This is a genomic window from Aequorivita sp. KMM 9714, from assembly GCF_011065475.1.
GTDB classification, from domain to species: domain Bacteria; phylum Bacteroidota; class Bacteroidia; order Flavobacteriales; family Flavobacteriaceae; genus Aequorivita; species Aequorivita sinensis.
In genome coordinates this window covers 1-57671 of sequence record NZ_JAAGRO010000008.1, presented here as the reverse complement: position 1 = coordinate 57671, position 57671 = coordinate 1, and the positions used below count along the sequence as shown (strand labels likewise).

Below are 57671 nucleotides of genomic sequence, written 5' to 3'. Positions count from 1 at the left end.
TTGTTTCCTAATGTAAAATCTTGTTGAACTCTACCGAAAATTCCGTGCATTTTATTTTCACCGAAGTTAGTTGGTGAGTATGGCTCAGAAGGATCATTTCTCATCCAATCGATGAAATCTGTAATACTTCTATAAAAATAGCCTGCTTTTGCTTGAAAATTATTTCTAGCGTATTGAATATTTCCTTCGTAATTCCAAGCATTTTCAGGTTGAAGTAATTCATTTCCAACATTCCCTGGGCGTTGATCTAAATATAAATCGGTAAATGAAGGAATTCGCTGTCCAGAGCCAATACTTGTAGAAACCTTCCAATTATCATTTATAAGATAGGCTAAATCTATTCCTGGATATAGCTGCCATCCGAAATCGGTATTGTAATTTGCGTAAACTCCAACTGAACCTTGCAATTTCTCACCTATACCACTCTTTAGTTCTCCATAAGCACCGTGATTATTTCGCTTGTGCTCTCCAATATTTGAACTGTTTATTTGTTCTAATCTCGACTCCCAGCCAAACCCAAAAGTTCCTATCTTAGTTTCAAGACTACTATTAAATTCAAGCATCAAAGCGTTGGTGTAGTGTTGTGAACGAGCTTTGCTTAAATCGTCTTTATAAAAACGGTAATCGTCTTCTCCATATCTGTTACTAATACGTGGAGAAAAGGTAAAGTTGCCGATTTTATGTTTTGAAGAAATACTGAAAACAGACGATTCTACTAACTCCTCCGAATTGACATCGTAGGGCGCAGCATAAAATCCGTTTGCACCAAACAAACTCGTAGTGTAACCCGCCATTGCTTGAAGGCTGTTGTTTATGTTAATATCATAATTTCCATTGTAAAATAATCGAGTGTTTTTTGAACCTGAATTGTATCGCTGTCCGTTGTAATTACTTTGGGAAACAGAGATTAATTGGCTTTGTTTTTCAGTGCCATAAATTCCTGTAACCTCAATAGATCCACCTCCGTAAATTCCTGAACCATCACCTTCCTCTTTACTTTTGAAAGAACTTCCTGCTTTTACATCTGCAGTAACTGACGAATAATTTTGATTTTTAGTAACGATATTTACAGCTCCAGTAAGGGCGTTTATACCATAAACTCTAGCTGCTGCACCTCTTAATACTTCAATATGATCTATCGCACTTAATGGAATAGGAATATTCATCATATTATGCGCTGTTTGAGAATCAAGCATTTTAACTCCATTAATAAGCACTAGCGTTTGTTCTGAAGTGCCACCGTCGATAGAAATATCTGTTTGTGTTCCAAACGGGCCACGCTGACGAATATCCACTCCGCTTATATAAGATAAAACTTCATTAAGGGATTTTGCTGGAAGCGCTTCAATTTGTTTTTGGGTTATTACTTGAATATCCCTACTTACTTTATTAAAAGGTGTTTCAAGACGATTTCCTCGAATAACAATTTCTTCTAAAGTGTTTTGCTGCAGTTTTGAATCTACAATACTATCATTCTCCTGAGTAAATCCAGTGATTGAAAATACTGACGTTAATCCTAAAGCAACTAATGTGTTTTTCATAAATGTTTTTTAAACTATACTATTTCTAAAATTGGGCGCAAAGGTTCGGATTAAACCGTTAATTTTGGTAGTCCATATTGTAAATAATGAGTAGTCCAGTTAAAGTTCGATTTCAGTCAATAATAAAAATAGATCGCAGAAGTAAGGATGCAATCTATATGCAGTTTGTGTATCAGTTTATTAACGCAGTAAAACGCAATTATTTAGAGGCTGGAGATAAACTTCCTGGTAGCCGAAAAATAGCAGAAGAGCTACAGCTTCACCGAAAAACAATAGTAGCCGCTTTTACCGAACTTCAGGAGCAAGGTTGGGTGAAAACACTTCCTGGTATTGGAACCTTTGTTAAAAACCCTGAAAATTCCACAAGTAAAGCATTAAAACAGAACGCTTTTAAGCAACCACCAAAAAAGGCTGATTTTCACTTCAGAAAAGATTTTATTTTAGATACTCCTTTGGAAGGAAATGTAGAAGAATATTATTTTACCGATGGCACACCGGATTATCGAGTGATTAATTCGGAAGAACTTGTTCGTTTTTATGCTTCTGTTTTAAAACGAAAGAATAAATTGAATCCACATTTTAATTCGAATGATGAAAATATATTCTTTAGAAACCAACTAAGTAATTACTTAAATCTAACTAGAGGCTTTCATCTTTCAAGAAATTTTCTTCTTCCTGTTTCTGGCGTGGAGCAAGTACTTTCAATCTTATCGCGATTGTTGATTAATTCAACTGATATTGTTTTGGTAGAAGAACTCAGCTATTTTCTCCCTAATATGATATTTAATCAAGCGGGTGCAAAAATGAAAACCATTCCTATAGATGAAAATGGAATGGATATAGACTTTATTCAAAATAACTTTAAAGCAGGAGAGATTCGTTTTGTTTATATAAATTCTAGGTGTCAATACCCTACCACCGTAAGCATTTCTGATAAACGAAGATCTCAGTTATTAAAATTAGCAGAAGAATATAATTTCATCATAATTGAAGATGACACCGATTTTGAATTTTCAATGGAGAAAAGTAAAAGAGATACGCTTTTTGTTAAAAACGGTGGAAATCGTGTGATATATATGGGTAGTTTCGGGAAGTTTTTACACCCTGGATTTCAAATGAATTTCATAATCGGACCACAAGATTTACTTAAAGAAGGAGCGAAGTACATAAATGTCTTTGGAAAAACCGATTTAATGAAGCAAAAAGCTTTGGGGGAAATTATTCATCAGGGTGACATCCACAGATATCAAAGAAAATCTAAAAAGATACTTACGGAAAGAAAAGAATTATTTGCAAACCTTTTAGCTAACCACTTCAGGGATAAAATTGAATTTAAAATTCCAGAGTCAGGTTTAGCCTTTTGGATTGAGTTTAAAGAAAACATTTCACTTGTATTATTACAGAAAAAAGCACGAAAAAAAGGGTTGTTAATTCCAAGTGTTTGTCTCTACCAAAACCGAAATTTAACTGCTTTAAGGTTGTCTTTTGCGCATTTAAACGAATATGAAATGGAAAAGACATTATTAATTCTCAAAGATGCTTTTAACGAGGTTTCTATTTCTAAAATAGAACTTTAGTTTACTTCCTTAAGTGCTTATTTTTTATTGAAATTAGGCTTTAAACATTAAACATTACATTTACTAGAATTTAATACTCATTATTGCAGCTCTGAATGACTAAATTACCTAAAGAACATAAATTTATTGATCTATCAGATTATGGAAGACCAATTGCTAAAGTTATTGCAAACGCGTTAAAAAACACTTCTTTTACTCCAATTCACGTAACTATAAGTTTTATAATTTCTGGAGCTTTTGCTGTTTATTATATTTTAATAGAAAATTTTTGGTTGGCTGCGTTCTTTCTCATTTTGAAATCAATTTTAGATGCTGCAGATGGTGAATTAGCTCGAGTAAAAGAAAAGCCTTCATATACTGGACGATATTTAGATTCTGTAGCCGATATTATATTAAACGCTATAATATTTACAGCTATCGCTTATATTAGTAATACCGCTTGGTATATTGGTGTTCTAGCTTTTTTAGGTTTACAATTACAAGGCACTCTTTACAATTATTACTACGTTATTCTGCGGAATAAACTTGATGGAGATAGTACTAGCCGAGTTTTTGAAAATAAAACGCCTATTGCCTTAGAAGGAGAGAAGCAGAAACATGTAAACATTCTCTTCGCTTTATATAAATTCTGCTATGGCGTTTTTGATAAAATCATTTATGCTCTGGACAGAAAAGCGAGTCAGAGTAAAATATTTCCAAATTGGTTTATGACGGCGATATCAACCTTCGGTCTCGGTTTTCAATTATTATTAATAGCAGTAATGTTGATTTTAGATCTTAAAGAGTTTATTCTCCCGTTCTTTTTAGCTTATACCGTTATGGTTTTTGTTTTTATCGCAATTAGAAAACAGTTTTATTAAGCCGAGTGTTTTTGAGGGTTAAGATTTAGGGTAATTAAAAACTAGTGGTATTTGAAAGATTTTGAAGCTTAAAAACAAAGTATTCATCATTATTGCATAAACTTTGGAAGTAGAATCTAATTCTTTTCGTGTTTTTTTTAAGACCTTTACTACTAAGCATTTCAATAAGAAAAAAGATTATAACCAATACAAATTTTCATCGACCCAATCAGTAACCTAAAAAAACAGCAAAATGATGTTTTCATTTTTTATTAGTGTTATACAAACCACTGAAAAAGTACTTACAGGCATAGGAGAGGAACCAGACTTTTCGTTTAGTCCGGATTTTCTATTTAAAATTCTGTTAGCCATTGTTGCAGGGCTTTTAATAGGTTTAGAGCGAGAATATAAGGGGAAAGATGCTGGCTTAAAAACCAATATGCTTGTTGCGGTAGGTGCTTGTGCTTTTGTTATCCTATCCTTGGAATATCAAGGAGGGAAGTTTATAGATCTCACTCGAGTGCTAAGTCAGGTGGTAACTGGGATTGGCTTTTTAGGTGCAGGAGTAATTCTTAAAAAAGGAGGAACAGTACAAGGTTTAACTACAGCTGCCACAATCTGGTGCAGCGCAGCCGCAGGGTGTTTAGCTGCTTTATACTTGGTAACCGATCTGATTTTGTTTACCGTTGCAGTACTTCTTGTAAACCTAATCTTTGGAGTTATTGGAAAAAAAGTAGGTTGAATTTGCCTTCAAAACTCATTGTCGATGTGAAGACAATCAACCTATAATGATATAAGTATTCTTCTTATTGCTGCATAAACTCTCTTTATATTTTAAAAACCTTAATCCTTTTTATAAGGTGACTTTTTTATGTTTTCCGATTCACTATAACCAGCAGGGTCGTTAGATTCAGGAACCTCTTTAGCATCACCTTTTTCTGGTTTTTTTACGGTATCAGGTTTTGAATTTGGTTCAGCAGGAGAGTCTTGTTTTTCTATATCTTGTTCGTTTTTAATTTTTGGGTCGAGCATTGGCGTTTTCTTCTTCTTCTTCTTCATAATTCAGAATATTTAAAAGATTAATAATTGTATCAATAACTGTCAATCAAATTTCTATAGATGAAAATTGAAAGATTTATTGTTTCAACAAACTATTAAAACTTTTGCGTTATTCGATATTAGCTAACATAATTTAACACCGATAAAGTGGAGATAGTTAATTTGTTAACTTTTAAAAATGAATAATTTTTCTTGAAATGGAGTATTAATCTTGAGTAGTTAGAAAGCTTCTATCTCGAACAACTCTTTTCTTCCAATAGCCTGTTTTGAAATAACTGAAAGCAACAATACCTGCTATTAGGTTTGAAATAGGGAAGGACCACCAAATACCTTCGGGGCCCATTTCGAATGTATATGAAAGCAAATAAGCTAATGGGAAGCGCACCAACCACAAACTCATTATAGAAATAAACATAGATGCTTTTGTAAATCCCGCACCATTAAAAGTACCGTTCATTACCTGCTGTAGTCCGAGAAAGCCAAAACTCAGCGACATTATTTTTATAAATAAAGTTCCATCCTGAATTACCTGTGGGTCTTCTGGTATAAAGAAGGCTGTTAAAGGTTCGGCAACCAAAAACATTATTAATCCTAAACCAGTAAAGCCAAAGAAAGATACTTTAGCACTTAAGATAGCCGCTTTTTCAGCACGTTTTATCTTTAAAGCTCCAATGTTTTGTCCCACCAAAGAGGTAGTTGCGATTCCAAGTCCGAGGGCAGGAATTACAATAAAACTCAACATACGAGCACCAATTCCGTAGGCGGCTACTATATCACTTCCAAAACTTGTAACAATCACCATCATAAACGTCATCCCCAAGGCACGAGTAGATTGCTCTATACTTGCTGGAAAACCTATATTAAAAGTTCTTTTTAAGTTCTCCATATTGAAGTACATAGACGAGAGCGAAATTTTAATTCCGTGCTTCCCTCTAAAAAGAATAACTAAACCGATAATAGAAGCAATAGCCTGAGTGGCTACACTAGCCACAGCTGCTCCGGCTACACCATATCCAGGCACGAACCCATATCCATATATGAATAGCGGATCTAAAACCGCGTTAAGTATTACAGTAAATAAAACAATATATACAGGTAGCATAACATTTCCAATTCCTCGCATTAGCGATTGGAAAATGAAGAACAGGAATAGAAAAACAAAACCTAAGGAGGAAACTTTAAAATACTGTATAGAGTCGTCTATAATATCAGGACCAGCACCAATTAATTTCATTAAGGGGGCTGAAGCAAAATAACTGATAATTGCTAATACAATAGAAGTTAGAAAAATAAGAAAAACACTCTGAGATGAACTAAAATCTACCTGCTGTTGATTTTCGGCGCCTTTGTACCGCGCTACCAAAACAGTTCCAGCCAAGGTAAGACCTGCACCTAACGATAGTACTAAGAAAAGCAATGGAAAACTTAAACTCACAGCCGCAACAGCATCGGCCCCTAATCGTCCTAACCAAAAGGTGTCAATGAGCTGATAAGCAGATTGAAGAATATTGGCGAAAATTATGGGCAGAGCTAAGCTTATAAGAGAGCTAAGAATTCTCCCTTCTGTAAACTTATTTTTTTTATTAGGAGTCATTACGGCAAAATTATAACAACCTTTTCGAAGTTATACCTAAATTACTCTTAATACTCATAAGATTATAGATTACAAAATGAAATTAGCTTGTTTACATTTTCAGGATTTTCATTTATTGAAGAAGTAGTAAGAAATTGAAAGCTGAAATTTTTTTGATATTTGATTTTTTGTAAAGATGATTTATACAGTTACTTCTGGATAAATACTTATTCTAGATTATGTTTAAACTCTCGTTAGGAATAATTTTATTCGCTAAACGAGTTCGCTATCAGCGTACATAATTCCGCATATTCTTTTCCATCATAAACATCTGGGCTATTTCTGCTTACAAAATGATATCGGTCGTCGATTAAGATTTCTAAAATCCACTCTTCTCCGTCTAAAATCATGTTTGGGTCGTGAGTTTCAATATTCCAAAAATCAATTTTATCGACTTTTTCTATGATATTTTCCCATTTTTCCAAATCTACCTTCTTTGTTTTGTGTTTAATTCTCCTACCTGCTTTATAACCACCAAGTCCTCTTGTTTTATTGTAGGTTATTTTTACCACCTCATCGTCCTTCTCTAATCTATATGAATAAGGATTGGACCAAGTGCCTAAATGTGTGAGTCTTATAACCTTTTTCTGTTTATTCGTCTTTGTATATAAGATTGGTTCCCCAAGACTATTAAGGTGTTTTGAGTACCACTGATTAGTAAATTCACTAAGAGAATCATTAGGCCCTGTGTAATTCCACAGATTGATTTCTCCAGATTCTTTTTGTTTCTCCTTAAACTTCACTTCATCATATGTGGGAAAGTAGTAAGAACCAAACTTGATGGGCTCATACTTAATGTCAGGGTATATTATTCTACAGCTAGAAAGTAAAATGAGAAATATTGAATATTTTAAAATGGAATTTTTCATTCAAATTATGGCCAACAAGTAAATTTAGTAATTTAATTAGTTTCTAAAACAGAAGAAGGCTGATCATTCCTATTTACTCAAACCGTATGCATAGCCTAATTTTATTAAATCTCGTTAGCTATAGAAATAATGGAGTTTTGGCTATGAACTTCATTTCTCTAATGGCCTTGGTTTGTTCATTTAAATTCTCGTACCATTATATTCATTAAGAAACTATCAGTTCCTATTTCAAAATTAAAATCACTAACTCTATAAAAATTATTTTCTTTATAAAATTGAATTGCCTTATCATTTGTATGAAGAACTGATAGCCACATTTTATCACATTTTTGTTCTTTAACCTTCTCAAGAATCTTATTCCAAAGCTGTAAGCCAATCTTCATGGAATGAAAATCGTTTAACACATAAAAATTATGAAGCTTACAAGCATTTTTTCCTTTTACCAAATTTGAATCAACATGCATTTCTATTTTAGCATATCCCACTGGAAATTCGTTTAAATAAGCTATCCAAAAACAAGCATTAGGGTTTTTTAAAAATGATTTAATAATGCTAATAGAAAAGTTGTTGTCTATATAATTAGCTACGTCTTCTTTCCTTCTGAATAAGGATGCAAAAGTTTCTTTCCACGTAATTCTGCCTAACAATGCAAGAACTTCTAAATCATTCTTATCAGCTTGTTTGATTTTTATTAAATCCATTTATTTTGAATTGCTGCTAAGACGACTAAGATTTTTCTATATGCTAGCTGCGTGTTTATGTAAGTAAGTTAGCAAATAAATCACAGATAGACACTAGCGAAGGAAACTGATTGAAGTAAAAACTCCCGATCTTAAAGCTATGGTGATTGGTGAATGGGCCAACAATTAATTATATACGCGGGTAAATGCAGGTGTTATAGGGCATTCTCTTTTAAATCCTTTGCTAAACTCGCGACTTTCAACCTTTTATTTCGCTTTAAATATTCTAAATCCGATAAATTATCAATCATTAACTGTCGATTATAATAATTTACGTGTTCTAAAACAGCAAAAAGATTAGCTAAAATCCCCCATGAAATTAAATTTTCAGGCAATATCCGCCAATCATTTTGATACAATTGAAAAACAAAAACCAAGGGAATAAGACCAATTAATATCAAATTTAATTTTTTAGATTTTTTGAAAAAAGTAATATTTTTTTCTTGATTGAAAGGCTTGTCTATCAGGCTGTATAACTTCAGCTTCCAATAATGTTGCCCTTGAATTAGCACTAAGATACAGACCAAAACTCCATATAGAAGAAAAAATATATCTCTAAGAGAATTGGTGAGGATTAGATAAATAAATAAACTCGGAAAGGATATAAAAGCATGGAATTTTTCCATTGGATAATAGCTTTTTAATCTTTTAATCAGTTTCTGCTTACTCAAGATTATTTAGAAATTAAAAACTCATAAATTAATAGAAGTCGTTAGTGGAATATTAAACTACATGTTATCTATATCGCTTCTTTAGAAGAGGTGGCATATTCTTTTGTAAACACACAATTTGTGGTGGTAAAAACACTAAACATACATTTGTTGCAGTGAATACATCTTCCTTCAAGTTGAGATTTAGTTTGTAGTTTATTTATTAAATCAGGTTCACGTAATAGTGCTCTTCCCATAGCTACAAAGGAAAAACCATAAGCCATAGCTTTTTGCATGTGTTCATAATCATTAATTCCACCAAGTAGTATTAACTGTGCATTCTTTACAATAGGTTGAAATTGTCTAGCCGACTCTAACATGTATAAATCCTCGTATGGATATTCCCCTAGCATCATTTTACCAAATAGTTTAACGCCTAACTTGAATATACCTTTTTGAGTTGCTGCCATACCATCTATATCTGTTTTTCCACGGAAAAGGTACATCTGATTATACACCGAAGAGCCCATCGTCAATTCGAAAGCATCAACTGCTCCTGTATCATCAAGGATTTTTACAGTCTGGGTGGATTCATCAAGCCAAATAGAACCTTTAATTCCATCATCCATAGAAATTTTGACAATAATGGCTAGTCGATCTTGGACACGTTCTTTAACCTCAAGTAAAATTTCTTTTGCAAATCGTGTGCGGTTTTCAAGGGATCCTCCATACTCGTCCTTGCGTTTGTTAATCCATGGACTAAAAAATGCAGAGACAAGATATAAGTGACCAAAGTGAAGTTCTACGGCATCAAATCCAGCATCAGCAGCCACCTCGGCAGCATCTGCAAACTGATTAATAACTTTCCGCATTTCTTCTTTGGAAATTTCTCTACAAAGTTGAAAACTTGTCGGATTCCTGAATCGAGAAGGAGCTACAGGTTGAACGCCAGTAATTTTCTTGTGAGCGACTGGCCCTGCATGACCTAGTTGTGCAGAAACCTTTCCTCCAGCATCATGCATAGCCTGAGTGAATTTCTTGAGGCCTGAAATATTTTCACGAATCATCAAAATTTCTCCAGGGGCTGCAAATCCTTCAGGCGAAATAGCACAATAGGCTAATGTAGTCATACCTGTTCCCCCTTCAATGAATCCACGATGAAAGTCAATGAGAGCTTGAGTCACTTTTCCTTCTGGGCTTCTACCTTCACTCGTAGCCGCTTTTATGATACGATTTGGTAATGTTATAGGGCCAAGTTTTGTAGGTGAGAATATGTCTGGAAGCTCTTTTGACGATGATAAATTATTCATATTGATATCCTTAACTTGATTTGTGAAAATAAATAGGGTTTTAAAAAATGAGAAATATCCTTCTCAAAAAGCACTTTTTGCTTACATGTAGGTAATAAAATAGGATTGCTACCTACAGAATTCAAATTTAATGGAAATTTTATAAAGCTGAAATTGGCTAATTCATTTTAATAACGTCCGATAATAAATAAAACCTTTTGATTTTGTACATATTTAAATCTAAGTGTTTTAGTTTTCAAATTTCATTTTTAACAGCTCATCATGAAGGACTGTGGTTAGGGCTATGAGTAATTACGTAGTTTAGCAATTGACTCTGCTAGTATACAAAAAGTGAAAGCCGAGGTCCCGACAGCTCTCAGATTCAGAAGTTTGCGAGAACAAGCAATTATTTTTATAAGGTGTTGGAAGTAGTTTTCTATCTTATTATTTCTTTAATTTCTTCTATCGTAAAAGCTGGTCGTTTTGAATGAATCATTGCGTGGCAGTTCGGACAAACAGGAATTAAGTCTTTTATTGGGTCAACTTCATATTCTTTTCCTATTTCCGAAATCTGATTTATGTGATGGACGTGAATAAACCCTTTACCAATTTCTCCAAAATGCTTTTCAAAATCATATGAACAAATTTTACAAGAATAACCAAAATGCTTTAAACATCTTTTTCGTGCTTCAGGATTTCTTTCGTATCGAGTTTGTACAATGTCTTTGGATTTACCTTCTATATATGTTTTTTTAAATTGTGTTGTAACATCATTAGAAACAAAACTATTTTTTATGTATTTATTCTCTTTAATAAAGTTAAACCAATTAGATTCCAAACTTTCCAAAACTTCTTTTTTTATTGAAATTCCGCTTTGTTGAGGAAACCATTGTTGCAAATTGTTTTTGTCTATACTTTCTAAAGATTCTTTGTCAAATAACTTGTTTTTATTGGGATTAATCAGAATATCGAATTCAATATCTATGTAATTAGTCGTTTTGTTTTCTGTTCCGTCCCAATGAGGTGCGACATAGTAAGAAGATTTAGCGTATCCACTTCCCATTATTCCTCTTGGCTCGCTACCTAACCTAATTAGGAAAATCCTGTCTCCTTTTCTAATACTTTTTGAATTTCCACAACTCCATCTTCTTTCAACATATCCAACTTTTTCAAGGTGTTCAATGCTTTCTTGTAAATCTTCCCAATCCCATCTATTAGGATTCCAAGCAAAGAGAAATGTGTTCATATTATTCTGTTTTTAAATTACTTATCACACATAAATATATTAAATAAAAACAACCAATCTTTAAATCACAATATTTTAAAGCAATCTGTTAATGTATATGGGATTGTGGTGTTTTAATGTCAGGATTGCCAGATGAAGTTCTGGATAGTTTCATTAGTTAGGTAACGTAGTGATTGATGAAAGATTTCACGGTGTTTTACTAATATGGATTTACAGGGAATTGGGAGGGAACGTGATGCAATCGCGCACTAGCGGGGATTTGTTTGGTATAGAAGTTGCAACTTGCAATGGCGTGAAAAATAGTCAAATTGTTTATACACTAGAACGGTAAAATAATTATCCTTTCACATTTAAAATAAAATTTGAAAATAAAATTTAATTAATATCATCTATGAAGCATATTGCTATTTTAATATTTGCGACTTTTTTAGCAAGTTGTGGATCAACCAGTGAAGTTAAAAGTAACAAAACACAAACCATCAATAAAAAATGGGAGTTAAGCGTTTTAAATGATAATAAGATTAGTAATAATAAACCTATTTATATAGATCTATCCGAAAACGGTATAATTAGTGGTTTCATTGGGTGTAATCGCTTAAATGGTACCTACACAATTGAAAATGAAAATCAGATTAAGTTTAGTCAATTCGCCGTAACTCGAATGGCTTGTGAGCAAAGAGAATTGGATTTAGAAAACCAAATACTCGAACTTTTAAAAACCTCCAGTAACTTTACTATCGAAAATGGCGAGCTAAACCTTAATTCTGAGAACAATAAGTCAATAGCCAAGTTTATTGAAATGAGCAAAAGTGAAATCGTAAATAAGTATTGGAAACTGGTTACCCTAGATGATAAGAAGGTAGAAATGGCCCCTAACCAAGAAAGAGAACAATATTTCATTTTAAGAAGTGATAACATATTTTCAGGGTTTGCAGGATGTAATCAATTTAGTGGGGCATTTGAACTGAAAGAAAACCACAAAATTAGATTTGACGAAAATATTAGGGTAACCATGAAGGCATGCCTAGATGATAATATAAATGAACAGGATTTTTTAAAAATCTTTACATTGGCTGATAATTACACTATAAATGGGGATACGTTGATTCTTAAAACTGATAAGAATGCAACATTAGCAGTTTTCCAAGCGGTGTATTTTTAATAAAACCAGTACTTAAAAATCAAAGGCAATAAACAGGTTGGAGGAATGAATTAATTAATACCTCCTATATGTTATTCTAATCAATCATAGATTAGATGTTAATAAACGTTTTTGAATCACTATAAATAAATTAAAACCTAAAATAAAAAGACAATGAAAATTAATTTCGAAGTAATGAAAAATTTAGCTACTAAAACAAAGGTAATCCCAATCACATTTTTAATGCTTGGACTACTCTTGTTGGGGGCTTGTAAAAATGACACAAAAACCACAATGGATAACGAGGTGAACTCCAAGCATCAGAAATCAGAAGTTGAAAATGAATTGCTCGTTGGGTCCTGGTTAGATTCCTCTGATGCTGCATTGCATTTTAGCCTCTTTAATGATGGTACGGCGCGCTCAGACAATATGGCTACGCTTCTCTATAAAAACTGGAAGGTAGAAGGGAATCAAATTACATTTATTATCGAGAGTATTGGAAACGGAACGTCGTCTGTGGACACGCTTACTTACAATATCGAAAAATTAACTAAAAACAAGCTGATTCTCAAAAAGGACAATTATCTGTCGGAATACACAAAAAAATAATATACCGAAATGCTAAATTAAGCTGTGTATGAAAAATGCTTATTTTAGTGCTTAATCAATAGAAAGTGCGTGTTTGTGTCAGCGGATTTTGCTTCGCCAGTTCGCTACGCTCGTGTCGGAACGATAATCAGATGAAAGCAAACACGCACTTTTCATTCACAAACACATTCCAACCAACCCAAGATGCAATCGCGCACTAGCGGGGGTTATAATTCTCGTCTGTCATATATTTTATGAAAGAGAAATCTGACCATAAAACCTATTATGAGTAATCCAATACCTGAAATTATTACATTAAAAGGTAAAGAAACAGACATAGTCAAACATCCTATCAAACCACAAATAGGGATTATTCTGCCATAAATCTGTTCTTTTCGAGGCTGTTTAAGTGCTGCAATATTTGTAATACTGTAATAGAGCAAAATAGTAAATGTAGCTGCTCTTACAACAAATTCAAAAGTTCCAAAGATGGTGAGGAGCAAGATTATTAGTCCCGTAACAACTATTCCCAAATGTGGCACCCTATAACGATTGTGTATTGTTTGAAAAACTGGCGGCAAGTCGTGTCTTCTGCCCATCGCCAACATCATTCTGCTTATGCCCAGGATTTGGCTCAACAATACGCCCAACATCGCAGTTGAAGCACCTATTGTAATTACGGTATTGATTGCAGGGGTAGTCAATGATTTTGCAACCATCTGTAAAGGAGATTTGCTATCTGCCATATTTTCGGCTCCAATAACACCTATTGCAACTACAGAAACCGCAGCATAAAGAAGTATGGACGTGATAATTGTGATGATAATTGCTTTTGGGATTGTTTTCTTAGGTTCAGCTACTTCTTCCGCAAGCGTTGCAATTCTCGCATAACCCGTAAATGCAAAAAACAATAAAGCAGCAGCTTCTGCAATTCCCGAAATACCAAAAGGTGCAAATGGCTTAAAATTATCAGGATTAACTTTAGGGACGCCACTAAAAACAAAGTATAATAGTGAAAAAAGAGTTACAGTCACAATCACAAGATTTAGCAACCCCGCTTTTTTGATACCGAAAAAATTGATGATAGTAAGAAAAACCACTGCAATTACAGAAAGGGTGAGTGGCGAACCTATAGGAACCAATTGATAAAAATAACTACCAAAGCCTATAGCTACAACTCCACCTGCAGTCAATTTGCTTATTAAAAACATCCAACCTGCAGAAAAACCAAAAACAGGATTAATTAATTTGTAACCGTATTCATAGGTTCCGCCTGAATCAGGGTATATTGCCGCCAACTGCGCAGAGCTTAAACCGTTAAAAGCAGCAATAATACCTGCCGCAATAAGCCCAATAAGAAATGCAGGACCTGAAACACCTGCTGCAATACCTGTAACAACAAAGATGCCTGCACCGATTATTGCGCCTAGACCAACGCCTACCGCGTCTTTTAATGTAAGTGTTCTTAAAAGTCCTTTATTATTATTGTCGTTCATTCTTTCTTTTTAAAATTAACCAATCTAATGAAAATCTTCCGCTCCCTTTTATGATAAGGAAAAAACTGCCGAGCAACATTGCCCAATCTGTTCGGCTGCCGTGCATCGAGTTGGGAAGGGAAAAAGAAACGCGATACAATCGCGCACTAGCGGGGGTAAAGAATTTAGAACTTTTATTTTAATCTGATATATGGCTGAATCTTTCCTTCATCGTTTAATTTATTATCGGTATAAAAGGCTTTAATAGTAAATAAATCTTCGCTTCTTACCTCTATAATAGATTCCACTTCTAAAACTTCAGTAACGCCATTGTTTAAACGTTTTGCAATCCTAATGCAGGAGTAAGTGCTATCATTTAATTTTTTTATATCTTTCCAACAAATGTCATTTTTAGCCCATCCATATTCTTTATTTATTTCTGAAAGCTTTGTTCTTTTAGCATATATTTCCTTTCCTGATGCATATATTTCAATTTGAGATTTGATTATTTCAGAATCGCTATTTAATTCCCAGCTTCCTAATATAGAGTTCTCAGTTTGACAACTAAAAAATGTAATAATTATAATTAATAGAAATGCTTTATTCATTTATTTTTTTTAATTATTGCCAATGATGTAATATATACTTTGTAGCGTGTAAATTATAAAAATATTTTTGGTTAGGTACAAGCCGATCTTTAAAATTATTCTAATTTATTTTTCTTTTCTCAATTAACCTAATTTACGATTTTGGCAACTTTGCAAAAATACTCGAACCTTAACACTAGCAATGACTTGAGCTGTTTTTTATACATTGTTACCTACAAATGTTATTTGCCGACTATAAATTTAGCTCTTTCGTAGAGTTCATCATATGTAATTACTTCTATATTTCGAGAATCTCTGCGATATAGCTCAAATGTTTTTCTCTTAATCTTTTTGATTTGAGCATTATCATTTGAATTATTAAGTTCATTCCAATGTCCGATGATTAAAATTGTTTTTGAATCATAGGATTTTTGCTCTATTACATTTCCATTCTCATCAAAAAGTTCTTTTGTAGTTTCAATTTTTATAGTTCCACTTGCTTTTTGCTCTAAAATTTGAGAAACAGAATCTATAAATGGGTTTGATAATCGCCAGGCTCCAGAACGGTTTTTTTCTTTACCAAAAAGATTTGTTGTTGGAAGCTTTAATTCTACAAATGTTGTAAATCTATTATCTCCAATTAAGAAATCGCCAATTACCGTATCACTTCCACTTGCATCACTATCGGATGCTCTGAACTCTTTTTGTAAGATACCCTGAAAACGGTAATCCAATCCATATCCAAATATCCACTCGTTCTCGTTGAAATAATGTTGCCAAGCGGTTTCATCTTTGGTATTGCTTGTGCCTATCTCGTCTTTATATTCTTGGAGGAATTCTTTTTCAGTGAGTAATCTTCTGAAAATTTCGAGTTGTTTTTTTCGATACCCAGTATTTACTAAATCTTGATTTGTAATCAATCCATCGTCTAAAAGGTCTTTTACCAAATTTCCGCCATCACTACCTGAAAGTAGAGTGCCGATTTTCTTTTTTGTTTCTTCATCAAGAATATCAAATGAATTATCCGCTAACACAATTCGACGGTCGTTGATTGTTGCTAAATCGATAGATTTTATAAAACTTAAAAAACTCTTGAGTTGTTGAAAATCAAATTTGCTGAACTTAATTCTTTGTTTTTCTGTTCCAGAAATTTCCTTAATAATTTCAATTCCTTCGATGTCATCTTTTTCTCTGATGTAAACTACTTTCATCAAAGTTCGAGGAGCTAATTTTACGTGCGTCTCATTCTCATCTGCAAAGACTACTTGAAAGAATCGACCACTCCCAAAATCGTGATTGTATAAATGCTCCAATTTAGAATTTTGGATTACATCATCTTCTGTTGCTTTTTCAGTCATTCTAGTTATTTGTGACATTTTCTATTTAATTGTGGCCAACACGTAAATATATCAAATAAAAATAACCAACATCTAAAACACAATATATTAAAGCTAACGCTTTGTACTGCCTCGCTTTCTATTAAATAACACCAAATCTTTTTACTGTTGATATCTTTTAATATGGATTATTTCCAAATAAATGGAAATAATCCATAATTTTGTATTGTTCAATTTATAATTTTAGCTAGTAGGAAATCAATGGAAAAGTCGATTTTACATTTAGATTTAGATACATTCTTTGTTTCGGTAGAGCGGCTTTTAGATAGTCGTTTATTGAAGCGTCCTGTTCTAGTTGGTGGTATTGGTGATAGAGGAGTGGTTGCTGCTTGTAGTTATGAAACTAGAAAATATGGAATACACTCGGGTATGTCTATGAAAATGGCAAGACAGCTATGTCCAGAAGCTATTGTGATAAAAGGAAATTCCAGCACCTATATGAAGTATTCAGATATGGTGACCGAGATTATAAAATCTCAAGTTCCCGTTTTTGAAAAAACTAGTGTGGATGAGTTTTACGCAGACTTAACGGGAATGGATCGTTTTTTTGGAAACTATAAATTTTCCAAAGAACTCCGACAGACCATTATTAAAGAAACAGGCTTGCCAATTTCATTTGGTCTTTCCAAGAATAAAGTAGTTTCTAAAGTAGCTACTGGAGAGGCAAAGCCTAATAACCAAATTAAAATTGATTCTGGTTTTGAGAAAGACTTTTTAGCTCCTCTTTCTGTTCGTAAAATTCCGATGGTGGGAAAAGTTACAAGTCAACAATTACGAAATCTGGGAATTCACGAAGTCCGCACCCTTCAGAATATGCCTGTAGAAATGTTGGTTTCGGTGTTGGGTAAAAACGGAAGACTTATTTGGAATAGAGCCAATGGTATTGATAAAACACCCGTAGTTCAATATAGCGAACGAAAATCTATATCTACCGAACGAACGTTTGATAAGGATACTATAGATATTAAAAAAATTGAAGCTAGTCTAACTGCTATGGGAGAGACGCTCGCTTATCAATTGCGGTTGGGCAATAAGCTTACAAGTTGTGTTTCGGTTAAAGTTCGGTATTCAGATTTTAGCACCTATAGCAAACAATTAAAAATTCCTTTTACAAGTGCCGATCATATTTTAATACCGCTTATTCACAGTCTCTTTAATAAAATATATCAAAGGCGAATTTTGGTGAGATTAATTGGCGTTAATTTCTCACATCTTACTGGGGGGCATTATCAAATAAACTTGTTTGACGACGATTTGAAGAATTTGAATTTATACGCATCACTCGATAAAATTAGAAATCGATTTGGCAGCGGGGCCGTTATGAGAGCTTCTACGCTAGATGTAAAATCTATTCGTAGCAATCACAATCCTTTTAATGGCGAACCTCCTTTGTTGTTGGCACATAGAAAGCAATAAATGTATACAAATTGTCACAGTTACTATTCATTACGTTACGGTACCATTTCAGAAATTGAGCTTCTGGAGTTGGCGCAGCAAAATGATATTGACTCGTTTGCGCTTACCGATATCAACTCCACTTCTGCTTGTTTGAGCGTGCTTAAAAATGCTTCAGCATATAATATTAAGGTTTCGGTAGGTGTCGATTTTCGAAATGGAATAAATCAGCAATACGTTGTTATTGCTAAAAGCAATTTAGGGTTTCAATATTTAAATGAATATTTAACCGAATACCTACATCAAAAAAAAGAGTTTCCTGATTTATGTCCTAGCCTAAAGGATTGCGCAATTATATATCCATTTGAAAAGGTAATGGAGTTGGAAAAGACTTCATTTAAGGAGAATGAATATATAGGGGTGTCTGTTGTGGGGTTAAGAAAGCTGAAGTTTTCGAAATATCGGAATTATGAAAATTTAATTATTCAACAGACGGTTACATTTCGCGGGCAAAGGGATTATAACGCTCACAGATTATTGCGAGCAATTGGGTTAAACACTTTGTTAAGCAAACTACCTGAAGAAGAACAAGGTTTGAAAACTGATAAGATGTTTTCAAAAGCAGAAATATTAAATCACTTTGAAGAATTCCCTCTTGCAATTGAAAACACTAAGAGACTACTTTCTGAAACAAATGTAGCTTTCAAATTCAATTCAGAAAGAGAGAATCAGAATCAACAGTGCTATTTGGAAGATAAAAATGCTGATTTTAATTTTCTGAGAAAATTAGTTTTTGAGAATCTCGAAAAACGATATCCGAATCCTGATCAAGTTGTTTATGATAGAATTGAAAAGGAGCTTAAAGCTATTAAGGAGATGGATTTTGTATCCTATTTTTTAATTAATTGGGATTTATTACAATACGCAAAGTCGAAGAATTACCCTTATATAGGTCGTGGAAGTGGTGCTAATAGTGTGGTTGCTTATATTATAGAAATCACAAACGTTGACCCGATTGAACTCGATCTTTATTTTGAACGTTTCATCAACATATATAGGTCCTCGCCTCCCGATTTCGATTTAGATTTTTCCTGGCGTGATAGGGATGATATTACACGATATATCTTTGAGAGGTTCCCGAATACTGCATTAATGGGGACTTATGTTACATTTAAATACCGTGCAGTTGTACGAGAGCTTGGAAAAGTTTTTGGAATTCCAAAACACGAAATAGATGCATTTCTACAAAGTGGGAAAACGGCTTCGAAAACGGATGAATATTTTCAACTGATTGTGAAATACGGGAAATTAATAAGTGGCTTTCCAAATTATTTAAGTGTTCACTCCGGTGGGATTTTAATTACGAATAAACCTATCAACTATTTTGCAGCCACATTTATGCCACCAAAGGGGTTTCAAACAGTTCAGATTGATATGAATATATCTGAAGATGTTGGGATTTTCAAATTTGATATTCTAGCGCAACGAGGGCTTTCTAAGATAAAAGAATGTCTGGAAATTATAAAGTACAATCAACCTGAAGCAGAAGTAGCAGATATAAATCAGGTTTATAGGTTTAAAAATGACCTTAATATCAATGAATTGTTGAAAACTGGAGATTGTATGGGCGTTTTTTATGTTGAGTCTCCTGCCATGCGTGTTTTAATGACCAAGTTGCGAACGCAAGATTATCTAGGTCTTGTAGCTGCAAGCTCGATTATTAGGCCTGGAGTAACCAATGGCGGAATGAAAAATGAATATATAATAAGGCATAAATTCCCCGAAAAGCGAAAGAACGGTCATCCTGTTTTATTAGAAATTCTTCACGAAACCTATGGTGTAATGGTTTATCAGGAAGATGTTTTAAAAGTAGCGCATTATTTCGCAGGACTGGATTTGGGGGAAGCAGATGTATTGAGAAGAGGGATGAGTGGGAAGTCTAGATCTAAAGAGGAATTTATAGCTGTTGAGAAAAAGTTTAAGAGTAACTGTCTGCAAAAAGGGTATTCTGAAGAACTAACAATGGAGGTTTGGGATCAAGTAAGTGCTTTTGCGGGTTACGCTTTTGCCAAGGGCCATTCGGCATCCTATGCCGTAGAAAGTTATCAGAGCTTGTATTTAAAACGATATTTCCCTTTAGAGTTTATGGTTGCCGTACTCAATAATGGAGGTGGGTTTTATTCTATTGAAACCTATGTACAAGAAATTGTTTTACAGGGAGGAATTGTAGAAAAACCTTGTATAAATAATAGTTCTTATGAAACGATAATTCGAGGTAAAACCATCTACTTGGGGTTTGTATTAATACGCGATTTGGAGGAAAGGGTAGTGGAGAGGATATTAAAATCGAGGCGATTGTATGGCGATTTTGAGGACTTTGATGATTTTATAGATCGTGTGCCTATTGGTATCGAACAATTAATAACATTAATTCGAATAGACTGTTTTAGGTTTACAGGAAAAGACAAGCATCAAATAATGTGGGAAGCACATCTTAAATCTTCAAAAAACAAGGTTGATGATACTGCACTATTGTTGTTTAAGCCTAAGCAAGTAAATTTTACATTGCCAGAGATACTTACCAATCATTTGATTGACGCTTATGATGAATTGGAGTTAATAGGCTTTCCTTTAAAGGGGTATTTCAATCTAATTCAAAAAGACAACGTGCCTAATTGTTTGGCTAAAGACATTCCTTATAATATAGGGAAGCGGATTTCTATTTTTGGTAAGTTGATTACCGCCAAGCATACGGGTACCAGTAATGGTGATATTATGATTTTCGGGACGTTTATCGACTACGAAGGAGTGATTTTTGATACAGTTCACTTTCCTGAAATTGCACGTAAATATTCTATAAGAACAAATGGGGTGTATTTGATTACTGGAAAGGTAGTAGACGATTTAGACTACTTATCTATAGTTGTTGAAAAAATAAAGTTTCAAAATCTTTTACCAGACCCACGTCAGTCTGGAATTGAAAATTCTGATAAGAATATTACTCTTTAGAGGTTTATTTATTCTTCTGAATCTTTTATCGCTCCATCCAATTTCCCCTCTCTTTTATCTTTTCGATATTCTCTTTCTTGAGCAGCATTGTTTTTCTCAGGATCAACAGGTCGTTGTTTGGGGCGGGTGTTATTTTCTTTACCATCCATGATTTTAGATTTAAGTTCTTAAGTATTAGATAATCAAATGATTAATTTCTATCTATGAAATATAAAAGTAAGTAATTAAGTTCGTATGACCAATAGAGAATTTAGGCTTCAAATTTTTATTAAAACCCTGATATTATTCTTAATTAAAACCTTTGAGATAGTTATAAAAATGAGGCTGTCTAATAAGTAAAAATTAATTGGTTTGTAAGGTCGAGCGCAGTCGATACCTATTTGGTGGTCAGTAACTTAAAGTTGTCGAATGCGCTCGAACCGACAGCCATAGTTGCTTTTTGGGTAGCTTGGAAACCAACTCCAAGTGAAAGCGTCTAAAATATTGCAATCGGCTATTTAAATTAAATGAATTTATTTGTCTACCTTATAATCGTAGATTCGGTAAATCCATAAATCGAAAATGTTAGGCCTGTTAAGCCTATAAGGATTATGTATTAAAAGATTGTTAGTATCTTTATATGAACTCTAACTTTATAACAGGAAGGTTGTTAACCCTGAAAATCAATTGTTTTGGACACTAATAATTAGAATCAGCAAGTTCGTCACGATTAAGGCTGGGATTATCAAGAGTTCAGACAATCGACAGTACAATCGAGAATAGGATTAATAGGAATATTTTAAAAAGTTCTATTTGATGGGAGTTTGAATCAGGCTTTTATATAAAAAGTGAAGGCTTATTAAAGTGGAGAGAAGGAATAAAACCATTTTAATAATATTATTTAGATAATTTAAAAAGCAATAATTATGAATTCAGACGAATTAAAAACAACAGACAACCATACAACCATTAAAAATTGGGTTGAAGCGCGAGACGGTGTACCTGCTATGACAGAAGGAATAGCAAATACTTCCATGGCGGGAAAAATGTTAAGAATTAATTTTCACAACAATAAAGAAAATTTGAGTAATATTTCTTGGGATGTTTTTTTTGAAATTTTTGATGAAAATAATTTTCAACTGCTGTATGATGATAGAACCATTGATGGGAAAAAAAGTAATTACTATCAATTTGTCAAAAAGGGGGATCTGTAATAAAGGTATTTGAAAAGTAGCTCGTGCGGCAAATTCGAAAGTAAGAAATTAAGCAATTTGATGGGGTAATAATTCTATCATACATTTTCTATTGTGTACCTCCAAAAGCGAAACTCCCGTTTCTACTCCGTGGTCTTGAGATGAGGTTAAACCTGAGCTTAAAATTTTAGATTTCATCATAAAAACTGTTCCATCACAACTGAAACAATAGGCGAATTATTCAATCCTATTTTTGAAGATGGAATCAATAAGGAAATTGTTTGGACAATTTGCAGGGTGAAAAAATGTACTTGGAAATGATGAGGTGGATTCGGGCGTAGTGGAATTGGCCAACACGAGCGCAGTGAACTAGCTAAGCAAATTGCGGTTATGCATTGATGTAAATTGTGATTTTTTCAGTTCCGTTATTCAATTTCGCTTATTTTCTAGTTTTAATAATTCTCTTGTCGGTTTTATATATTTTCTGATTAAATCTTTATGAAGTAAGGATTTGTGTTTTATTTCAGGATTTTGATTCCTGCCGATTTGTTTGCATCGCTATTCAAAAATCCTTGTTTTAAATTCAGTTCGCAACTGTTCAAAATTCAGTGTAGGTTCTTTACAAATGTAAATTGTTTGCCACAAATCTTTTTCATCATCAGCATAGGGGTTATAAATTTGTTTTACCGCCACAACCGATCTAAAGAAGGACTGAAAAAAATCTATTCCAGCCTCTCCGTTTGAAAACGCTATAATCGTTTTAGGTAATTCGCCTTTTTCTGGAGTCCAAAGGTAGAAACTCCCATGGTATGAAAACGCTTTGGGCAATTCATAATTTTCCCTAAAAAGATTTACTCCGCCTGCCTGGCTATAATGTTTGCCCCAAATTAAACAATCCCTTCTTTCGTTCATAGGTAGGCTATCGTAAACGGTTTTAATTCCGCCCATAGTTTCTTCCCATTTCGATTTCGAGTAATACTCGGTGTATTCTATTTCGTAACGATTGTCCTTCTTTTCTACTGCTGCGAATTTGATAAATGTATCCAAGGGCAGAACAGCTAAGCCAAATGGTATCAATACGAGACCCGAAACAACAAGAAGAGCGATTGCAGGATATAAGATCCATTGGCGTTTTGATAAGATTTTTTGTTCAAACCAAATACTTCCGAATATTAGCAAAGTAATAATGGCGGGATAAAAATAGTATGCTTTGCTTTTGTTTAACGCCATGAGAAATATGGAAATGACGATAGTAAATGCGATTGGGCGATAATAGTTAGGATTGTTTTTTGTTCTAAACATATAGATAAAACCGCCAATCCAAAAAAACAATGTTAGTGGATTTAAGGATATAACAATACTTTCAAGAACTCCAAGTATTGTCAGTTTATCCAATTGTGTTTCATAAAGTCGTGAGAACATATCAAGTACCGGAAATCCTTGCTTGTATTGCCATATGACATTTGGGGCAATCAGAATAATGAACAAGAGAATATATTTCCAAATATCCTTTTGTAAAATTGATGTTCTTGTGCTCTTGAATAGAAGTAAACCAGAAAGGCCCGCTATAAAGAAAAGTATATCATATTTTGTGAGAAACCCAAAACTAAGGCAGATTGTTAAGTAAAGTAAATATTTTTTGTCTAGAGTTTTGACGAACCTAACCAATTGATAAAACGATAACAACCAGAAAAAATGGGTAAAAACTACAGGTTGAAATAGTTGGTGTCCACGGCCGAAAGCAGGAGCCGTTAAAATACAAAGTAGTACAATAAAAACCGCTTTCGATTTTCCACCTAGTTGAAGGGTTGTGAGTGCAATTAAAATTAAAATTAAAAATGAGGCAATATGGGAAAAGATGTGATGTACAAAAACAGACTGGGAATGAAATTGATTTTGGATAAATGCCAGCCAACCAATAACGGGAGGGAACTCCATATATCCAAAACTTGGGTGATTTCCTGTTTCTATGTGCAATAATTCGTCTCCTTGAAATCCTGAATTTGAGTCAGCAATCAGATGAAGCGATATTTTTACAATGCAAAAAAATGCTATGATTATTGTTGTTTTTCTTATCGGCATCTTGATTTATCAAATGACAGGTAACGGTTATTCTATACGCAGCAGGGGATACAGAGCTTCTGCACTTTTAGCCAACCTTAATATTTTTTTGGAATATTGAGTTTTAACTTTTCAATAAACCCGTTTTGCGTATAGCTATTATTTTTTTAATTAGTTTTTCAGTTTAGAAATAAGATTGTCCAATTCCCAATATTTTGCTTTTATAAAACTCAAAGCAAAAGCCCCGGCAGATGCACTAAAAACAGAAAAGTCAAGAGCTCCTTTTATTCCAGTTGAAAAAGTCATTGATAAAGCAAATATTAAAAGAAGAAATCCGCTCAATTTTGCGAACAATTCCGTTTTATAACCGATAATCAAGAATAACGCAAAAACAATTTCTGCTGCGGTTGCTAAAATTCCGACTGCTGGGATTAGTGAGTTAGGTATCCAAGGATTTATCATTTCGGTGTAACTCAAGAAACTATCCCAATTACCCCAAACAGAAACTTCTTTGCTCCAAATTCCGAATCTGTCAGCTACTGCGGATAAAAATCCGAATGAAATTGCTAGTCGCAAAAAGAGTTTAATAGTCGTGATATTCATATTTTCCTAATATTAATTTCATATTAGCGACGAGTTTGTGAAAATGCAGCATAACACGTAAATATATCAAATAAAAATCACGAATCTCTATAACACAACATTTTAAGGATAATAGTTGGTATGTGGAGCTAAAGGTTGCTTATGCTTTGGCAATTGCTAAATTAGGATTGCCATACCATGCTCCCGAAAGTTTTGGTAGTTGGGTAGTGGGGTGATAGATTGATGGGTGATTTTTGCGATTTTTCAATAATATTGATGAATTGGGAAGGGGGCGTGATGTAAACGGGTATTAGGGGGGTATGAGTAAGGATTTGTATTCTACTTCAGGACTATAATATTTGTTATCATTCTGGTCTTTTATCCAATGAGGTTAGAAATGTTTATTTTATGATCATATTGAATTTCTAAGTCTGTTCCATTCCAAATAGCTTCGCAACTTTCAAGTCGAAAGGTGTCGCCTTGGTTCCATTTTGCACCGATATAATCTTCAATCAAATCCTCTATGAGAACTCTTTCCCCAATTTTAATATCTTTTGGTATTAAGTATGCGGCAAATGGAGATTTAAAGCTATAAGGATAATAAAATGTCCAGTCAATTACAGTTTCGAAATCTTTGTTTTCACGAGAATTGTAACCGTACCGATAATCATTTTGAACATTAATTTCTCCCGTTTTCTTATTTTGAACTACAGAATACTTAGAACGAATTCTAGCAGAAGGTTCAACCTTTTTTATTAATGGTTTAAGTCCACTTTTAGCAGCCTTATTAATACTTTCCGTATCACGTGCTGTTTTTATGATACGAAGTTTTTGCAAATTATTATTGTTGTTTAATTCTTCCATTTGATATTATTTGAATGTTTTGTTGATTTAGGTCGATTTTCAAACAAGTTTGTGGGTTTTGTTTAATTATATCCAGAAGGTTGTGGTCTGTTAGATTTTCAGTGTCGATTATTAAATGGTCACAATTCACGCATTTTCGTGAAGATGAATTTATAACTTCTAATTTATCCCAGCTCATTTTATATGGGCAATTCAATGTCTTCACAAATTCACCTTTGTCTGTATAAACCTCTTTCGTTATTGGGTCAAATTTCATTGCTCGGATTTTTATAAGTGAAGCTATAACGTAAATATATTAAATAAACATCACCAGTTATTATAATGCAGCATTTTATTCAAAGTTAGGGGTGGGATGGAATGCCTAAAGGAGTAAAATAAGAACTAAAAGTATATTTACAACTGTTTTTAAAGTTCAAAAAGTCTTCTTAAAAAAATCTTAAAATAAATGTTATATTTGAAACTCTCCCCGGAATTTTAAACTCGTTTCATATGTAAATATCGAAATGGGATGAAATAGTATTGTTTCGTTATTCGACGAAATAGATATTTACTTAATTTATTATACAATAGATATAGATGTCTAATAGTAAACACGCCCACTACAGATACAATGTTCTTGATAGATGTTTCCGAAGAAGAGAAAGGCCTATGGCTTTTAAAGAAATACTAAATGAAGTTAACGAAAACATTTCCGAATTATATCCAGGACAAGGAATATCTACGCGCACCTTAAGAGATGATATCCGTTTATTTCGTGATAAGAAAATAGGTTTTAGTGCGCCAATTATAGTTGAACGTTTTGAAGGAAAAGAAGTTTATATATACTCTGATCCTGAGTTTTCTATTGCTAAAAAAGGATTGTTGCCCGATGAACAATATTTGATTGATGCCGCTCAGCAATTATTAGAGCGATATAATGGGCATCCGAAATACGATAAGCTATCTGAAGCATTAGTTTTGTTTCAAGAAGAGGAGGGAGCTACTACAATTCCTGAATACCACAAGATTTTATTTTACGACAAGAATGAAGCTTATGAAGGTTTAAGTTATCTAAAACCTATGTTCTTAGCAATTAAGAATAAAGACGTTTTAAAAATAACATTCCAAAACTTTAATGATACCGATTCGCGAGAATATATTTTTCACCCTTACATTTTAAAGCAATACAACCAACGATGGTTTGTATTTGGGTATAATGAAACGGCTGATATGAAACAGTGGAGTATTCCTTTGGATGAAAGATTACAAGACTTTGAAATCCTCAAGGACGTGGCACTAAAAAAAGATGATACCGATTGGATTACTTTTTTCAATGAGATGGTAGGGGTACGAAAGCAAAGTGTTACCCTAGAGGCGCCAATTTCCGAAAAAGTAGTACTCAGATTTTCTCCACAGCGATTACAGTATTTTAAAACAAAACCGATCCACCCCTATTGGGATGAGTTTGTTGAAAAAGGAAAGGAAAATCAAGTTTTTTTTGAAGCTGTTATTAACTTAGAATTGATTCAACAAATTTTATCTTATGGAAAAGATGTTGAAGTATTAGCTCCAGAAAGTTTAAGAATGCAAATGTCTAAGCATGTACAAATAATGCATAATTACTATGTTTAGCGCCTATGCATTTAAACTGCATACATCCATACTAAATTTGGCATATAATTCTAAAAATAAAATCATTTTGTAAGAATTATGTCGTAAGATGATTTTATAAAATTTATGGGCTGAGACAAGAACTTAAACGCGATACAAATACTTTATTTTTTTCAATTTACATATTGGATTTATATTAAAACCCCCAACTTATGAGCTTCTTTAATACCTTACTTTCTAAAAACGATTTATCTTCTCATGATGGTCGTCCACTATGGCGATATTTCTTAACTGAGCAAGATTTTGAGGAATTGCGAAAAACTTTAAGTTATGCAAAACCACATTTTATTGATGCCAGAGACGCAGCATTGTATTATGCAGAATGGTGGAAACGAAATTATGATGGAGGAAGTCCAAATAAAGAAAGTGTATTTAGCTCCATAGGTGGGAATATTAAATATTATTATAACTGTAATGAATTTTATAAAATAGCTAAAAAAGGTGGGCAATTACTAGGTTTTAAATGGATTGTAAAGCAAAATACTCTTCGTTTTAAAACGCTTTTATTACAAGGAGGTTTACCCTTAACCCATATTAGTGCCAATCAAGGTGGATATTTAAATTTTCTATTGGCAGTTTTAGAAGAACAACCAGAAACTATAGAAGATTTTATTTTCCAACCAGATATTATCAATCTCCTACCAAAATCAAGTCAAAATGATACGATATATGAAAACTGCTTTGAGATTGTTCGTTCTATTTTAAACAAAGAAAGTGTTTATGATGAATTATTGGAGTCTGACACTACTTTAAAAAGTATTTCTGGCAAACTTAAAATAAGGGCAAATCAAATAGAAAGTTTTAGAAGAGAGTCTAAACCTAAAAACTATTGGTTGATGAGTATGGATGAGGGGCAAATTAACATACGCTTAAAGCTTGGCTTGGCTCCAATATATACCAAGAATGCTTTATCTAACATTTTGGGTATTGAAATACATAATTCAGTATATCAGTTTTACCTGAATGATAAATTGATTTGTGTATTTAAGAAGTTATATTCAGGGAATTATAAAACGGAATGGTTTAATCAAGAGACTCATAATTGGGATGGTGATGACAGCTTAACTAATGCCTATGTAATTGTAGAAGGAAACAAAGTAGATATCCCTGACTTTATTCAAATTGCGCCATCCTTAAATGAGCCTACGCTTTGGTCTTATTACTCCGAAAATGAGTGGCGTTTAATTAAAGGAAATGGAAGTGCCGATAAAAGTGCAGCCGTTTTAACGCCACTTAGCTGGATTTCAGATGCCGAATCCCAAATTATAACTATTTGTGATAGGGATATGCGTTTGATGAAGTTTGAGGGTGAGTTAGAAATTACAGAAAACGTTGAGAGTAGAAAGTATTTAAGTGGCGTTGAATCATTTGATTGGATTATTGAGAGTAAAAAACCGCGTTGGATGATAAAGTCGAATATGCCTGTAATAAGAGGGGGAATTAAAATGTTTCTTTATGATACTAGTAATAATTTAGTGCCATCAAGTAAATACGAAGTTTGGGTAAAACCTCATAGAACTGGTGCGTATTGGGAGGAATATTCTACATTGTCAAACTTACCTTTAGGGTGTATTAATATTAAAATAGTAAGAAACGGAGTAACAGCTTACGACAGGGTTTATAATATTAAAAGCTTAAACATAGATTTTGTTGAGACAGCAATAGATAAAGCTAAAATTGAAGTAAAGGAATCAGCCGGGATATCTGTTAAATTATATGAGACACCAGATTTTACTATCGACATTAATAATAACTTTTACAAATTAGCGATTAAACCAGGAACCTCTAAAATTCCAACTACCATTAAGGGAGCGTTGGGACTTGGTACTCAAAGGAAGTTGCATTTTCATATGGAATCCCCATTTCAGGGTATGGCTATAGTGGATAAAGAAGGTAATATTATTGATGAATCCACTGTATTATCCTTAAAAAACTTATACGGATTACGACTATTAACAACACCTGGTAAAGAATCAATTTTAACGTTAAGTAATAAAATTAACACAGATGTAAAAATTTCAAAATATATAATTCCAGCTTTTCAACCCTTAATTTCGTTTAAAGATGAGATTGTACGCTTGTTCTATTTATCAGATGCAATGGATTATAATAATCGGGTATGTTTACAAATAAAAGAAGGAGGGATTCTAAAAAAATATGAGATTTCTGGGTTTTCTCATAGTTTAGAAATAAACAAAATAGATGGAACCGTGGCCTTGAAGGATGCTGCTAATGATTTAGAACTATTTGCGGTTCCTATGAATGATAAAATTGTAGATGTGACCCCGATTCCTTTAGAAAAGGAAGTCAATCATTATAAACTACCTATAAATGAGGTAATTAAACAATGGATAATTATTTCTTCAAAAGAAGATGGTAATCAATTAATGCCAAGGTTTGTAAGTATAAATCCAGATGTGGAGTATATTATTCCTGAGGAGAGAATTAAAGCATATGGAAAAAAACTTCTTGAGAGTTCTTTTGATGCTCCAATATGGAATCAACTTTTGGCTTTGTATACTATTTGCTCTAAAGATGGATACGATATACCCTTTTCTACATTCGACCAATTTAGAGCTTTGGTCTTTAACTCGAAAGTAGCTGCTAAGGCATTTTTATTTATTAGTGTTAATCAAAGAGATCAGGATACTTTAATACAAACAGATATACCAGAGATGGAGAAAGACTTAGGTTTTTGCTTTCATTGGATATCTAATGCCGATTGGGAGAATGCTCTAAATGAAATATTTGACTTTTATAAATTGAAGGCAGAGAACATGCATAATATTATATCTGTTATTTCTAATTATATGCAGGAATTTGGTTTAGAAAGTGTTTTTAAAGCTATGATGGGCGAAAATTCTCAGGTGACACAAGTTAACCATATGCGTATTACGGATCTTCGAGCAAAATTAGGACCAAGGGTTCTTGAAGAACTTCCAAATTATAAACCTAGGGTTACTAAGGAATATAATATTCCTGTTCAAGCACATAGGCAAGTGAGCCTTTTAGTTAAATCTCCTATTGCGGTTGCGGAATCTATCAAAAATGTGCCGACACAATATCCAATTTGGGGAATAGATCCATTTTTAAATACTATTAGAAGAAATATCCAATATAGTCAATATTTAAGTCCTGAATTTTATAAAGACACAATTTTACACGTACTAAACACCAACTAATCTGATGAATTTTAAAGAATTTTATACGAAGACAGAAAATAGATTAATAGATTCTATCTTGTCTCTTTGGGCAACAGGAGATAAAGAAATGCAAAATTATTTTAAGTTTTTACTTGATAAGGAACCTATTATTGCGGAAGTTGTATTCCAAAACACATTTCCCTGGGAGCAGGGGAAAGTTGCTTTTGGAGAAACAACTACTGTTTTTTCTCAGGAGTTTATCGATAAATTAGATAGTATTAAAGAAGAAGAGTTCCAATTTCCTAAGTCTAGAAAACCGTATAAGCACCAACTTAAAAGTTGGGATACTCTCCTTAATAAAAATAAATCAATTGCAGTAACTACAGGGACAGGGTCTGGTAAAACTGAATGTTTTATGCTTCCTGTCTTACAGGATATACATCAGAATTGTAAAAATGAAGAAGGTGTAAATGCTATTTTTCTATACCCATTAAATGCGCTAATTGCTAGCCAGAAAAAAAGAATGCATGCCTGGTGTTCTGCTCTTGGAGGGGTGAAATATGCATTATTAACTGGAGATACTCCAAACACTGCGAACCACCAAGATCGAGAAAGAGCTTTTCCTCAATTAATTTCTAGAGATCAAATCAGAAGCACACCTCCACAAATTTTGTTTTCTAATCCTACCATGTTGGAGTATATGTTAGTAAGAAATGCTGATGTGCCAATTTTAGAACAGTCACAAGGAAAACTACGTTGGATTCTTTTAGATGAAGCCCATACGTTAACAGGTTCTAAAGCAGCTGAAATGGCACTTCTTATTCGAAGAATAGCTGATGCTTTTGGGGTGGATATAAATAATTTAAGGTTCGCAATAACTTCAGCTACAGTAGGGTCTGGTAATGAAGATCAGTTAAAAAAGTTCATGGCTAATTTATGTGGAATTTCAATTGCTCAGATAGAGGTAATTTCTGGTAGGCGAGTTAACGACCAAATTGTTGATTCCGAAATCCCTGACTTATCCAATGTATTAAACAGAAATAATATAAAATCACTTCGGGAAAAGTTTTTAAATAGTAATGCTCTTAGTCAAAGCGAGATCGGGAAGACATTAAAGGTGTCTGATAAATATGAGCAGTTAGAAATAATAGACACCTTGGCCGATCAAAAGGTTAACGGTAAAAACTTGCTTCCTGTTAGAGGTCATTTTTTTACGAGAGGTGTTGGAGGTGTTTATGTTTGTACGAATACAAAATGCAATGAACATAAAGAGCATAAGCCCAAATTAGCCCTTGGCACTATGCATACTATAGCTGGTAAAGAATGTTCTTGTGGGCATCCGCTTTTAGAACTTGTTGCATGTAACTCTTGTGGTAATATGATGTTAGAAGGTGAGAAGAATAAAAGAGTTATAGGCAACAAACCAAATATTATTATTAGGCAAAAAGTTAGCGTTGGATATGAAGCATTTCAGATGGATACTGAAGATGATGACTTGGATAGCGAAGATGAAAATATTATCGATAGCTCGGTGTTTTTAGTGCGTAACATTAAAAATAAAAAATACCATAATCAAGAACTTGAACCCACTACTATTGATTCTAACGCAGTATTACGAGATGGAGAGGATTGGTTATTAACTGACAATAATAGGTGTCCACATTGTAATTCTCAGAATGTAAATGCAATGCATTTTAGGATATCATCAGCCTTCACTAATAGAATATTGTCGGATATTATTTTGGATCAAACTCAAGTCGCAAAAGAGAGAACGCCGTATACACTGCACGATGGTAGAAAATACATTTCGTTTACTGATAGCCGCCAAGGAACGGCAAAAATTTCCGCGTTAATTAATATTGATAGTGAGAGTGATTGGACCCGTTATCAAATATATCATTTCTTACTTAACACATTAAGAAAAAATGAACGTAATAGTAGACCGCATGATGAATTAATTGAAGAAAGAGCTTATTTAGTTGGACAATTGGAAACAGCTCCACCATTTTTACAGGAAGAATTTCAAGAAAAGATAAAGGCAATAGAAGAAAAATTAGAAGGAGGAGCTCAAGTTAAATTAATTCAAAGTAGATCTTCATGGAGCAATCTAATAGAGCGTTTTGTTAGTCAAAATGATTTTAAAACCTTGTTTACTAAGGCCGCTAAAGGAGCGAATTTTGTTAATGATAATCGTAACTATGCAAGAGCTTTGTTGTTTGATCAGTTTGCTCGTAGAATGCCTAGAAGACGTTCTTTAGAAAACCTAGGATTAGTGAATCTTGTGTATCCCGATTTAGATAAGGTCGTATTACCAGGGATAGCAGAACGATTGGGGATAAGTTTAGACGAGTGGAAAGACCTATTAAAAATAGCATTGGATTACATTATACGTTATCCATTTCATTATATTTTTGATCCTTCACTACATACTTATACCACTTCTTTTCATCGTTCTTTTTTAATTTATCCTCCAAATTCCGATGAGCCAAACGCAAAAACGTGGCCTCAGTTTAATGCAAATAGTGATATACAATCTCGCTTAGTTTTGCTAATATGTGCAGGTTTGGGGTGGCATGATAAAGACACAATTACTCCAGATAAAGAAGACGAACTAAATCAATTACTTTCAGCGATATGGGGAGTACTAAGGACAAAAATTTTAACCGAAGAAAACGGAGGTTATAGAATTAACCTTGAAGAAAAAACGCAATTTGAAATCGCAGGTACAGAATATTTATGCCCTGTTAAGAGAAGACTATTGGATAAAGTGTTTCGAGGGTATTCACCATGGATTAAGGGGGTGTTGACACCAGAAAATTTATCACATTATCATATAGATACAAATTATAACAATACGTTACCGGTATTCCCTCATCCTTATCATTTAAATGAAAATAACCAGAAAATGGATAAGGTTTTAGTGGATGAGTGGTTAAATGAGAACAGTAAAGATGCTAGAAATAAAGGTTTGTGGAATGATTTACATGAACGCGTTTTTAATTTTAGATCGTTATATTTAGCAGGTGAACATTCTGCGCAACAAGATACTAAGCGCCTTAAGGAATTAGAAGCACAATTTGAAAATGGCGAAATTAACGTGTTGAGCTGTTCTACCACCATGGAAATGGGAGTTGACATTGGTGGTATTTCTGCAGTTGTAATGAGCAATGTTCCTCCTATGCCAGCAAATTACTTACAAAGAGCTGGGCGTGCTGGACGTAGATCAGAAAATAAATCATTGTCACTTACATTTTGTGCTCCTAATCCAGTTGGACTTCGTACAATGAACCAACCTAAATGGGCATTAGAACATGAAATAGCTTCACCAAACTTGAAATTTGACAGTAAAACTATTGTTGAAAGGCATATCAATTCGTTACTCTTTGGGATTTTTATTCGTCATCAAGACAATACTAATAAAGGACTTAATGTTTCTGATGATATAGATAATTTTTTTATTTCTAGAACACCAACTATAGCCGAATCCTTTCTTGCATGGTTAGATGGTACGCCACCTAGTGAGTTTGATGTATCCATAAATAGAATAGTAAAGGACACACCTTTGGATGGTATGAGTGCCGAGCATTTAAAACATGTAGTATCTGATAATTTTAGAAAGTTGGTTTTAGATGTGCATAGACAAATAGAGGGCTATGATGCTAAGATGGCTGAATTAGAAGAAAGTCATGGTCCAAATTCTACGGCTTATAAAGCGGTATCATATCGTAAAAGGCAGTTTCAAAGTAAATTTATTTTAACCTATCTGTCAGAAACAGGCTTTTTGCCAAATGCAGGATTGCCAACCGGAATTTTAGAGTTTGAAAAAACAACTATTCAGGATCTTAAGCGAAACTATACAATTGATAATCCAAGTTATTCTAGTGAGCGGGCTTTAACCGAATTTGCACCTGGAAATAATATTCTTATAGATGGATTAAATTACACTTCCTCTGGAATTATACTAAAAAACACTCGTGGCGTAGGAGCAGAAAGAATATTAATACAAGGGTGTAGCAAATGTGGTTATCAAAGAAGTACAGAATCATATAATATTGGAGATCCTTGTCCAGAGTGTAATGAAACCAACAGCTTTAAAGGGGTTGATTTAGGGGACACACGGGGGGCTTTTACAGAACTTGTTGAACCTGTAGGTTTTGCGGTTGATTTATTTCAAACACCTACAAGGAAAATATCAGAAAGATCTAGATCACAATATTTAGAACCATTGTTACTAAATATTAAGCCATGGAAAAATGAACAAGCAGGTTATTTAGATTTTAGAATGAGTAACGACCAAAAAAGTTCTGAAATCCTATTTTATAATACAGGAGCAGGGAATGGGTTTAGTTTATGTTTAGACTGTGGTCGAGTAGAAACAGCACATGAATTATTATTAGGACACAAACGCTTAAGAGGTGGTAAAGACGATAAAAATGATTCGAGTTGTACTGCAAATCATGTTCATGATCACATTATATTGGGTAGTCGCTTAAAAACAGATTTCACAGAGATTCGATTAAAAAATGAAGATGGTTCATTTGTTAACGATGAAAAGTTGATGTATTCATTAGGAGTTATATTCAGTAAAACTCTAGCTAATTATTTGGCTATTAATGAAAATGAACTAGGCTTTGGAGTTAAGCGCTACAGTAATTATCGAACCATTTTCATATACGATTCTGCAAAAGGAGGTGCTGGTTATGCGTCTCAATTTGCTATGTACACCGAAGAGATTTTAAAAGAAGCGTTTTCGGTATTGTATAATTGTGACTGTCAGGCGGCGTGCACTAAGTGTCTTGTAGATAGATCTACACAATGGCATTTAGACAAGTTGGATAGAGAACTTGCATATACTTGGATAGCTTCTGCATTAAAAAGCAGTATCCCTACAGATTTAAAAGAGTTGTACCCAAATGCGAATTCATTTTTTGGCAATCTAGCTAGTGAGATATCTCGTTTAGATTACCATTTTGGAATTAGATCGATAAATATTCACATTAATGATGATTTACAGGGCTGGGATATCGATGAACTTTCTTGGCTGGAAACAATTAAGCGAAATTGCTCTGAGGTAAACTTAGTGTCTAATGGAGAATTGCGATACGCTAATACTCAAGACAAGCTTACCACATATAAAATATTTCATAAATACGGATTAAAACAAAATACAATAAAGGATAAAGCTCTTTATCAAGCACATATTTCTCTGAAGTTAAATAACAATGAAATAGTGAGTTATGTGTCTAAAGCTGCTTATGCCGATTTGGATAAAGACTGGGCATTTAATTTAGAAGAACCTTTTTATAAAGTATTACTAAGTGATTGGGTGACATATCCAGATATAACCCTACCTGATTTATCTAACACTAAACTTTTTGAATCTAGATACGTTAAAATACCATTTCATACTCAAAGTAATGAATTGGCTAAATTAATGCTTGAAAATCTTTCTAATGCGGATGAATTTCTTACAAAGGTTAAAGGAAAGGAGTTCTCTGTGTCTTATTATGACAAGTATAATCAATCAGAGTTCTCTGAGCGTTTAATGCTCCAGTTTATTGATGAGTTTCAAAATTTAGCTGCCATTTCAGTAAGCTCTTTAAACGTGCATTTAGAAACCAGTGCATTTAAAAGCTATAAATTCCCATATTACATAATCGATAATTATAAAGAAATTCAAGATTATCAGCATGATTTGAATAACTTATCTCAAGCGTATAATTTCAAGGTATTTGTTACGGAGGAACGTAGGCTTCCACATTATCGTTATTTTGAATTCAAAACAGATGATTTATCTTTTAATATTAGAATAGATGGTGGTATTGCTCATGGTTTTAAACCAATAGATCGACTTCTATCACAAGATATGAAATTTGAAAATATCATTTTTCCGATTAAAAAAGATGTCTCCTATGATATTATCTATAATTTGAGTTTTGTCGAGGATTAACTTTTAATTAGATTTATGACTTATTTGAAAATCAAATCATGTTAGAGTCAATAAAGTACACAACCATAAGTTCAATATGCGTGCGTGACATAGTATTTTATGAGAAAAACAATGTTGAGAATTTAATTCAGTTTTGTAAGCTAAATCATATTTCGTATTTACCAGGAAAGGATAGACGAAGCTGCTATAAATTGAACGAGAATACTTTTGAACTTATAGAAAAAATTCCCGAAGAATTAATTTGTTATCCACAGGATCTCATTTTTAGTCATTCCACGATTAAAAAATTTACTAATGGCAATCATGATGAAGTTATGTTCGTCATGGAGGACGGCTTTATAAAGGGCGTTGTTCATATTGTGGATTATAACAATAATGATCTGTATGTTGAATTATTTAGACTATTGTTGAAATTTGAAAAGAACATTAGACAACTTTTAGAAAAATATGGTAAGAAAAATGAAGATGTTCTTAATTATTTTGAAAGTGAATCTTTAAATAGCTCTTTTTTCTTAGAGAAAGTTGAATATTATAAAAGTGAAAATGGAAAAGCTAGAATTCTTAACTCCAATATTTTTGAGGCTTTTTACTTAAGAGATTTATTACTATTTTGCTTTTATTCCAATATCTTAAATAAAAGAGATGTTAATCTGAATAAGATAACAGCCATAAGAAATTGGGTTGCCCATTCTCGTGAGGTTATTTATATTAACCCTGATACCAAGCATCCTATTTACAATATTAAAGGATTAAAAGAGTTCGTAGAAAATGTGCAATCTTTATTTAAAGCATTTGATCATGTGGAAATGAAGATTTTAAATGACTGAAAGTATTAAAATTTTTAAATAATCAGATAACGGAATACCTAAATTAAATAAAACTTCCCCCTTTTACGCTAAGCGTTCCGAACTCTTATCCTAACTCTGCAATCACCCTGCACACTTCAAACTTACATTTGTTTTATAATCATAAATAACTAAAGCCATGAATACAAATGTAAAATGTCCTAACTGTAAAGAAGTCTTTAAAGTAGATGATAGTGTATATACAGACATCGTTAAACAAGTACGTGACCAACAGTTTCAAGACGAATTAAATAATCGTTTGGAGTCTGCCAATAAAGAAAAACAAGCAGCTCTTCAGTTAAAAGAGTCTGAATTAAAAATAGCTTTCCAGCAACAGTTGGCAGAAAAACAGAGTGAAATTGAAGCTTTAAAACATAAAAGCAAATCAGAATTAGCAGATGAGGTATCTAAGCAACAAGATATAATAAGGCAATTACAATCGAAGATTGAAAGTTCGGAACTGCAAAAGCAATTGGAACTGCAAAATGCGGTTAATGAACTTCAAAATGAAAAGAATCAACTTGTTAACGATTTAAAATTAAAGGAATCGGAGAAGATAAACCTTGAAAAATCTTTAAAGGAGGATTTTAGAAGAGATTTAGAGCATAAAGCAAAAGAGTTAGAATTAAAAGACGAAGAAATAGAACGTCTAAAGGACTATAAGCAAAAGCTTTCAACTAAAATGCTAGGAGAGACTTTGGAGCAACATTGTGAAACAGAGTTTAACAAGCTAAGAGCAACAGCATTTCAAAAGGCTTATTTCGAAAAAGATAACGATGCGTCTAAAGGGACTAAAGGGGATTATATCTTCAAAGAGCTGGATGAAAACGATAATGAAATCGTTTCAATTATGTTTGAAATGAAGAATGAAAACGACCTAACAGCTTCCAAAAAGAAAAACGAAGACTTCTTCGCCAAGTTGGATAAAGATCGTAGAGATAAGGGCTGTGAATATGCTGTGTTAGTTTCTTTATTAGAAACAGATAATGAGCTCTATAACACCGGAATTGTAGATGTATCGTACAAGTATGAGAAAATGTATGTAGTGCGTCCTCAATTTTTTATACCTATCATTACATTATTAAGGAATGCTGGAATGAAGTCTTTACAGTACAAGGCCGAATTACAACTTGTGAGAAACCAAAATGTAGACATTACTAATTTTGAAGAAAAAATTAACGACTTTAAAACTGGCTTCGCAAGAAACTACGAGTTAGCGAGTCGTAAATTTAAAACCGCAATTGATGAGATTGATAAAACAATGAATCATCTACAGAAAACTAAAGATGCTTTGCTATCATCTGAAAACAATTTGCGTTTGGCAAATAATAAAGCGGATGATTTAACCATCAAGAAGTTAACACATGGAAACCCAACTATGAAGCAGAAGTTTGATAGTTTGAAAAACTAAGAATCATCTATTATCAGTTTGAATGATTTTGAATAAAAGTATATTCAAACTGGGTTAGAATCTTTTAACAATGAATACTATATTTATCATATTATAAAAAACACACATACTACAAATGATCACCGGAGAAACTAAAAGTAAAATAGATAGAATTTGGAACGACTTCTGGACAGGAGGAATATCCAACCCATTAACTGTAGTGGAACAGTTTACCTATCTAATTTTTATAAAGCAATTAGATGATAAACAGATTCTAATGGAAAAGCAGGCCAACCTTTTAGGGGTGCCTATTGAAAAACCTATATATACCAAGGAACAAAGCGCATTGCGTTGGTCAAATTTTAAAAATAAGGACCCAGAAGTGATGTTCGATTTGTTCACAAAGCAACAGCGGGAGCTTAATGATATTACAGCTTTCGACTTTATGAAAACTATTGGCGCTGAAGGTGGTGAGTTTGCGCGGTTTATGAAAGGGGCAATTTTCATGATTCAATCGCCTAAGTTATTGGATAAGGTGGTGCAACAAATAGACCAACTGCCTTTAGATAACAGAGATACTAAAGGGGATCTTTATGAGTATATGCTTTCCAAAATTGCCGAAGCAGGTACCAACGGACAGTTCCGTACGCCACGTCATATTATTAGTATGATGGTGGAAATGACCCAACCTAAAAAGGATGACATTATTTGCGACCCGGCTTGTGGTACAGCGGGATTCTTAGTGAGTGCAGGAGAGTATATTTATCATAACCACAACGACTGGTTTCAAGACAAAACCTTTAGAGAACATTTTAACACTAAGATGTTTAACGGTATTGAGTTCGACCCGTCTATGTTGCGTATTGCCGCCATGAATATGCAATTGCACGGTATGGAAACCCCAGTGCTTATTGGTAAAGATGCACTGAGCGAAGCGAATGCTGATATAGAAAACGAATACACCTTAATTTTAGCAAACCCGCCTTTTAAAGGAAGTTTAGACTATGATGAGGTAGAGAGTAGTTTATTACAAACCACCAAAACAAAGAAAACAGAATTACTGTTTTTAAGCTTGATGCTACGAACCCTAAAAGTTGGAGGACGAGCAGCGGTAATTGTTCCAGATGGCGTGTTGTTTGGTAGCTCTAGAGCGCATAAAAGCATTAGAGAGGAATTGGTAAATAACCAAAAACTTGAAGCTGTGATATCTATGCCTTCAGGAGTGTTTAAACCGTATGCAGGGGTAAGTACAGCGGTATTGTTTTTTACCAAAACCAATTCTGGAGGTACAGATAAAGTGTGGTTTTATGATATGAAAGCGGATGGGTATAGTTTAGATGATAAGCGCTCTGAGATTAAAGACAATGATATTCCTGATATTATACAACGATTTAAAAATTTAGAAGCCGAAGCCGATAGAGCGCGTACCGACCAAAGTTTTATGGTGTCTTTTAAAGAGATTAAAGAGAACGATTGGGACTTGTCAATTAACCGATATAAGGAGATTATTTATGAGGAAATTGAGTATGATTCGCCTGAGACCATTATTGAATCAATAAATCAGCTTGATAATGAAAGGAGAAAATTATTAATAACTATTCAGGGTAGCTTAAAATGAATCAATTGAAATCATATAAATTAGGGGACGTATTAATATACGAACAACCGACAAAATATATTGTTGAATCTACAAATTATAGCAATTCGTTTAAAACGCCAGTTTTAACAGCTGGTCAATCTTTTATATTAGGGTATACAGATGAAGTTGAAGGTGTATTTGATAATTATCCTGTAATTATATTTGATGATTTTACAACTGCAATAAAATATGTAGATTTTCCTTTTAAAGTTAAGTCATCGGCAATGAAAATTTTAAAAGCTGATGAGCATAAAGCAGATATTAAATATTTGTATTACTTAATGCAAACCATCAAGGTTGATAGTGAGCAGCATAAGAGGTATTGGATTTCAAAATATTCCAAACTAAATATAAAACTTCCACCATTAGAAACCCAAAAGAAAATAGCGGTCATTCTAGACGAAGCTGATAAACTTCGCCAACTAGACCAACAACTCATTGAAAAATATGACGCCCTTACACAAAGTCTGTTTTTGGATATGTTTGGGGATCCTGTAACGAATCCAAAGTGGTGGGATGAGATTAGTATTGAGAAAATATCAATAATAGTAACTAAAGGTTCATCACCTAAATGGCAAGGATTTGATTATATAGATTCTGGTGTTCGATTTATAACTAGTGAAAATGTAAGATTAGGTTTTCTTGATTGTGATAAAGATAAATTTGTCAGTGAAGAATTTCATGATAAGTTAGAGCGTTCGAAGCTTAAAGAAAATGATTTATTGGTGAACTTAGTAGGGGCAAGTATTGGAAGAGGTGCTTTGATGGAGAGAAAGTATTTACCAGCAAACATAAACCAAGCAGTAGCTAAAATCGAACTTAATATTGAAAAAATAAATCCGGCTTTTGTTTTAAATCAAATAATTACTCCTCAAATTCAAGAAAGATTAATTGGAAATAAAGTAGAGGGAGCTCGAGCTAATATAAGTTTGAAAAACGTTAGAGAATTAAAAATACTTTATCCTCCAATTGAAATTCAAAACCAATTCGCAGAACGTGTTCAAGCGATAGAAGCTCAGAAAGCTTTAGTTCAGCAAAGCTTAGAAAAAAGTGAGGAATTGTTTAATAGCTTGTTGCAAAAGGCTTTTAAAGGAGAGTTGGTGTGATGTTAGTAAAGTTTGTTTTTATATTAGTTCTTATTGCTTTTACACAATCCTGTAAAGAGAAAACTTCAAGGTCAAATAGTTATTATAATGATTCAGAAAGTAATTATTACTATGAAGATGAAGAAGCATATCCGGACGACACCTATTGCGCCGATGTAGATTATTATAATCCGGATACTGGAGCGAGAAGCAACTATACCTTAAATGTAGAAGTTGAGGATAATGAAGTGACAGTTATACATTTTTCCAGAGGTTGGCTAGATAGTAGCGAATTTTCTTCTGAAGCGTTAGATGAAGACGGGTATTGCTCTATTAGGCTTTATGATGGTAGGCAGTTTGATATTCAAATTACCGGATCAGGATGTTCATTCAGTGATGGATATAGAATTGAAAGTGATATTGAAGATGAAATAGCTGCCGTTACCTGCCCGAGATGTGGTTTTTCAAAATATGAATATGATACGTATTGCAACGATTGTGAGAACCTACTGGAAAATACATGTTCGAGATGCGGAGGGTTTGAGTACTATGTTTATGGCGGATTATGTAGTAGCTGCAAAGACGATGATAATGAGGGTTGGTAATAGCATTGGATAATTAAATCAAACAAAATCTAATTTTAAAGAATAAATAAACTATGGTTGAGATATTTGATGAAATAGAAAATTTTTTCCAACAAAAACAATTTACTCAAGAACAGTTAGATGCTCTTAAACAAGAGATTGCATCTAAATACAAGGATGACCATACCCGTAAATTAGCTACTTCTGCTGTTAATATGAAATTATTGCAGTACACCATGTCCGGTCCGGTTGAATCACGATTAAGGAAATCTAACAATGTTAAGTCTAAACTAAAAATTAAAAAATCGCCCTCCAAAAACAAGAACACGAAGAAAAATCTTAAAAAACAAGGATCAAATAAAGAAGGTGATCTAGGAAATAAAAAGAAAGATATTGTAGAAGTGTTTTTAGAGCGAAACATAAATGAAACTTTAGAAACGGTTGCAGTATATTTAAAGTTATCGCAAGAAGATTTTTTTTCTCGTTTAAAAATTCCGGAAGAAATTATAATTAGCGAAAGCTCTAAACTTAATGATTATCTATGGGAAGCAAATAAACAATGGATTGCGCCAAGATTAAAAACATTGTCGAGGAAACCTATAAGCTCCAAATTAAAGAGAGTCAAAAAATCAAATATCAATAGAAACCACCCAAGCGGTGTATATGGTAAATTGGCTAAATCAAAAAATATAGGTTCATTAATTTACACTAGAATGTAAAATAAAGCATCCTTTAAATTTGTGTTAAATTCTTACTATTTTAGACCTATACCAAACCAACAATTATGCAGAGCAATTTCCAATTTATAAAATATGATTTCCCTGAACTGTTTCGTGAAGCTGTTGAGGCGGAAAAATATGTCTATAAAGCACCCAAATATGCAGCACTACAGTCTAGAGTGGTTTTAGAGCTAACATTAAATTGGCTATACGATAACGATCCAGATTACGAAAGACCTTATGATACTACTTTAGCAGCTTTAATGTATCATGAAGATTTTAAAAATGATATAAAAGAATCCTTTCTTAATGAGTTAACCTTAGTTAGAAAAATAGGGAATAATGCGGCGCACGGTAAAAGAGTCAATAACAGGGAAGCACTAATTTGTCTTAGAAGTATCTTTAGACTTCTCTCTTTTGTTGGTATTAACTATAACGAGGAAAGCCCAGATATTCCACCTTTCAATGAGGCATTAATTCCTACAGGGGAACTCAATGATAAAACTGTAAAAGAGCTTCAGGAGAAATCGGAAGCTGTTGAAAGGTTATTAGCAGAGAAGAAAAAACAACTTGAAAGAACACTCGAACTTCAAAAGGAAAATGACCTACTAAGGTTACAAGTTCAAAAGCATGAAAACTTACTAAAAGAGCGAAAAGAAGAACGTCAAGTTGAGGTAGATTTTGAAGAGAAGATCCCAGAACTTACTTCTGAGCTTGAAACCCGCAAATTATTCATTGATGTGTTACTTAAAGAAGCGGGTTGGGACAATCTGAAACTACATAGGGATTTAGAATATAAAGTGACTGGAATGCCGCAGTCCGTTAATCCTTCTGGCATTGGTTATGTAGATTATGTACTTTGGGATGATAATGGAATGCCATTGGCCGTTGTAGAGGCTAAAAAAACACTACACAGTCCTAAAAATGGGAAGCATCAAGCATACCTGTACGCTAACTGTTTAGAAGAAATGACAGGGCAAAGACCTATCATTTTTTATACTAACGGATTTGAAACGCATGTATGGGATGATACGTTTTATCCTGAACGGGAGGTTAGTGGTTTTTATACCAAAGATGAACTTCAGTATTTAATAGAGCGAAGAAGCACTCGAAAAGATTTAAGAGATTTTCAAGTCAATAGAGATATTGCTGGCCGCCCCTATCAGCTAGAAGCCATAAAAAGAGTTGCAGAAGCGCTGGTAACAACAAGCCAGAATGAGTTAAAAGGGAAAGGCAGAAAAGCTTTATTAGTGATGGCTACAGGTAGCGGTAAAACAAGAGTATCAGCTGCCATTGTAGATATGTTAACCAAAAGCAATTGGGCTAAACGCGTGTTGTTTTTAGCCGATAGAAATGCTTTGGTAACACAAGCCAAGAATGCCTTTAAAGAACATGTTCCACATTTAAGTGCTATAGACCTTACAAAAGAAAAAGAGGATAATGGAACTAGATTAGTCTTTTCCACATATCCAACCATAATGAACCGAATAGATAGTCTTAAAAATGAAGATGGTCGGTTTTATGGTCCAGGACATTTTGATGTGATTATCATTGATGAAGCGCACAGATCTGTTTATCAAAAATACCGAGCAATTTTTGAGTATTTCGATGCTATTTTAATTGGATTAACGGCTACTCCTAAAAAGGATATAGATCATAACACCTATTCCTTATTTAATATTGAAGATGATAACCCCACTTATGCTTATGAGCTTAATCAAGCTGTGCAAGATAAGTTTTTAGTGCCACCAAAGGCTATTAATGTGCCCGTGAAGTTTGTCCATGAGGGTATAAAGTACAGTGAGCTTTCAGAAGAAGATAAACTAAAGTTTGAAGAAACTTTTGCAGATGAAGTTTCAGAAGATGATGAAGATATAGAAATAAGTAAATCTGCTATAAATTCATTTTTATTTAATAATAAAACCATTGATGATGTTCTGGATTACTTGATGAACAATGGTATTAAGGTTGAAGGTGGAGATAAATTGGGAAAAACCATCATTTTCGCTAAAAATCATAAACATGCTGTATTTATAGAAGAGCGTTTTAATAAAAACTATCCGGAGTATTCAGGAAAGTTTTTACGGGTTATCGATAATTATGAATCTAAAGCGCAGGATTTACTTGAAAAGTTCTGTGAAGATAAAGTAGAGTTAGAACCACAAATAGCTGTGTCTGTTGACATGATGGACACCGGTGTAGATGCACCAAGAGTGGTAAATTTAGTGTTTTTTAAACAGGTAAAGTCCTATGCTAAGTTTTGGCAAATGATTGGTAGAGGGACGCGCTTAAGGCCTGATTTGTTTGGTCCTGGTATGGACAAAGAACACTTTATGATATTTGACATTTGTGATAACTTCAGCTTTTTTAATGAGTTTCCAGACGGAATTAAAGGAACAACCACTAAAACCTTATCTCAAAAAGTATTTGAAGCCAAATTAAATATAATTATGGCTGTTAGAGATAATACCGAGTCATCAGCTGAAGAGGATGAGTTGGCCGAAAATTACACCAACCAACTTCATGAAATAATTAGTAGTCTAGACCAAGAACGATTTGAAGTTAGAAAGCACTGGGCTCTTGTAACTGAATTTAGCAGTAGAGATCGCTGGAATAATTTAAGTGTTGGCGATGTGCTTGATTTAAGTACTAACCTATCTGGATTGGCACCATATAATGAAGGTGATGATGAGCTCGCCAAACGATTCGACCTCATAGCACTTAACTTACAACTCATGATTCTCTCAGGGAATAAGAAGGGAGAAGAGGTTTACGTGAAACAAATTTATGGGATAGCACATAGTCTAGAGAAGAAAAGGAATATTCCAAAGGTTAAAGAAAAACTACCTTTAATTAGACAGATCCAAGAAGTAGAATTTTGGAAGAACACCAATGTAAAAGTGGTTGAACATATTAGAATTGAGTTAAGAGACTTGCTAAAGTTTATAGAGAAACAAGAAGTTAAAACTGTCTACACCGATTTAGCAGATGAAATTCAACTACATAAAGTGGCTGAGGTGGATATAATGCCAACGTATTCAAGGTTAAAAAGTTATAAGGACAGGGTAGAGGCATTTATACGTAAAAATAAATCTCATTTAGTAATAGATAAACTTCATAAAAATATTCCTATCACTCCTAAAGAATTAGAGTTGTTAGAATCGTTTTTGTTCAATGACGAATTAGGCACAAAAGAGGAGTACGAAAATGAATACGGCGCTCAGCCTTTAGGTAAGTTTATTAGAAGTATTGTAGGCTTAGACATTGAAACTGTGAATAAGCTTTTTTCAAATTTCATTGAAGATAAAAACCTGAAGCCAGTACAAATTACATTTATTCAAACGCTAATTAATTACCTCAATAAAAACGGTACTCTAGAGAAGCAGCTATTAACTCAACCTCCATTTAACGAGGCTAGTGATAATGGTATTATTGGGTTGTTTGATGATAATAAAGTCCGTGAAATAGTTTCAATAATTGATAGCGTGAATAAGAATATTGGTTAAGTTATTAATTAATTTTTATTAACTACGCGATTAATCTACATAGCGCCATATTAAAACCGTCAACCATGGCGTCAAAGAATTATTGTGATACAAACTCTAAAGAGCTGTAAAAATCATTTTGAATTGAGAGAGTATTGTTTTATAATCTATTAATACTTCCAAGTCTTCATTATTATTCACAAACGTTATAAACGATTTAGAATTATCAAGAAAGTCATTAAGTAAGGGCTTTACTTTATTGAAACGCCTTCTAAAAAATAAGAAAGAATTCAACGTTATTATAATTTTTATTGGTGAAATTCAAAAAGGGAATTACGCAGAACTTTATCTAAAACTCAAGGAAAGATTAAAATATGTAGATGATGTAAAAGTTGCAATTACTACGCTATTAAAAATTAATTCTTCATTAGGAAAAATAGACTTGAAAGCTACTGAAATGACAGTATTAACGAAAAAATTAAAAAGCTAAAACGATTTATTCACTCTGATATTGATTACAAAAGATGGGATTTATTTAATTATAAAGGGAATAAAAAACGCTTACGTTATGATTAAAATTCCACTGTGATTCATGAAGGCTGGGATAATTATACAAGAAGTATTAATAGCTGTTTAGCGCCTTATTTCAGGATAAAGTAAATTTTCTGAGTTTTTATTTTTTGTTAACAGAAGCTAGTTGCTTTCTCTGATGGATGTAGCTTCTATTCCGCTCAGGGAGCTCAGCTGGGGGAAATTTCTTTATTTGAGGTTGATTTAAAAATAATTTAAATTATATGGTACGCGAGGGGTCTCGCGCACCTACTGGGGTCAAATTTCATTACTCGGATTTTTTATAAGTGAAGCTATAACGTAAATATATCAAATAAAAATCACGAATCTCTATAACACAACATTTTAAGGATAATAGTTGGGTAGTGGGGTGATTGCTGGTTTGATGATTTTGCGGTGTTTCAATATTATGGATGAACAGGGAATAGGGAAGGGGGCGTGATGTAATTGCGCGCCAGCGGAGAAGGGAATACTATATAACCGGGCATTTGGGGAGGATCCTTATAGCAGTATTTTGGTTATTTATGAAGTAAAGATTTTAATTTTACTCTAAAACCTAATTTTATAATGACTAGTCACCAAGCACTTCTCCACCACCCCCAATTGATTGATCACAGATATATTTTTTTAATTGATTAATTTCATTAATGTATTTATTTGTGTTAGCTTGATCATATAGCGGCATTGTGCTCCCTATGGATGTGTCGAATATACTACAATATTCAACGGGGGCACGATAAGGAAACCTACCCCCAGTACCATCTTTTGAGTGGCATGAAGTGCATTTTTTTTCTGACTCTACAAAGGCTATTGGACTGAGGAGTGGAGGAGGAGGATTCCCTAAAACATGCTCATAGGTTTCTGTAACAGCAGCATGATTAAACATTGGGTTATACCAATCTGTACCCATCAAATTTGGTAATGTATTTGGAGTATCGAGAAAATCACGTTTTAATTTAGCGGCTTCAATAAATACAGGATCTTCAGGGTGCACAATAAATGGGTTTTCTCCTGCGTGGCATCTTGTACAATATGTAATAATTCTATTGTCTACATCGTTTACGTCAAGTTCCTCATTAAATTCACCAACTAAATTAGATTCATTATATACAAGTCCGTCTCTTTCAAAAAAACAGGCGTTATTGCTTTGAGTTCCAAAACATATCAGATCATAATGACCAGATTCATATTCGTTTATGGCATTGCTAATCATTGCGATGCAGAAACCTGGTGGATCTAAACTTCTATAGATGAACAGCTCTCTTTTTCTTTCGGTTTCTGCATATTTTTCTAGACGACCAAGTTTAACCCATGTGGAATCAAATAGTTTATTGGGAACAGGCACTCCAGCATCTATACAGTCTTGAATATACTTTGGACCACTTTCCACAGGTTCAATAAATACATCCAAGTTTTCAAATTTGTCCAAACCTTCTAACTCCAACTCAAATGCTATGTCTGTTTCAATCCCCTTAGCCCAAGGTACGTCTTCTGTTGGAAGTATGGGATTCTTTTGGATGTTTGTAATGTAATACAAGCGTAAAGCATTGTTTATTGGTTCTATATTTGAAACTTCGACTCTTTGTTCTTTCTCTAGTAACCAATCAAGAAAAAGTGCATTGGCAAGAACTTTATTTGTAACTAAATTGTTGATTTTTCCTCTTAACCTTCTCTCTGTTTTGGGATCACTTTTCTTTAAGTTCTTTAATAGTGATTTAATATAATACTCCTGAACACCTAAAATAAAGTCCTCACTAGGTGTAATCGAATTACCATCAGTTCCATAAATTGACCCATGAGCTACAGCCAAAATAGGGTCAGTAGTAAAGTTTATATATTTTGGTCGGGGACGGCACGCCGATATTGTTATGGCTAAAAATAATGAGAAAATTATAATATTTGATTTTTGGAAGATTGTTTTCAGATTTTCCATAATTAAGATTTTTTGTATGCTATAACCAAACTAGTAATTTACATTTATGACCTTGTTACAGGTTATCTTGTAATTTTTTGAAGAATTGCACATTGCACATAATTAAATTACCGCCAACAATTTCTACAATAGGATATTTTAAATTAATCAGTTTTTGTGTGTGAGGTAGTGTTTGTGTTTTCGTTATTCTATATACCTGTCAAGCTATGTTTCATGAGGTATATAGAATATTTAATCGTTTCTTTTAAGAAACAGGTTGATTAAAAAGAGAAGTAAAATCTAGCGTTAATTGCTATCTGTAATTTTTTATTAAAACAAGCTAAAGTTTATTGATCTCTAAAACTAGATAAAATATTAATCCGATGTTTCTTCATCCTTAATTGGTACAACAGATATTGAAATCACTTCTGAATTCGGATTCCAATAAATAGGTTTTTCGTTTCTCAATAAAGCTATTACAAAACTATAGTCACTATGCTATTCTAATAATTTCTATCTAGACTATGTCTAATTCTCTGAGTTCATTATATATCCTATTAATAAAGCTTAGTTTCTCTCTATTATGTTTAATGGACCAATCTTTTTAATAACCTCTATCAAATAAATATTTCATTTTAAGTGTTTAAAGCAATAGGAATCACTAATAAAAACAACTCTAATTCTTTTTTCGGGTTCTCCGAAACTTAAAATGTTCACTCCAAGGATGAAAAGCTTTCTGTGGAGATAATTTTAAATAGTTCTATTTTAAATTTTACGATTAACACTTAAAGATACTAAAATAATTTTATTTAATACTGAAAATCAGTATTTTATGTTGTTTGAATAAGTGTTGTGAGATGATATTGTTCGTTAAACTATATACTATTTGGAAGTATATCGTAAGTTATGTTTTATGTGATATACGTAGGAATAAGGGTTTCCTTAAATAAAAAAAAAGATTCTACTCTTGTAGAATCTTTTCCATTTAGTCGAGATGACAGGAAGATAACCCTGTGTGTTACCCATTGATTATCAGTAAGTTAGCTCTTTGTGTTTCAGAGGGGTGTCTGATTAGGGTATATATGATTTAATGTGCGTTGAATTGATTTACCTTCATATTCAATTGTAAAGATAAGAACTTTTGTCTAATGTCAGTCATAAGAAATAATGCAGATTAGTTGTTTTTAAGAAAGTCCTTTACTGTCTCAATATTAATACCCGTGAATTCTGCGAACTCATCCACGGTAATGAACTGATGAGGTTGTTTGTCTAAATGCTTTCTGATCTGGTGTAGGAGTAGCCTTCCGTATCGCTCACTTCTTCCAGTGATGCGCTGGACGTCTTTAGGGAATATGCAAACTCGATTTGACTTCATAATATTTTATTTATACTCCATCCATACTTCATCTATGCTTTTAGTATACCTCATCTATATTCAAAATATGTGTTTGATGTTGCGGAAGATTTGGTAAAAAGTGTTGTATCCGGAATGGGTGGAGGGTCAAAATCGTGTTGAGCTATAAAAATACGGTGATTTGTTGAGAATTTAAAATTTTATAGCAATGGCAAGACAAAGTGGTATTATCAAATTGAAAGGAACTATCGGTGATATTTCTTTTTACAAGACTACGGATGGACACTTGGCTCGTGAAAAGGGCGGAGTGGATAAGAACCGTATTATGAACGATCCTGCTTTCCAGAGAACTCGTGAAAATGGTGCTGAATTTGGACGCGCTGGTAAGGGTGGAAAGCTTGTTAGAAATGCGCTGCGTATTTTGATGCAAAACGCAAAGGATAAACGTGTTACAAGTAGGCTAACCAAAGAAATACTTGTAGTTGTGAAATCGGATGGGGTGAATGACAGAGGGTTGAGAACTGTCCAGGATGGTGATTTTACTCATTTGAATGGATTTGACTTCAACATTCGAGGGAAATTAGGGAGTACTCTCTTTTCTCCTTACACTGCATCTTTTGACCGAATTACTGGAGAGTTTTCAGCGAGCCTAGATCCGTTTAGTCCTATTGTTAGAATTGCTGCTCCGAGTGGAACTACTCATTTTAGAATGATTTCTGGTGCTGCGGAATTGGATTTTGTGACTGAGGAATTTGTTTTCGATATGGATAATTCAGCAATTCTACCATATTCGGCGCCTGATACAGCGGCGATGAACTTGGTTTCTACGCTTAGTGCAAACTCAACACTTCCTGTTGTAGGGGTATTAGGAGTTGAGTTTTATCAGGAGGTAAATGGTGAGATGTATTCGCTGAAAAACGGAATGTATAACGCCTTGGCAATTGTGCTTACGGATAAGTAGTAAACAATGGAGCTAGTTTTGAAACGAAGTTATTATAAAGAGGGAACCAATGGTTCTCTCTTTTTGAATAATCGATTTTTGTGTTTCACAATTGAGCTTCCTTGGGTAGATAATCGGAGGATGGAATCTTGTATTCCTGAGGACTCTTATAAACTTGAGGCTAGATATTCAAAACGGTTTGGGAATCATTTATTGGTCAAGAATGTTCCTAACCGAAAGTTGATTTTGCTACATCCAGCTAATTACGCAAAGGAAGAGCTACGTGGATGTATTGCTCCTGTGTCGGAGTTGATAGGCATTGGAAGGGGAAGTAATTCCCGGTTGGCGATGCAAAAGGTGCTTTCGTTGTGCCACCAGACCTTTGACCGAAAAGAGGAAGTTGTATTAACCATTAAAAACAGTTTGTATGAACATATTAGATCGATATAAGAAGCCTACGCCAAAATTTTTTAAAATTTTGCGCAATGTTGGTATTGCGTTGGGTGCATCTGGAGCTGCAATTTTGACGGCTCCTATCACGCTGCCTGCAACATTAATATCTATTGCTTCTTATCTAACAGTGGCTGGAACTGTCGTTACAGCGGTGAGTCAGGCGGTGGTGAGTGATGGTGAAGAATTAAAAAATACAGAAAATAATAATTGAGAAGATGTCATTTAAATCGCTTTCAACAATTGTTGGTACTTGTGGTGGTACTTTTTTGGCTACGTGGCCGGTTATTGGGTCGGATGATTTAATTCGAACAGGGATCCTAGCATTTGTTGGTGCAGTAGTTAGTTTTTCGGTATCGATATCTTTAAAAATTGTTGTTAAAAATTTATTTTCTGCAAAATTTAAATCGGATGTAAGTTTTCGGAAGAAGAAAGATGAAACAGCGGAATAACTAATAAGAAAACAATTCTGCTTTAAATAAATTTTGAGAAAATACTTAAGATTTTAAAATTAATTGAGGTTTTTTCTTTTTTGCATTGCCCAAAAAAGAAACAAAAAAGTCTAGGCTGACGAAAACTTATCTAAATTTTTCATTCGACGCCTAAATTTTAGGAACTCGCTTTAAAGATTTTTGATATCCTAATAAATTGGATTGCTCAAACAGCCTAAAATTTTGACGGCGTTCTCATTTCAAATTATTACGATAAGTTTTCGATAGGCCGGGGTAACAAGATTAAAAATCTAGCATTATTTAACTTTAAATCGGATATAAGTTTTCGGAAGAAGAATTCAGATGAGGTTTAGATTTTCATTTTATATATATTCAGAAGCCCAGGGAATTACTCCTGGGCTTTTTCATTCTCGGATAAAACGTTCAATCTCTATCCAGTTGGTAGGACTGCATCAGTAATAGTTTGTATTGGTTAATGCAGTTTTGTTGGTGCTGAAGAACTTTGATTAATTGCTCCAGTTTTTCAAGGGCTTGGAAGCGGCCGTTCCAATGGTGTCCTTCATAGTTTAAGATCATTCGTTTCAATAGTGATTGAACTTCGCCAATTCGGATAAATGGAATTACGGACCCGCATAATCTTGTACGAAAGTAGTGCCTAGTGTATAAGATGTTGCAAATCCAATAGAGCTGATGTGCTTGTTTTTCAGACTTTACCGTTATTACAAATGAGTTTGTGAATTCAGAAACACTTGGTTTTCCGGCATTGCTTCCTTTGCTAAGGATGAAGAAATGTGGGGCTTGGTACGTTTGCCCTAGTCGATGTGTTTTGATTTTGAAAGCTTTCATAATGCATCAATTTTTAATTAAACTTTATTGAGAATCACTTTTCTGCTTTCATTTTTTTTCGGAAAAACGAAATGAAGAAAAGAGAAAGCTTTGGACCAGGAGGGTTGCTAGGGTTGTCAAGGTTTTTGAATGAAAATACTACCTCAAGGGTGGAGATTTTCATAAAAACACAAAGTGCTTGACCTTGATAACCCGTTGTGTGGCTGGTGCAGAAGAAGCAACCCTCCTAACTTTGCGTAGCTCCTTTGCTTTAAGGAATGAATATCTTTAGGTGCTTGTTGTGTAGTGAATAATGTTTTATTCCGTCTCTTTTTGAATTCAAAACACTTTTTATATTAAGTATAATTTAACTATGTTTGAGGTTGAAGCTTAGTGCTTCATTCTCTCCCCAATTAATTTAACCCTGAAAGCCTGTATTGGCTTTTAGGGTTTGATGTAGCATTTAATAAGAAATATAAGGGCGTATATATAATATATGCGTGTGTTATATCTAACATGTTGTTAGAGATTTAAATAAATTATCCCTTAACTCTTTTAAGAAAATAATTTGAACAAAAATTGAATGTCTGGAGATACCAACCATATTGCTGTAATAGAAAGCCTCAGTGACGAACTTAAAACTGGGAAAGAATTATATGAAGATTGTATTAGAAGAAATATTGATTTTAAAGGAAAGTCTATTTCCCACAGGTATCATTCAGTCCATTCTAAAGATAACTTTATTGAAATCTTAAAATATTACGAAATAAATTCAAAATATATGGAAGGTGGATTATTGTTTCACCTAGAAATGCACGGAGCTGAAAACAAATCAGGATTAGTTTTGTCCAATGGAGAGCTTATAGAATGGGAAGAGCTTACAAATCATTTTCGTCCTATTAATATTTCAACCTGTAATAAATTGTTTATCACAATGGCTACTTGTTATGGACGATATTTATGCAAAGGTGTTAATCAATTTGAAAAATCACCCTTTTCAGGTTTTATTTCTGCCAGTTTATCGGTTCAAGCAGGAGAAATCCAAGAAGTTTTTACTTATCTATTTGAGAGACTTATCGACAAAGGCAATATTGTAGAAGCCTACTTGGTAATGGAGAAATTAAAGTCTAAGTTTTATTACAAAGATTCAAAAAGAGTATTGGAAGAAGCCATTGCTTCAACTATAAATAAATTAAAAGACAATGAAAAGATGAAGATGGATTTCATTAATGAATCTAGAAAACAAATGATTAATGATGGATTTGTCCCCGGAAGTTTAGAAGATTCACAAAAGTTATTTTCCATTGTCATTAATGATTACATTGAAAAACAAAAAAAGTCATTTCAAATAGATTGTGAATAAACCACTGTTAACAAACGTTTTTGTGCAAGTGCTGCTATGGTTTTAAAATCTAAGACAGGTTATTGCTTGTTTCGTTCTAAACCCAAAGTTTTGGTTTGTTTTAACGCACTTGCACAAAGCCGCTAGACGTTGTAGTGCATTTAAAAATCGAGATTCAAACAAACCTAAAGGTATATTTTAATACTTTTGCAAACAATATGAAATACCCATTAGAATACTTAACAGATAGTGATTTTGAAATCTTAGTTGCATTAATTTGTAGTGAGATTTTGGGAACTGGAACTATCGTTTTTTCTGAAGGTAAGGATGGTGGAAGGGATGCCGAGTTTAACGGAACAGCTAATAATTATCCAAGTAAAATAGGACCTTGGAGGGGTAAAATTATTATTCAAGCAAAACACACCCAGAGAAATAATGCAAGTTGTTCAGAAAGCGACTTTCAATCAATTCTAAAAAAAAGTGTCATTCCTGCAATTCAAAAATTAAAAAAGAAGGGTGAAATAGATTATTATTTACTTTTCACAAACAGAAAATTAAGTGGTGGCCAACATCCTAAAATTGAAGATATTTTTGATACAAATACCGGAATTGAAAATAGAGTCATTGGTTTAGAGCAAATTGAATTATGGATAAATTCATATCCTTTAATTGCAAAAAGATTAAATCTTAACAAACTACTTCTACCTCTAAATTTTGATGAAAATGATTTAAGGCTTATAGTCAACTCTTTCAGTAAATTAGATAAGAAAAAAGGAGAGTTATCAAAAATTCCAGAAAATCGTGATATTGAAAATAAAAACAAATTAAACGCACTAAGTAAAGAATATTTTGATAACGTAATCAAAAAAAATCTAATCTATTTTGGACAAATAAGAGCATTTCTAACAGATTCAATCAATAAGGAATATTTAGATAAGTATGAAAACACTATAGATGATATAAATGCAAAAATAACTGTTCACAGAACTGATTTTGAAAAATTTGAAATGATATTAGAATTCTTATATGATTTCATAGTTGAAAATAATACAGAGTTAAAAAATAAACGTAGATTAGTTCGTCTATTCTTGCATTATATGTATTATAACTGTGATATTGGAATTAATGAATAAATTATGCTAACACCAACAAAACATACGAACATTAAATATTCTGTAATTTATATTGCAGGAAAGATTTTGGGCTTCCTAAAAGAGGAAACTTCAATAAAATATGAAGATTTAAAAGAAATGTTAGTAAGTGAAATTGGAGTAAATGCAAAAAACAATATCAATTATTCATTAACCTTTTTATTTTCTGTTGGCAAAATAGAATACTTGAATAACATGGACGCAATTACGTTAATCAACGACAATAATGAAGATTAGTAAAATATATTCTAATAAAAATTTCAAGAATATTGAATTTAATGAAAAATTCAATGCTATTGTTGCGTCAAAACAATCAAATGAAAAGAAAGATACACACGGCTTAGGTAAATCAACATTAATTAGAGTTATTGATTTTTTACTCTTATCAAGTTTTAATAAGAACACAGATAAGCTTTTAGGTAATGAGCTTTTTATTGGTCAAGAGTTTTATGGAGAATTCAAACTAAATAATGGAAAATATTTACTTATTAAACGTACTATTAATTCTGCTACTAAAGTATTTTTCAAATTAAATAACTCTAAGCTCGATGGTTTTAAATTGGATATTGATTGGGATGAAGAATTAACATTCAAAAAAGCAAGAGCAAAACTAAATGAATACCTAGATTTTAATGTATTACCAAATTGGGATTATAGAAAATCTATAACCTATTTTTTAAGAAGTCAACAAGATTTTTTAGATGTTTTTAAATTGAATAAATTTAAAGGTAAACATAAAGAATGGAAACCTTTTGTTTTTGATTTGCTTGGATTTAACGGAACATTAATTTTAGAGAAATTAGAAATTGAAGAGGAAATAGATGACTTAAAGAAGAAAACACAAACTTTAAGGCTAGAAGCTCAAATAGATACTTCTGAAAAAGACAGATTAGAAGGACTTTTAGAGATAAAGAAAATTGAACTTTTAGAGATTAAAAACCAAATAGATAAATTCAATTTTTTTAAAGAAGATATTCTTACAAACAAGCATCTTGTTGAAGAAATTGATATAAAACTTCAAGCATTCAATACTGATCGGTATAGAATTTCATATGAAATTAATAAAATAGAATCTTCACTATCTGAAATAAATGATGATATTGACAAAAAGGAGATTAATAGTCTTTTTGAAGAAGTAAAATTGTATTATCCTGAGCAATTAAAAAAGGAATACGAAGATTTAATTAATTTTCAAAAATCATTAACTACAGAACGCAAAGAATATCTTACTGAAACTTTAAGTTTGTTAAAACTTGATTATGCTGAATTAAACAAAAGCATTGAAGAAATTGAATCTCGAAAAAGCGATTTATTGTCCTTATTAACAGAAAAAGATAGTTATTTTAAATTTAAAGAATACCAGAAAAAAACAATTGGTATTGAGGTTGAAATTGAACGGATTAAGGATAAATTAGAAGCAATTGATAATTCTTTAATAATAGAAAGAGAAATAAAAATCAATCAAGAACTTGTCAGCTCAAAAATAGACGAATTAAAGAAAGCACTAATAGAAAGAAAGCATTCAAATATTAATAGAATTTTTAACTCTATTATAAAAGAAATATTAGATACAAATGCTCTAATTTCATTGAAGTTAAATAATCAAGGAAATGTTGAGTTTAATGCTGATTACCAAAATAAAACAGATTTATTAAAAACTTCTGAATCGCAAGGAACAACATATAAAAAATTACTTTGTGTTGCATTTGACTTATCTCTATTAGTTAATTATTCTGATAAATCCTTCTACAAATTTGTTTATCACGATGGAGTTTTAGAAGGTTTGGACGACAGAATTAAAATTAGATATATAAATCTTATCAAAGAGTTTTGTGAAGAATATGACTTACAATATATAGTCACTTTAATAGACTCTGACTTACCGAAAGATATGCCTGATTTAATTGAAGATAAAGATATTTGTCTAAGACTGAACGATAAAAATAACTCTGGAAAGTTATTTTTGAATAGTTTCTAAAAAAATGACTGACTGTAAGCAATGCAGGGTTTTGTACTAATTTCATAAGCCGTTGTATATTTATGAAATAAGTTCCCGTTCGAAAATGACTGCATTTTTTGGCGCACTGCTCATTGCCCAAATGTTGTCAATCGGGTGAAATTTTTGGACTTCATTTTACATTATTAATAATAATCGATTCAATTCTGCAATTTTCAATTTTGTTTTATCATATTTTTTCCGTAACGATTAAAAAAAAGAGCCCCCTAAAACGGGAGCTCTGTGAGGCAGCACTCTATCCAAAATATGCGCAACGTGTACTCCTTGAAGCCTACGTAATGCGCACCAATAAAGAACGGCTTGCCCGAGGTGCGTATGCCCGCCAGTAACCATCGGCTGCCTAAACGGACTCTAAACAAAAACTTGAACATAATGCCATTTAACACAGGATCGGTGCGACTGATGCAAGGGATGGATGGAAAAATACTACCTGATAAGGTGGAGATTTTTTCAT

At 33.1% G+C, this 57671-nt stretch carries 46 protein-coding genes (1 of these 46 running past the window's edge); 27 read left to right on the top strand and 19 right to left on the bottom strand.

The features are described from left to right. Positions 1 to 1541 carry the 5' portion of a TonB-dependent receptor gene (locus G3A46_RS13430; protein ID WP_165150571.1) on the bottom strand. Its footprint begins 349 nt before the window's first position, so the window shows 1541 of its 1890 coding nt (coding positions 1–1541); its start codon is at positions 1539 to 1541; its stop codon lies beyond the left edge, outside the window. 86 nt (positions 1542 to 1627) lie between these two features. On the opposite strand from G3A46_RS13430, the gene G3A46_RS13425 reads away from it, so the two are divergent. The 3 genes from G3A46_RS13425 (at position 1628) to G3A46_RS13415 (ending at position 4699) form a co-directional block, all read left to right on the top strand. After that, positions 1628 to 3118, top strand: a complete 1491-nt coding sequence (locus G3A46_RS13425) for a PLP-dependent aminotransferase family protein (protein ID WP_165150569.1) — start codon at positions 1628 to 1630, stop codon at positions 3116 to 3118. A gap of 95 nt (positions 3119 to 3213) precedes the next feature. Further along, positions 3214 to 3978, top strand: a complete 765-nt coding sequence (locus G3A46_RS13420) for a CDP-alcohol phosphatidyltransferase family protein (protein ID WP_165150567.1) — start codon at positions 3214 to 3216, stop codon at positions 3976 to 3978. A 232-nt stretch (positions 3979 to 4210) separates the two neighbouring features. After that, positions 4211 to 4699: an MgtC/SapB family protein gene (locus G3A46_RS13415; RefSeq protein ID WP_241836903.1), complete on the top strand. Its 489-nt coding sequence runs from the start codon at positions 4211 to 4213 to the stop codon at positions 4697 to 4699. Positions 4700 to 4800: 101 nt separating this feature from the next. Here G3A46_RS13415 and G3A46_RS13410 read toward each other — a convergent pair whose 3' ends face one another. The 7 genes from G3A46_RS13410 to G3A46_RS13380 all read right to left on the bottom strand — a co-directional run bounded on the left by G3A46_RS13410 (position 4801) and on the right by G3A46_RS13380 (position 11443). Further along, positions 4801 to 5016, bottom strand: a complete 216-nt coding sequence (locus G3A46_RS13410) for a hypothetical protein (RefSeq protein ID WP_165150565.1) — start codon at positions 5014 to 5016, stop codon at positions 4801 to 4803. Between the two features lie 205 nt (positions 5017 to 5221). Continuing rightward, positions 5222 to 6610 (bottom strand): MATE family efflux transporter, encoded by a 1389-nt coding sequence (locus G3A46_RS13405; RefSeq protein ID WP_165150563.1) that lies wholly within the window; start codon positions 6608 to 6610, stop codon positions 5222 to 5224. A 245-nt stretch (positions 6611 to 6855) separates the two neighbouring features. After that, positions 6856 to 7518, bottom strand: a complete 663-nt coding sequence (locus tag G3A46_RS13400; protein ID WP_165150561.1) for a hypothetical protein — start codon at positions 7516 to 7518, stop codon at positions 6856 to 6858. Between the two features lie 176 nt (positions 7519 to 7694). Then, entirely contained in the window at positions 7695 to 8219 is a 525-nt protein-coding gene (locus G3A46_RS13395; protein WP_165150559.1) for a GNAT family N-acetyltransferase, read from the bottom strand. Between the two features lie 194 nt (positions 8220 to 8413). Further along, complete coding sequence (locus G3A46_RS13390; protein WP_165150557.1) at positions 8414 to 8884, bottom strand: hypothetical protein; 471 nt, start codon at positions 8882 to 8884, stop codon at positions 8414 to 8416. A 113-nt stretch (positions 8885 to 8997) separates the two neighbouring features. Further along, positions 8998 to 10218 (bottom strand): NADH:flavin oxidoreductase, encoded by a 1221-nt coding sequence (locus G3A46_RS13385; RefSeq protein ID WP_165150555.1) that lies wholly within the window; start codon positions 10216 to 10218, stop codon positions 8998 to 9000. 415 nt (positions 10219 to 10633) lie between these two features. Beyond that, positions 10634 to 11443, bottom strand: coding sequence for an HNH endonuclease (locus tag G3A46_RS13380; protein WP_206736025.1), 810 nt, complete (start codon positions 11441 to 11443; stop codon positions 10634 to 10636). 391 nt (positions 11444 to 11834) lie between these two features. Between G3A46_RS13380 and G3A46_RS13375 the strand changes: the two genes are divergently transcribed. Together G3A46_RS13375 and G3A46_RS13370 are read left to right on the top strand one after the other, a co-directional pair. Then, a complete protein-coding gene (locus G3A46_RS13375) occupies positions 11835 to 12605 on the top strand; it encodes an META domain-containing protein (protein WP_165150553.1) in 771 nt (256 codons plus the stop codon). Between the two features lie 153 nt (positions 12606 to 12758). Beyond that, positions 12759 to 13193 (top strand): lipocalin family protein, encoded by a 435-nt coding sequence (locus tag G3A46_RS13370; RefSeq protein ID WP_241836902.1) that lies wholly within the window; start codon positions 12759 to 12761, stop codon positions 13191 to 13193. Between the two features lie 206 nt (positions 13194 to 13399). Here G3A46_RS13370 and G3A46_RS13365 read toward each other — a convergent pair whose 3' ends face one another. The 3 genes from G3A46_RS13365 to G3A46_RS13355 all read right to left on the bottom strand — a co-directional run bounded on the left by G3A46_RS13365 (position 13400) and on the right by G3A46_RS13355 (position 16610). Next, entirely contained in the window at positions 13400 to 14668 is a 1269-nt protein-coding gene (locus G3A46_RS13365) for an APC family permease (RefSeq protein WP_165150551.1), read from the bottom strand. Between the two features lie 173 nt (positions 14669 to 14841). Then, positions 14842 to 15255, bottom strand: a complete 414-nt coding sequence (locus tag G3A46_RS13360; RefSeq protein ID WP_165150549.1) for a hypothetical protein — start codon at positions 15253 to 15255, stop codon at positions 14842 to 14844. A gap of 221 nt (positions 15256 to 15476) precedes the next feature. Next, positions 15477 to 16610 carry a Shedu immune nuclease family protein gene (locus tag G3A46_RS13355; protein ID WP_206736024.1) on the bottom strand — a complete coding sequence of 378 codons (1134 nt, stop codon included), beginning with the start codon at positions 16608 to 16610 and terminating at the stop codon, positions 15477 to 15479. Between the two features lie 222 nt (positions 16611 to 16832). Between G3A46_RS13355 and dinB the strand changes: the two genes are divergently transcribed. Further along, the gene (gene dinB, locus G3A46_RS13350; protein WP_165150547.1) at positions 16833 to 18047 is read left to right on the top strand and encodes a DNA polymerase IV; all 1215 of its coding nucleotides are present in this window, start codon (positions 16833 to 16835) and stop codon (positions 18045 to 18047) included. Further along, complete coding sequence (gene dnaE, locus G3A46_RS13345) at positions 18048 to 21035, top strand: DNA polymerase III subunit alpha (RefSeq protein ID WP_165150545.1); 2988 nt, start codon at positions 18048 to 18050, stop codon at positions 21033 to 21035. An 8-nt stretch (positions 21036 to 21043) separates the two neighbouring features. Here dnaE and G3A46_RS13340 read toward each other — a convergent pair whose 3' ends face one another. After that, the gene (locus G3A46_RS13340) at positions 21044 to 21184 is read right to left on the bottom strand and encodes a hypothetical protein (protein ID WP_165150543.1); all 141 of its coding nucleotides are present in this window, start codon (positions 21182 to 21184) and stop codon (positions 21044 to 21046) included. Positions 21185 to 21940: 756 nt separating this feature from the next. Between G3A46_RS13340 and G3A46_RS13335 the strand changes: the two genes are divergently transcribed. Next, a complete protein-coding gene (locus tag G3A46_RS13335; RefSeq protein WP_165150541.1) occupies positions 21941 to 22228 on the top strand; it encodes a hypothetical protein in 288 nt (95 codons plus the stop codon). 537 nt (positions 22229 to 22765) lie between these two features. On the opposite strand, the gene G3A46_RS13330 is transcribed toward G3A46_RS13335, so the two are convergent. The 4 genes from G3A46_RS13330 to G3A46_RS13315 form a co-directional block, all read right to left on the bottom strand. Next, the gene (locus G3A46_RS13330; RefSeq protein WP_165150539.1) at positions 22766 to 24289 is read right to left on the bottom strand and encodes a glycosyltransferase family 39 protein; all 1524 of its coding nucleotides are present in this window, start codon (positions 24287 to 24289) and stop codon (positions 22766 to 22768) included. A 150-nt stretch (positions 24290 to 24439) separates the two neighbouring features. Further along, on the bottom strand, positions 24440 to 24871 hold the full coding sequence (locus tag G3A46_RS13325; protein ID WP_165150537.1) for a DoxX family protein: 432 nt from the start codon (positions 24869 to 24871) through the stop codon (positions 24440 to 24442). A 357-nt stretch (positions 24872 to 25228) separates the two neighbouring features. Then, on the bottom strand, positions 25229 to 25714 hold the full coding sequence (locus tag G3A46_RS13320) for a hypothetical protein (RefSeq protein ID WP_165150535.1): 486 nt from the start codon (positions 25712 to 25714) through the stop codon (positions 25229 to 25231). Then, entirely contained in the window at positions 25692 to 25970 is a 279-nt protein-coding gene (locus G3A46_RS13315; protein WP_165150533.1) for a hypothetical protein, read from the bottom strand. Before G3A46_RS13315 ends, G3A46_RS13320 begins: the two co-directional genes overlap by 23 nt. 320 nt (positions 25971 to 26290) lie before the next feature. On the opposite strand from G3A46_RS13315, the gene G3A46_RS13310 reads away from it, so the two are divergent. The 11 genes from G3A46_RS13310 (at position 26291) to G3A46_RS13260 (ending at position 46694) form a co-directional block, all read left to right on the top strand. After that, a complete protein-coding gene (locus tag G3A46_RS13310) occupies positions 26291 to 27325 on the top strand; it encodes a WYL domain-containing protein (RefSeq protein WP_165150531.1) in 1035 nt (344 codons plus the stop codon). A 191-nt stretch (positions 27326 to 27516) separates the two neighbouring features. Continuing rightward, a complete protein-coding gene (locus tag G3A46_RS13305; protein WP_165150529.1) occupies positions 27517 to 30546 on the top strand; it encodes a hypothetical protein in 3030 nt (1009 codons plus the stop codon). 4 nt (positions 30547 to 30550) lie between these two features. Beyond that, positions 30551 to 36457 (top strand): DEAD/DEAH box helicase, encoded by a 5907-nt coding sequence (locus tag G3A46_RS13300; RefSeq protein WP_165150527.1) that lies wholly within the window; start codon positions 30551 to 30553, stop codon positions 36455 to 36457. A gap of 191 nt (positions 36458 to 36648) precedes the next feature. After that, complete coding sequence (locus tag G3A46_RS13295) at positions 36649 to 37284, top strand: hypothetical protein (RefSeq protein ID WP_165150525.1); 636 nt, start codon at positions 36649 to 36651, stop codon at positions 37282 to 37284. Positions 37285 to 37441: 157 nt separating this feature from the next. Next, entirely contained in the window at positions 37442 to 38713 is a 1272-nt protein-coding gene (locus G3A46_RS13290) for a DUF2130 domain-containing protein (protein WP_165150523.1), read from the top strand. Between the two features lie 115 nt (positions 38714 to 38828). After that, positions 38829 to 40310 carry a class I SAM-dependent DNA methyltransferase gene (locus G3A46_RS13285; RefSeq protein ID WP_165150521.1) on the top strand — a complete coding sequence of 494 codons (1482 nt, stop codon included), beginning with the start codon at positions 38829 to 38831 and terminating at the stop codon, positions 40308 to 40310. Positions 40311 to 40315: 5 nt separating this feature from the next. Next, the gene (locus G3A46_RS13280) at positions 40316 to 41437 is read left to right on the top strand and encodes a restriction endonuclease subunit S (RefSeq protein ID WP_165150519.1); all 1122 of its coding nucleotides are present in this window, start codon (positions 40316 to 40318) and stop codon (positions 41435 to 41437) included. Then, positions 41437 to 42021, top strand: coding sequence for a hypothetical protein (locus G3A46_RS13275; protein WP_206736023.1), 585 nt, complete (start codon positions 41437 to 41439; stop codon positions 42019 to 42021). The genes G3A46_RS13280 and G3A46_RS13275 overlap by 1 nt, the downstream gene beginning before the upstream one ends. A 53-nt stretch (positions 42022 to 42074) precedes the next feature. Then, positions 42075 to 42719 (top strand): hypothetical protein, encoded by a 645-nt coding sequence (locus tag G3A46_RS13270; RefSeq protein ID WP_165150515.1) that lies wholly within the window; start codon positions 42075 to 42077, stop codon positions 42717 to 42719. A gap of 65 nt (positions 42720 to 42784) precedes the next feature. Continuing rightward, positions 42785 to 46225 carry a DEAD/DEAH box helicase family protein gene (locus G3A46_RS13265; RefSeq protein WP_165150513.1) on the top strand — a complete coding sequence of 1147 codons (3441 nt, stop codon included), beginning with the start codon at positions 42785 to 42787 and terminating at the stop codon, positions 46223 to 46225. A 238-nt stretch (positions 46226 to 46463) separates the two neighbouring features. Further along, positions 46464 to 46694, top strand: coding sequence for a hypothetical protein (locus tag G3A46_RS13260; protein ID WP_165150511.1), 231 nt, complete (start codon positions 46464 to 46466; stop codon positions 46692 to 46694). A 651-nt stretch (positions 46695 to 47345) separates the two neighbouring features. Here G3A46_RS13260 and G3A46_RS13255 read toward each other — a convergent pair. Together G3A46_RS13255 and G3A46_RS13250 are read right to left on the bottom strand one after the other, a co-directional pair. Beyond that, complete coding sequence (locus G3A46_RS13255) at positions 47346 to 48584, bottom strand: hypothetical protein (RefSeq protein ID WP_165150509.1); 1239 nt, start codon at positions 48582 to 48584, stop codon at positions 47346 to 47348. A 1276-nt stretch (positions 48585 to 49860) separates the two neighbouring features. Beyond that, a complete protein-coding gene (locus G3A46_RS13250; protein ID WP_165150507.1) occupies positions 49861 to 50061 on the bottom strand; it encodes a hypothetical protein in 201 nt (66 codons plus the stop codon). Between the two features lie 187 nt (positions 50062 to 50248). Here G3A46_RS13250 and G3A46_RS13245 point away from each other — a divergent pair, with 187 nt between their 5' ends. The 4 genes from G3A46_RS13245 to G3A46_RS13235 are packed head-to-tail and all read left to right on the top strand — an operon-like array spanning position 50249 to position 51882. Then, positions 50249 to 51001, top strand: coding sequence for a hypothetical protein (locus G3A46_RS13245; RefSeq protein WP_165150505.1), 753 nt, complete (start codon positions 50249 to 50251; stop codon positions 50999 to 51001). 6 nt (positions 51002 to 51007) lie between these two features. Further along, positions 51008 to 51430: a DUF5675 family protein gene (locus G3A46_RS14375; RefSeq protein ID WP_241836901.1), complete on the top strand. Its 423-nt coding sequence runs from the start codon at positions 51008 to 51010 to the stop codon at positions 51428 to 51430. Then, on the top strand, positions 51408 to 51644 hold the full coding sequence (locus G3A46_RS13240) for a hypothetical protein (protein ID WP_165150503.1): 237 nt from the start codon (positions 51408 to 51410) through the stop codon (positions 51642 to 51644). The genes G3A46_RS14375 and G3A46_RS13240 overlap by 23 nt, the downstream gene beginning before the upstream one ends. Positions 51645 to 51648: 4 nt before the next feature. Beyond that, entirely contained in the window at positions 51649 to 51882 is a 234-nt protein-coding gene (locus G3A46_RS13235) for a hypothetical protein (protein WP_165150490.1), read from the top strand. Between the two features lie 423 nt (positions 51883 to 52305). Here G3A46_RS13235 and G3A46_RS13230 read toward each other — a convergent pair whose 3' ends face one another. Next, on the bottom strand, positions 52306 to 52728 hold the full coding sequence (locus G3A46_RS13230) for a hypothetical protein (protein ID WP_165150501.1): 423 nt from the start codon (positions 52726 to 52728) through the stop codon (positions 52306 to 52308). Positions 52729 to 53290: 562 nt separating this feature from the next. On the opposite strand from G3A46_RS13230, the gene G3A46_RS13225 reads away from it, so the two are divergent. From G3A46_RS13225 to G3A46_RS13210, 4 genes are all read left to right on the top strand, one after another. Then, on the top strand, positions 53291 to 54070 hold the full coding sequence (locus tag G3A46_RS13225) for a hypothetical protein (protein WP_165150498.1): 780 nt from the start codon (positions 53291 to 53293) through the stop codon (positions 54068 to 54070). A 197-nt stretch (positions 54071 to 54267) separates the two neighbouring features. Further along, entirely contained in the window at positions 54268 to 55182 is a 915-nt protein-coding gene (locus G3A46_RS13220) for an ABC-three component system protein (protein WP_165150496.1), read from the top strand. Between the two features lie 3 nt (positions 55183 to 55185). After that, complete coding sequence (locus tag G3A46_RS13215; RefSeq protein WP_165150494.1) at positions 55186 to 55437, top strand: ABC-three component system middle component 8; 252 nt, start codon at positions 55186 to 55188, stop codon at positions 55435 to 55437. Next, complete coding sequence (locus tag G3A46_RS13210; RefSeq protein WP_165150492.1) at positions 55427 to 57178, top strand: DUF2326 domain-containing protein; 1752 nt, start codon at positions 55427 to 55429, stop codon at positions 57176 to 57178. Before G3A46_RS13215 ends, G3A46_RS13210 begins: the two co-directional genes overlap by 11 nt. Positions 57179 to 57671 lie beyond the last annotated feature (493 nt).

What these genes read in the sequence shown, in the direction of transcription:
- G3A46_RS13215 (WP_165150494.1), top strand. Translation starts at nt 55,186, where the DNA reads ATGCTAACACCAACAAAACATACGAACATTAAATATTCTGTAATTTAT.
- G3A46_RS13370 (WP_241836902.1), top strand. Translation starts at nt 12,759, where the DNA reads ATGAAAATTAATTTCGAAGTAATGAAAAATTTAGCTACTAAAACAAAG.
- G3A46_RS13250 (WP_165150507.1), bottom strand. Translation starts at nt 50,061, where the DNA reads ATGAAGTCAAATCGAGTTTGCATATTCCCTAAAGACGTCCAGCGCATC.
- G3A46_RS13320 (WP_165150535.1), bottom strand. Translation starts at nt 25,714, where the DNA reads ATGGAAGAATTAAACAACAATAATAATTTGCAAAAACTTCGTATCATA.
- G3A46_RS13425 (WP_165150569.1), top strand. Translation starts at nt 1,628, where the DNA reads ATGAGTAGTCCAGTTAAAGTTCGATTTCAGTCAATAATAAAAATAGAT.
- G3A46_RS13355 (WP_206736024.1), bottom strand. Translation starts at nt 16,610, where the DNA reads ATGTCACAAATAACTAGAATGACTGAAAAAGCAACAGAAGATGATGTA.
- G3A46_RS13335 (WP_165150541.1), top strand. Translation starts at nt 21,941, where the DNA reads ATGAATTCAGACGAATTAAAAACAACAGACAACCATACAACCATTAAA.
- G3A46_RS13230 (WP_165150501.1), bottom strand. Translation starts at nt 52,728, where the DNA reads ATGAAAGCTTTCAAAATCAAAACACATCGACTAGGGCAAACGTACCAA.
- G3A46_RS13375 (WP_165150553.1), top strand. Translation starts at nt 11,835, where the DNA reads ATGAAGCATATTGCTATTTTAATATTTGCGACTTTTTTAGCAAGTTGT.
- G3A46_RS13290 (WP_165150523.1), top strand. Translation starts at nt 37,442, where the DNA reads ATGAATACAAATGTAAAATGTCCTAACTGTAAAGAAGTCTTTAAAGTA.
- G3A46_RS13270 (WP_165150515.1), top strand. Translation starts at nt 42,075, where the DNA reads ATGGTTGAGATATTTGATGAAATAGAAAATTTTTTCCAACAAAAACAA.
- G3A46_RS13315 (WP_165150533.1), bottom strand. Translation starts at nt 25,970, where the DNA reads ATGAAATTTGACCCAATAACGAAAGAGGTTTATACAGACAAAGGTGAA.
- G3A46_RS13390 (WP_165150557.1), bottom strand. Translation starts at nt 8,884, where the DNA reads ATGGAAAAATTCCATGCTTTTATATCCTTTCCGAGTTTATTTATTTAT.
- G3A46_RS14375 (WP_241836901.1), top strand. Translation starts at nt 51,008, where the DNA reads ATGGAGCTAGTTTTGAAACGAAGTTATTATAAAGAGGGAACCAATGGT.
- G3A46_RS13210 (WP_165150492.1), top strand. Translation starts at nt 55,427, where the DNA reads ATGAAGATTAGTAAAATATATTCTAATAAAAATTTCAAGAATATTGAA.
- G3A46_RS13380 (WP_206736025.1), bottom strand. Translation starts at nt 11,443, where the DNA reads ATGAACACATTTCTCTTTGCTTGGAATCCTAATAGATGGGATTGGGAA.
- G3A46_RS13400 (WP_165150561.1), bottom strand. Translation starts at nt 7,518, where the DNA reads ATGAAAAATTCCATTTTAAAATATTCAATATTTCTCATTTTACTTTCT.
- G3A46_RS13395 (WP_165150559.1), bottom strand. Translation starts at nt 8,219, where the DNA reads ATGGATTTAATAAAAATCAAACAAGCTGATAAGAATGATTTAGAAGTT.
- G3A46_RS13405 (WP_165150563.1), bottom strand. Translation starts at nt 6,610, where the DNA reads ATGACTCCTAATAAAAAAAATAAGTTTACAGAAGGGAGAATTCTTAGC.
- G3A46_RS13275 (WP_206736023.1), top strand. Translation starts at nt 41,437, where the DNA reads ATGTTAGTAAAGTTTGTTTTTATATTAGTTCTTATTGCTTTTACACAA.
- G3A46_RS13225 (WP_165150498.1), top strand. Translation starts at nt 53,291, where the DNA reads ATGTCTGGAGATACCAACCATATTGCTGTAATAGAAAGCCTCAGTGAC.
- dinB (WP_165150547.1), top strand. Translation starts at nt 16,833, where the DNA reads ATGGAAAAGTCGATTTTACATTTAGATTTAGATACATTCTTTGTTTCG.
- G3A46_RS13310 (WP_165150531.1), top strand. Translation starts at nt 26,291, where the DNA reads ATGTCTAATAGTAAACACGCCCACTACAGATACAATGTTCTTGATAGA.
- G3A46_RS13235 (WP_165150490.1), top strand. Translation starts at nt 51,649, where the DNA reads ATGTCATTTAAATCGCTTTCAACAATTGTTGGTACTTGTGGTGGTACT.
- G3A46_RS13245 (WP_165150505.1), top strand. Translation starts at nt 50,249, where the DNA reads ATGGCAAGACAAAGTGGTATTATCAAATTGAAAGGAACTATCGGTGAT.
- G3A46_RS13325 (WP_165150537.1), bottom strand. Translation starts at nt 24,871, where the DNA reads ATGAATATCACGACTATTAAACTCTTTTTGCGACTAGCAATTTCATTC.
- G3A46_RS13305 (WP_165150529.1), top strand. Translation starts at nt 27,517, where the DNA reads ATGAGCTTCTTTAATACCTTACTTTCTAAAAACGATTTATCTTCTCAT.
- G3A46_RS13365 (WP_165150551.1), bottom strand. Translation starts at nt 14,668, where the DNA reads ATGAACGACAATAATAATAAAGGACTTTTAAGAACACTTACATTAAAA.
- dnaE (WP_165150545.1), top strand. Translation starts at nt 18,048, where the DNA reads ATGTATACAAATTGTCACAGTTACTATTCATTACGTTACGGTACCATT.
- G3A46_RS13285 (WP_165150521.1), top strand. Translation starts at nt 38,829, where the DNA reads ATGATCACCGGAGAAACTAAAAGTAAAATAGATAGAATTTGGAACGAC.
- G3A46_RS13340 (WP_165150543.1), bottom strand. Translation starts at nt 21,184, where the DNA reads ATGGATGGTAAAGAAAATAACACCCGCCCCAAACAACGACCTGTTGAT.
- G3A46_RS13220 (WP_165150496.1), top strand. Translation starts at nt 54,268, where the DNA reads ATGAAATACCCATTAGAATACTTAACAGATAGTGATTTTGAAATCTTA.
- G3A46_RS13300 (WP_165150527.1), top strand. Translation starts at nt 30,551, where the DNA reads ATGAATTTTAAAGAATTTTATACGAAGACAGAAAATAGATTAATAGAT.
- G3A46_RS13420 (WP_165150567.1), top strand. Translation starts at nt 3,214, where the DNA reads ATGACTAAATTACCTAAAGAACATAAATTTATTGATCTATCAGATTAT.
- G3A46_RS13360 (WP_165150549.1), bottom strand. Translation starts at nt 15,255, where the DNA reads ATGAATAAAGCATTTCTATTAATTATAATTATTACATTTTTTAGTTGT.
- G3A46_RS13265 (WP_165150513.1), top strand. Translation starts at nt 42,785, where the DNA reads ATGCAGAGCAATTTCCAATTTATAAAATATGATTTCCCTGAACTGTTT.
- G3A46_RS13240 (WP_165150503.1), top strand. Translation starts at nt 51,408, where the DNA reads ATGAACATATTAGATCGATATAAGAAGCCTACGCCAAAATTTTTTAAA.
- G3A46_RS13415 (WP_241836903.1), top strand. Translation starts at nt 4,211, where the DNA reads ATGATGTTTTCATTTTTTATTAGTGTTATACAAACCACTGAAAAAGTA.
- G3A46_RS13385 (WP_165150555.1), bottom strand. Translation starts at nt 10,218, where the DNA reads ATGAATAATTTATCATCGTCAAAAGAGCTTCCAGACATATTCTCACCT.
- G3A46_RS13330 (WP_165150539.1), bottom strand. Translation starts at nt 24,289, where the DNA reads ATGCCGATAAGAAAAACAACAATAATCATAGCATTTTTTTGCATTGTA.
- G3A46_RS13410 (WP_165150565.1), bottom strand. Translation starts at nt 5,016, where the DNA reads ATGAAGAAGAAGAAGAAGAAAACGCCAATGCTCGACCCAAAAATTAAA.